Source organism: Microlunatus speluncae, assembly GCF_009299835.1.
GTDB classification, from domain to species: Bacteria; Actinomycetota; Actinomycetes; order Propionibacteriales; family Propionibacteriaceae; genus Microlunatus; species Microlunatus speluncae.
Genome location: NZ_VKCZ01000014.1, coordinates 230,687 through 287,254, shown reverse-complemented (window position 1 = coordinate 287,254; position 56,568 = coordinate 230,687). Strand labels below are relative to the sequence as shown.

Annotated in this window: 53 protein-coding genes (2 of these 53 only partly in view); 20 read left to right on the top strand and 33 right to left on the bottom strand. The window is 70.2% G+C overall.

From position 1 onward, the window contains the following. From secD to ruvB, 3 genes are all read right to left on the bottom strand, one after another. Nucleotides 1-1,258, bottom strand: the 5' portion of a protein-coding gene (gene secD / locus FNH24_RS18125) for a protein translocase subunit SecD (RefSeq protein WP_217428294.1). 446 nt of this gene lie to the left of the window's left edge; 1,258 of the gene's 1,704 nt are visible here — the first part of the coding sequence; its start codon is at nt 1,256-1,258; its stop codon lies beyond the left edge, outside the window. A 70-nt stretch (nt 1,259-1,328) separates the two neighbouring features. Further along, nucleotides 1,329-1,889, bottom strand: a complete 561-nt coding sequence (gene yajC, locus FNH24_RS18120; protein WP_161606190.1) for a preprotein translocase subunit YajC — start codon at nt 1,887-1,889, stop codon at nt 1,329-1,331. A 194-nt stretch (nt 1,890-2,083) separates the two neighbouring features. Further along, nucleotides 2,084-3,130, bottom strand: a complete 1,047-nt coding sequence (ruvB, locus tag FNH24_RS18115; protein WP_152363619.1) for a Holliday junction branch migration DNA helicase RuvB — start codon at nt 3,128-3,130, stop codon at nt 2,084-2,086. Nucleotides 3,131-3,317: 187 nt separating this feature from the next. On the opposite strand from ruvB, the gene FNH24_RS18110 reads away from it, so the two are divergent. Then, the gene (locus FNH24_RS18110; protein ID WP_161606189.1) at nt 3,318-4,814 is read left to right on the top strand and encodes a family 43 glycosylhydrolase; all 1,497 of its coding nucleotides are present in this window, start codon (nt 3,318-3,320) and stop codon (nt 4,812-4,814) included. 164 nt (nt 4,815-4,978) lie between these two features. Next, nucleotides 4,979-5,767 (top strand): hypothetical protein, encoded by a 789-nt coding sequence (locus FNH24_RS18105; protein ID WP_152363617.1) that lies wholly within the window; start codon nt 4,979-4,981, stop codon nt 5,765-5,767. 3 nt (nt 5,768-5,770) lie between these two features. Here the strand turns inward: FNH24_RS18105 and ruvA are convergent, their stop codons facing one another. The 5 genes from ruvA to FNH24_RS18080 form a co-directional block, all read right to left on the bottom strand. Continuing rightward, nucleotides 5,771-6,379, bottom strand: coding sequence for a Holliday junction branch migration protein RuvA (gene ruvA / locus FNH24_RS18100; protein WP_152363616.1), 609 nt, complete (start codon nt 6,377-6,379; stop codon nt 5,771-5,773). Then, entirely contained in the window at nt 6,376-6,975 is a 600-nt protein-coding gene (gene ruvC, locus FNH24_RS18095) for a crossover junction endodeoxyribonuclease RuvC (protein WP_152363615.1), read from the bottom strand. The genes ruvA and ruvC overlap by 4 nt, the downstream gene beginning before the upstream one ends. 87 nt (nt 6,976-7,062) lie before the next feature. Further along, nucleotides 7,063-7,320, bottom strand: coding sequence for a hypothetical protein (locus FNH24_RS18090; protein ID WP_152363614.1), 258 nt, complete (start codon nt 7,318-7,320; stop codon nt 7,063-7,065). A 394-nt stretch (nt 7,321-7,714) separates the two neighbouring features. Beyond that, the gene (locus FNH24_RS18085; RefSeq protein WP_152363613.1) at nt 7,715-8,308 is read right to left on the bottom strand and encodes a dihydrofolate reductase family protein; all 594 of its coding nucleotides are present in this window, start codon (nt 8,306-8,308) and stop codon (nt 7,715-7,717) included. 90 nt (nt 8,309-8,398) lie between these two features. After that, nucleotides 8,399-9,619 carry a 4-hydroxybenzoate 3-monooxygenase gene (locus tag FNH24_RS18080; RefSeq protein ID WP_152363612.1) on the bottom strand — a complete coding sequence of 407 codons (1,221 nt, stop codon included), beginning with the start codon at nt 9,617-9,619 and terminating at the stop codon, nt 8,399-8,401. Nucleotides 9,620-9,795: 176 nt separating this feature from the next. Here FNH24_RS18080 and FNH24_RS18075 point away from each other — a divergent pair, with 176 nt between their 5' ends. After that, nucleotides 9,796-11,901 carry a GxGYxYP domain-containing protein gene (locus tag FNH24_RS18075; RefSeq protein WP_152363611.1) on the top strand — a complete coding sequence of 702 codons (2,106 nt, stop codon included), beginning with the start codon at nt 9,796-9,798 and terminating at the stop codon, nt 11,899-11,901. A gap of 57 nt (nt 11,902-11,958) precedes the next feature. On the opposite strand, the gene FNH24_RS18070 is transcribed toward FNH24_RS18075, so the two are convergent. Beyond that, the gene (locus tag FNH24_RS18070) at nt 11,959-12,396 is read right to left on the bottom strand and encodes a VOC family protein (protein ID WP_152363610.1); all 438 of its coding nucleotides are present in this window, start codon (nt 12,394-12,396) and stop codon (nt 11,959-11,961) included. Nucleotides 12,397-12,648: 252 nt separating this feature from the next. Here FNH24_RS18070 and FNH24_RS18065 point away from each other — a divergent pair, with 252 nt between their 5' ends. Together FNH24_RS18065 and FNH24_RS18060 are read left to right on the top strand one after the other, a co-directional pair. Then, nucleotides 12,649-13,605, top strand: a complete 957-nt coding sequence (locus tag FNH24_RS18065) for a glyoxalase superfamily protein (RefSeq protein WP_161606188.1) — start codon at nt 12,649-12,651, stop codon at nt 13,603-13,605. Between the two features lie 81 nt (nt 13,606-13,686). Next, on the top strand, nt 13,687-14,802 hold the full coding sequence (locus tag FNH24_RS18060; protein WP_217428293.1) for an epoxide hydrolase family protein: 1,116 nt from the start codon (nt 13,687-13,689) through the stop codon (nt 14,800-14,802). 14 nt (nt 14,803-14,816) lie between these two features. On the opposite strand, the gene FNH24_RS18055 is transcribed toward FNH24_RS18060, so the two are convergent. Next, nucleotides 14,817-16,028, bottom strand: coding sequence for an epoxide hydrolase family protein (locus FNH24_RS18055; protein ID WP_152363607.1), 1,212 nt, complete (start codon nt 16,026-16,028; stop codon nt 14,817-14,819). Nucleotides 16,029-16,089: 61 nt separating this feature from the next. Here FNH24_RS18055 and FNH24_RS18050 point away from each other — a divergent pair, with 61 nt between their 5' ends. The 3 genes from FNH24_RS18050 (at nt 16,090) to FNH24_RS18040 (ending at nt 20,762) form a co-directional block, all read left to right on the top strand. Beyond that, nucleotides 16,090-17,055, top strand: coding sequence for a helix-turn-helix transcriptional regulator (locus tag FNH24_RS18050; RefSeq protein WP_152363606.1), 966 nt, complete (start codon nt 16,090-16,092; stop codon nt 17,053-17,055). 151 nt (nt 17,056-17,206) lie between these two features. Next, nucleotides 17,207-18,823: an extracellular solute-binding protein gene (locus FNH24_RS18045; protein ID WP_152363605.1), complete on the top strand. Its 1,617-nt coding sequence runs from the start codon at nt 17,207-17,209 to the stop codon at nt 18,821-18,823. 46 nt (nt 18,824-18,869) lie between these two features. Beyond that, entirely contained in the window at nt 18,870-20,762 is a 1,893-nt protein-coding gene (locus FNH24_RS18040; RefSeq protein WP_152363604.1) for a heparinase II/III domain-containing protein, read from the top strand. A gap of 46 nt (nt 20,763-20,808) precedes the next feature. Here FNH24_RS18040 and FNH24_RS18035 read toward each other — a convergent pair whose 3' ends face one another. The 11 genes from FNH24_RS18035 to FNH24_RS17985 all read right to left on the bottom strand — a co-directional run bounded on the left by FNH24_RS18035 (nt 20,809) and on the right by FNH24_RS17985 (nt 32,534). Then, on the bottom strand, nt 20,809-21,810 hold the full coding sequence (locus FNH24_RS18035; protein WP_152363603.1) for a Gfo/Idh/MocA family protein: 1,002 nt from the start codon (nt 21,808-21,810) through the stop codon (nt 20,809-20,811). 93 nt (nt 21,811-21,903) lie between these two features. Further along, nucleotides 21,904-22,656 carry a YebC/PmpR family DNA-binding transcriptional regulator gene (locus FNH24_RS18030; RefSeq protein ID WP_152363602.1) on the bottom strand — a complete coding sequence of 251 codons (753 nt, stop codon included), beginning with the start codon at nt 22,654-22,656 and terminating at the stop codon, nt 21,904-21,906. 10 nt (nt 22,657-22,666) lie between these two features. Then, nucleotides 22,667-23,728: a GNAT family N-acetyltransferase gene (locus tag FNH24_RS18025; RefSeq protein ID WP_152363601.1), complete on the bottom strand. Its 1,062-nt coding sequence runs from the start codon at nt 23,726-23,728 to the stop codon at nt 22,667-22,669. An 84-nt stretch (nt 23,729-23,812) separates the two neighbouring features. Then, nucleotides 23,813-24,451 carry a lysophospholipid acyltransferase family protein gene (locus FNH24_RS18020; protein ID WP_152363600.1) on the bottom strand — a complete coding sequence of 213 codons (639 nt, stop codon included), beginning with the start codon at nt 24,449-24,451 and terminating at the stop codon, nt 23,813-23,815. Further along, a complete protein-coding gene (locus FNH24_RS18015; protein WP_152363599.1) occupies nt 24,448-25,998 on the bottom strand; it encodes a lactate racemase domain-containing protein in 1,551 nt (516 codons plus the stop codon). The genes FNH24_RS18020 and FNH24_RS18015 overlap by 4 nt, the downstream gene beginning before the upstream one ends. A gap of 47 nt (nt 25,999-26,045) precedes the next feature. Further along, the gene (locus FNH24_RS18010; protein WP_152363598.1) at nt 26,046-28,442 is read right to left on the bottom strand and encodes an HAD-IB family hydrolase; all 2,397 of its coding nucleotides are present in this window, start codon (nt 28,440-28,442) and stop codon (nt 26,046-26,048) included. Further along, nucleotides 28,439-29,209 (bottom strand): bifunctional 1-(5-phosphoribosyl)-5-((5-phosphoribosylamino)methylideneamino)imidazole-4-carboxamide isomerase/phosphoribosylanthranilate isomerase PriA, encoded by a 771-nt coding sequence (priA, locus tag FNH24_RS18005; RefSeq protein ID WP_152363597.1) that lies wholly within the window; start codon nt 29,207-29,209, stop codon nt 28,439-28,441. Before priA ends, FNH24_RS18010 begins: the two co-directional genes overlap by 4 nt. Before the next feature lie 161 nt (nt 29,210-29,370). Further along, nucleotides 29,371-30,012 (bottom strand): vWA domain-containing protein, encoded by a 642-nt coding sequence (locus FNH24_RS18000; RefSeq protein ID WP_152363596.1) that lies wholly within the window; start codon nt 30,010-30,012, stop codon nt 29,371-29,373. A 24-nt stretch (nt 30,013-30,036) separates the two neighbouring features. Beyond that, nucleotides 30,037-30,414 carry a hypothetical protein gene (locus FNH24_RS17995; protein ID WP_152363595.1) on the bottom strand — a complete coding sequence of 126 codons (378 nt, stop codon included), beginning with the start codon at nt 30,412-30,414 and terminating at the stop codon, nt 30,037-30,039. A gap of 138 nt (nt 30,415-30,552) precedes the next feature. Then, nucleotides 30,553-31,563 carry a hypothetical protein gene (locus FNH24_RS17990; protein WP_152363594.1) on the bottom strand — a complete coding sequence of 337 codons (1,011 nt, stop codon included), beginning with the start codon at nt 31,561-31,563 and terminating at the stop codon, nt 30,553-30,555. 32 nt (nt 31,564-31,595) lie between these two features. Beyond that, complete coding sequence (locus FNH24_RS17985) at nt 31,596-32,534, bottom strand: N-acetylneuraminate synthase family protein (RefSeq protein ID WP_152363593.1); 939 nt, start codon at nt 32,532-32,534, stop codon at nt 31,596-31,598. Nucleotides 32,535-32,774: 240 nt separating this feature from the next. Here FNH24_RS17985 and FNH24_RS17980 point away from each other — a divergent pair, with 240 nt between their 5' ends. Together FNH24_RS17980 and FNH24_RS17975 are read left to right on the top strand one after the other, a co-directional pair. After that, the gene (locus FNH24_RS17980) at nt 32,775-33,755 is read left to right on the top strand and encodes a glycosyltransferase family 2 protein (protein ID WP_152363592.1); all 981 of its coding nucleotides are present in this window, start codon (nt 32,775-32,777) and stop codon (nt 33,753-33,755) included. Then, nucleotides 33,752-35,170 (top strand): polysialyltransferase family glycosyltransferase, encoded by a 1,419-nt coding sequence (locus FNH24_RS17975; protein ID WP_175047889.1) that lies wholly within the window; start codon nt 33,752-33,754, stop codon nt 35,168-35,170. The genes FNH24_RS17980 and FNH24_RS17975 overlap by 4 nt, the downstream gene beginning before the upstream one ends. 85 nt (nt 35,171-35,255) lie before the next feature. Here FNH24_RS17975 and FNH24_RS17970 read toward each other — a convergent pair whose 3' ends face one another. The 5 genes from FNH24_RS17970 to FNH24_RS17950 all read right to left on the bottom strand — a co-directional run bounded on the left by FNH24_RS17970 (nt 35,256) and on the right by FNH24_RS17950 (nt 39,915). Next, nucleotides 35,256-36,041 (bottom strand): class I SAM-dependent methyltransferase, encoded by a 786-nt coding sequence (locus FNH24_RS17970; protein WP_161606187.1) that lies wholly within the window; start codon nt 36,039-36,041, stop codon nt 35,256-35,258. A gap of 32 nt (nt 36,042-36,073) precedes the next feature. Beyond that, a complete protein-coding gene (locus FNH24_RS17965) occupies nt 36,074-36,901 on the bottom strand; it encodes a class I SAM-dependent methyltransferase (protein ID WP_152363590.1) in 828 nt (275 codons plus the stop codon). Beyond that, entirely contained in the window at nt 36,898-38,181 is a 1,284-nt protein-coding gene (locus FNH24_RS17960; RefSeq protein WP_217428292.1) for a DUF6716 putative glycosyltransferase, read from the bottom strand. Before FNH24_RS17960 ends, FNH24_RS17965 begins: the two co-directional genes overlap by 4 nt. Before the next feature lie 99 nt (nt 38,182-38,280). Next, the gene (locus tag FNH24_RS17955) at nt 38,281-39,222 is read right to left on the bottom strand and encodes an HAD-IA family hydrolase (RefSeq protein WP_152363589.1); all 942 of its coding nucleotides are present in this window, start codon (nt 39,220-39,222) and stop codon (nt 38,281-38,283) included. Between the two features lie 75 nt (nt 39,223-39,297). Further along, nucleotides 39,298-39,915, bottom strand: coding sequence for an acyl-CoA-like ligand-binding transcription factor (locus FNH24_RS17950; protein ID WP_161606186.1), 618 nt, complete (start codon nt 39,913-39,915; stop codon nt 39,298-39,300). A 122-nt stretch (nt 39,916-40,037) separates the two neighbouring features. Here FNH24_RS17950 and FNH24_RS17945 point away from each other — a divergent pair, with 122 nt between their 5' ends. Both FNH24_RS17945 and FNH24_RS17940 read left to right on the top strand, forming a co-directional pair. Beyond that, complete coding sequence (locus tag FNH24_RS17945; protein WP_152363587.1) at nt 40,038-41,255, top strand: cytochrome P450; 1,218 nt, start codon at nt 40,038-40,040, stop codon at nt 41,253-41,255. A gap of 11 nt (nt 41,256-41,266) precedes the next feature. Beyond that, nucleotides 41,267-41,461 (top strand): ferredoxin, encoded by a 195-nt coding sequence (locus FNH24_RS17940; RefSeq protein WP_152363586.1) that lies wholly within the window; start codon nt 41,267-41,269, stop codon nt 41,459-41,461. Between the two features lie 57 nt (nt 41,462-41,518). Here the strand turns inward: FNH24_RS17940 and FNH24_RS17935 are convergent, their stop codons facing one another. Continuing rightward, nucleotides 41,519-41,974 carry a MarR family winged helix-turn-helix transcriptional regulator gene (locus FNH24_RS17935; protein ID WP_161606185.1) on the bottom strand — a complete coding sequence of 152 codons (456 nt, stop codon included), beginning with the start codon at nt 41,972-41,974 and terminating at the stop codon, nt 41,519-41,521. Nucleotides 41,975-42,059: 85 nt separating this feature from the next. On the opposite strand from FNH24_RS17935, the gene FNH24_RS17930 reads away from it, so the two are divergent. After that, nucleotides 42,060-43,484: a DHA2 family efflux MFS transporter permease subunit gene (locus FNH24_RS17930; RefSeq protein WP_161606184.1), complete on the top strand. Its 1,425-nt coding sequence runs from the start codon at nt 42,060-42,062 to the stop codon at nt 43,482-43,484. 411 nt (nt 43,485-43,895) lie between these two features. Then, nucleotides 43,896-46,445 carry an ATP-binding protein gene (locus tag FNH24_RS17925; RefSeq protein ID WP_161606183.1) on the top strand — a complete coding sequence of 850 codons (2,550 nt, stop codon included), beginning with the start codon at nt 43,896-43,898 and terminating at the stop codon, nt 46,443-46,445. A gap of 55 nt (nt 46,446-46,500) precedes the next feature. Here the strand turns inward: FNH24_RS17925 and hisH are convergent, their stop codons facing one another. The 4 genes from hisH to hisD are packed head-to-tail and all read right to left on the bottom strand — an operon-like array spanning nt 46,501 to nt 50,175. Continuing rightward, nucleotides 46,501-47,133: an imidazole glycerol phosphate synthase subunit HisH gene (gene hisH, locus FNH24_RS17920; protein ID WP_217428291.1), complete on the bottom strand. Its 633-nt coding sequence runs from the start codon at nt 47,131-47,133 to the stop codon at nt 46,501-46,503. Then, nucleotides 47,133-47,765, bottom strand: a complete 633-nt coding sequence (gene hisB / locus FNH24_RS17915; protein WP_152363582.1) for an imidazoleglycerol-phosphate dehydratase HisB — start codon at nt 47,763-47,765, stop codon at nt 47,133-47,135. Before hisB ends, hisH begins: the two co-directional genes overlap by 1 nt. Then, complete coding sequence (locus tag FNH24_RS17910) at nt 47,762-48,877, bottom strand: histidinol-phosphate transaminase (protein ID WP_152363581.1); 1,116 nt, start codon at nt 48,875-48,877, stop codon at nt 47,762-47,764. Before FNH24_RS17910 ends, hisB begins: the two co-directional genes overlap by 4 nt. Continuing rightward, the gene (gene hisD, locus FNH24_RS17905) at nt 48,874-50,175 is read right to left on the bottom strand and encodes a histidinol dehydrogenase (RefSeq protein WP_152364115.1); all 1,302 of its coding nucleotides are present in this window, start codon (nt 50,173-50,175) and stop codon (nt 48,874-48,876) included. The genes FNH24_RS17910 and hisD overlap by 4 nt, the downstream gene beginning before the upstream one ends. A gap of 174 nt (nt 50,176-50,349) precedes the next feature. Between hisD and FNH24_RS17900 the strand changes: the two genes are divergently transcribed. After that, nucleotides 50,350-51,096, top strand: coding sequence for an AzlC family ABC transporter permease (locus FNH24_RS17900; protein WP_152363580.1), 747 nt, complete (start codon nt 50,350-50,352; stop codon nt 51,094-51,096). Beyond that, nucleotides 51,093-51,404 carry an AzlD domain-containing protein gene (locus FNH24_RS17895; protein WP_152363579.1) on the top strand — a complete coding sequence of 104 codons (312 nt, stop codon included), beginning with the start codon at nt 51,093-51,095 and terminating at the stop codon, nt 51,402-51,404. The genes FNH24_RS17900 and FNH24_RS17895 overlap by 4 nt, the downstream gene beginning before the upstream one ends. Here FNH24_RS17895 and FNH24_RS17890 read toward each other — a convergent pair whose 3' ends face one another. Further along, entirely contained in the window at nt 51,405-51,971 is a 567-nt protein-coding gene (locus tag FNH24_RS17890; protein ID WP_152363578.1) for an ArsR/SmtB family transcription factor, read from the bottom strand. 96 nt (nt 51,972-52,067) lie between these two features. Here FNH24_RS17890 and FNH24_RS17885 point away from each other — a divergent pair, with 96 nt between their 5' ends. Then, nucleotides 52,068-52,295 carry a hypothetical protein gene (locus tag FNH24_RS17885; RefSeq protein WP_152363577.1) on the top strand — a complete coding sequence of 76 codons (228 nt, stop codon included), beginning with the start codon at nt 52,068-52,070 and terminating at the stop codon, nt 52,293-52,295. 46 nt (nt 52,296-52,341) lie between these two features. Then, on the top strand, nt 52,342-53,007 hold the full coding sequence (locus FNH24_RS17880) for a hypothetical protein (RefSeq protein WP_152363576.1): 666 nt from the start codon (nt 52,342-52,344) through the stop codon (nt 53,005-53,007). 80 nt (nt 53,008-53,087) lie between these two features. On the opposite strand, the gene FNH24_RS17875 is transcribed toward FNH24_RS17880, so the two are convergent. After that, nucleotides 53,088-53,690, bottom strand: coding sequence for a hypothetical protein (locus tag FNH24_RS17875; protein ID WP_152363575.1), 603 nt, complete (start codon nt 53,688-53,690; stop codon nt 53,088-53,090). 66 nt (nt 53,691-53,756) lie between these two features. Between FNH24_RS17875 and ybaK the strand changes: the two genes are divergently transcribed. Together ybaK and FNH24_RS17865 are read left to right on the top strand one after the other, a co-directional pair. Then, a complete protein-coding gene (gene ybaK / locus FNH24_RS17870) occupies nt 53,757-54,233 on the top strand; it encodes a Cys-tRNA(Pro) deacylase (protein ID WP_152363574.1) in 477 nt (158 codons plus the stop codon). 92 nt (nt 54,234-54,325) lie between these two features. Further along, nucleotides 54,326-56,568: the 5' portion of an ATP-dependent DNA ligase gene (locus tag FNH24_RS17865; RefSeq protein WP_152363573.1), read on the top strand. Its footprint extends 169 nt past the window's final position; only the first 2,243 of its 2,412 coding nucleotides appear in the window; the start codon lies at nt 54,326-54,328; the stop codon falls past the right edge of the window.

The window sequence follows — 56,568 nt, the reverse complement described above, 5'->3', positions numbered from 1 at the left end:
CGGGCAGGTTCAGCGCGAAGCCGGCGGAGGCCCCGAGCAGCACCATGAACGCGTACGTGACGGCGGCCGCGACGATCAGCGAGGCCAGGACGACGATCGCCAGGCCGCGGTAGTAGAGGATCGCGAACGCCATCACCAGGATCAGGCCGATGATGCCGGCGATCAGGCCGGCCTGCAGCTGTTCGCCGCCGAGGGTCGCGGAGACGTTGTCCACCGAGGACACCTCGAACGCCAGCGGCAGCGCACCGTACTTGAGGATGTTGGCCAGCTCGCTGGCCGTGGCCTGGTTGAAGCTGCCCTCGATCTGCGCCCGGCCGTCCAGGATCGGGCCGTTGTTCAGGCCCGGCGCGGAGACGACCTGGCTGTCCAGCACGATCGCGAAGCGGTTCATCGGGTCGCTCTGCCCGTACAGGTGCTTGGTCGCGGCCGCGAACTGTTCGCCACCCTGCTGGTTGAACTGCAGGTTGACGACCCACTTGATGTCGTTCTGCGGGATCCCGGCGGAGGCGGTGGTCAGCTTGTCGCCGGTGATCAGGGTCGGGCCGAGCAGATACTTCTCGGTCTTCTCCCGGTTGCAGCTCATCAGCGGCTGGTCGGCGACGTCGGGGAACTCGTCGCCGCACTGGAAGGTCGCGAACTCGGCCTGGTCGACCTGGCTCGGCTGCCAGGTCAGCGCCTTGTCCTCCGGCGTTCCCTTGCCGGCCTCGGTCGGCCGCGGCGTCTTCGGCGGCGGCGGGGCCGTAGGGAGCTGCGGCGCCGGCCGGCCGTTTCCGGTCGCGGTCGGCGTCGGGCTCGGCGAACCACTGGCCGACGGCGACGGCGAGCCGCTCGGCGCGGGTGACCCGCTCGGCGTCGGAGTCGGTTCCGGCTCCGGGGCCTGGACCGCCTCGGCCGCGAACACCGCCCGGAACCGCAGCACGGCCGTCTGACCGACCAGCCGAACCAGTTCGTCCTGCTGGACGTTCGGCACGGCCACCGTGATCTGGTTGCCGTTGGCCGTGGTCACCTCGGTCTCACCGACGCCGAGGCTGTCCACCCGGTTCTGGATGATCGTCTGAGCCAGTTTCAGGCTTTCCTCACTGACCGCACCGTCGCCGGTGATGTTGCTCGCGGTCAGCGTGATCGTCGTTCCACCCCGCAGGTCGAGACCGAGTTTCGGCGTCCAGGTCTGGTTGATCGCCATCAGCCCGAAGAGGGCGGCGACCAGAACACCGAAAACGATCAAGATACGGCCCGGGTGGCCGCTGTTCGATGGCACGTGCTGCTAATTCCTTACCGAGTGGGTACGCGCGTCCCGGCGGGGCTGCGCGCTGGTCCGTCGAGTGCTGCTATTCCTTCGAGGACGTCTCGTCCTTGGCCGCCTTCTCCTTGGCAGCCGCGTCCTCGTCGGCGGTGGCAACGGGGGCGTCCTGGCCCGCGTCGTCGACCGCGGGATCCACGGCCTGCTGATCCCCGTTCAGCTGGCCGGCGGTCGTCGTGTTGTCGTCGTTCTGCGGGATCGAGTACTCGCGCCAGGTCTGCTCCCCCGGCTCGTCCTTCGCGTCGGCGTCGGCGAGCTCGGACTCCTTCAGATCGAGCGTGGACGCCGGCTCGGCCGGCTCCGGGACGACATCGGTGACGGTCTCCGGGTTGTCCTCGTCCTCGGGGCCGGCGACACGCACGATGGCCTGCTTCAGCACAGTCAGCTCGTTTCCGGGCGACAGCTCCAGCACGGCCTGCTTGTCCCCGATCCGGAGGATGGTGCCGAACACGCCGCTGCCGAGGAGCACCTTGGTGCCCGGTTGCAGCTGGTTGAGCGTCTCCTGCTGCTTCTGCTGCCGCTTCCGTTGCGGCCGGATCATCAGGAAGTAGAACGCTACGACCATGAGCCCGATCAGGACGATCGTCATGACTGGCGAATTGGGGTCCATGTCTCCACAAATCAACTTCGGGGCGCAGGGTTGCGGGTCCACGCCGAATGGGCGCCGGCAAGCGCCGACCGCCGTACTCTACCCAGTCTGCCTGGGAACAGACAGACGCCCGCGGCGTGAGTCGGCATTCGGCTCCGGCGACGGACGCCGGATCCCGCGCCGGGGCGGTCGATTCACTGGCTGAACAGGTCGGGCAGCTCGTCGACGATGCCCCGGGCGCCGGCCGGCACGGTCAGGCCGAGGTGCTTCCAGGCGGCGGCGGTGGCGACCCGGCCGCGCGGGGTCCGCATCAGGAATCCCTCCCGGACCAGGAACGGCTCGGCCACCTCCTCGACCGTTTCCGCCTCCTCGCCGACCGAGATGGCCAGCGTGGACAGGCCGACCGGGCCGCCGCCGAACCGGCGGCAGATCGCGTCCAGCACCGCACGGTCCAGCCGGTCCAGCCCGAGCGCGTCGACCTCGTACAGCTCCAGCGCGGCGCGGGCGACGTCCCGGGTGACCACGCCGTCGGCCCGGACCTGGGCGAAGTCGCGGACCCGGCGGAGCAGCCGGTTGGCGATCCGGGGTGTGCCGCGGGACCGGGACGCGATCTCGGCGGCCGCGTCCGGCTTCACCACGACGCCGTACAGGGTCGACGACCGGTTGACGATCCGCTCCAGCGCATCGTCGGCGTAGTAGTCGAGCTGCGCAGTGAACCCGAACCGGTCCCGCAGCGGCCCCGGCAGCAGGCCGGCCCGGGTGGTCGCGCCGACCAGGGTGAAGCGCGGGATCTCGATCGGGATCGCGGTCGCGCCCGGACCCTTGCCGACCACCACGTCGACCCGGAAGTCCTCCATCGCCAGATAGAGCATCTCCTCGGCCGGCCGGGACATCCGGTGGATCTCGTCGAGGAAGAAGACCTCGCCCTCCACCAGCCCGGACAGGATCGCCGCGAGGTCACCGGCGTGCTGGATCGCGGGGCCGGACGAGATCCGGATCGGGGTGCTCAGCTCATTGGCGATGATCATGGCCAGCGTCGTCTTGCCCAGCCCGGGTGGGCCGGACAGCAACACGTGATCGGGTACGGCACCGCGGTGGCGGGCGGCGTCGAGGACCAGGCTCAGCTGATCCGAAACCCGTCGCTGGCCGGTGAACTCGGCCAGCGATCCGGGCCGGACCGCGGACTCCAGGGTCCGCTCATCCGGCTCGGGATCAGGGTTGGTCAGATCGTCCTCGGTCACCCGGTCATTGTGTCAAGGGGTGCCCGAAGAAGTGACATGACGGCACTGGTCCACGGTGACTGATTGACGCGGCGCCCGGATCCTGTCGACGATGGATGCGTATACAACGACGTTGCCGATTGAGCCATCGCGGTGGGCTCGACGCCTTGGAGGCCAGATGCGCTCGACTCCTTCGTCCCCTCGGACCATGATCTTGGTGCTGTCTCTGCTGCTGACCCTGGTGCTGTCGCTCGCGGCAGTGATCACGCCGACGGCGGCCGACGCCGAGCCCACTGCCGCGGCCGCGCCGCCGCAGACCGTGCGCAACCCGCTGCGCGAGGGGGTCGCCGATCCGTGGCTGTTCGTCCACCAGGGCAGCTATTACCTGACGTACACGACGGTGGACCGGATCGTGCTGGTGCGGGCACAGTCCGTCGCCGAGCTGGCGACGGCGCCGTCGACGACGATCTGGCAGGACTCGGGCGCCGATCGGTGCTGCCACATCTGGGCACCGGAGATCCACTTCATCAACGGAAAGTTCTACGTCTACTACACCGCCCAGGAGAACAGCTCCGACTTCTCCAAGCACCGGATGTTCGTGCTGGAGAGCACAGGCTCGGACCCCATGGGGCCATATGCGTACAAGGCGAAACTCGCCACCCAGAACGACTTCTCCATCGACGGCACAGTGCTGACCATGCCCGACGGGTCGCTCTACCAGGTCTGGTCCGGCCATCTGAACGGCGGTCCGCAGAACCTCTACATCGCCCCGATGGGCAACCCGTGGACCTTGTCCGGTCCCCCGTCGCTGCTGTCCCAGGCGACGTATCCGTGGGAGACGCACGGCGCGATCAACGAGGGCCCGACGGCCCTGCGGCGCGGGAACAAGACCTACGTCGTCTTCTCCGGCAGCGGCTGCTCGACCGCGGATTACGCCCTCGGCACGCTGGAGTATCTGGGCGGAGACGTGGTCGACCAGGCGTCCTGGAAGAAGTCGACCACCGCGGTCTTCCAGCGCAACGACGCCAACTGGGTGTTCGGCCCGGGACACAACAGCTTCTTCACCTCTCCGGACGGCAGCGAGGTGTGGAGCGCCTACCACGCGGTGACCAGCTCCAGCGGCGCGCCGTACGGCAGCTGCGGCGGTGACCGGACCCTGCGGATCAACAAGGTGACCTTCGCCCCGGACGGCACGCCGGACTTCGGAGTCCCCTCCGCCAGTTGGCAGAACGTGGCCCTGCCGGCCGGGGATCCGGGGGCGGCTCCGGTCACCAACGGCACCTATCGGATCGCGCCGAAGAACATCCCGACCGGTGCGCTCGACGTGCTGGACTGCTCGGAGACCGAGGGCGCCCAGGTGTCGGTCTGGCAGGACGTCGCCAGCTCGTGCCAGCGGTGGCAGCTGACCAATCTCGACGACGGCACCGGGACGTACAAGATCATCAACACCGACAACGGCCTGGCTCTGCACGTCGCCGGTTGTTCGGCCGGCAACGGTGGCTCCGCGGTGCAGTTCCCCTACTCCGGCAGCGATTGCCAGCGGTGGTACGTCGACCGGCTGCCGGGTGGCTACGTCCGGATCTCGTCGAAGATCAGCGGCCGGTCGCTCGACGTAGTCGGCTGCGCGAACACGCCACGCGTCAACGTGGGGCTCTGGAACTACTGGCAGGGCGACTGCCAGAAGTGGCGGCTGAACCCGGTGTAGCCGAAGGTTCCGCCTCCCCGTTGGACACCTGGCGGATACTCAGGGCCATGAGCCGAGTTCTGAGGTTGGCCGGCAGCGTTGCCGGGCTCGTCCTTCTCTGTGCCGCCTGTGGGTTGCCCGCCGGCCCGGGCCGACCGGCAGTCCCGGCTCCGAGCCGTCCCGCCGTGTCGAGCGACTCCGTCACCACCAGGCATCCCGTGACCGTGCTGGACAGCGGTTCCGGTGCCGAGTTGTGCCTGGGCGCGGTCGCGGCGTCCTACCCACCTCAGTGCGGCGGGCCGAAGCTGGCCGGCTGGGACTGGTCCGACTGGAAGGGGAAGTTCGAGCAGGCGTCCGGGACGCGGTGGGGCGAGTTCATCGTGACCGGCCGCTACGACCCGACCTCGGAGGTCTTCACCCCGACCGACGTACGGTCCGGCGACGGCTACGTCTGGCCGGACTCCGACGACCACACCTGGACCTCCGCCTGCCCCGAACCCGCCGGCGGTTGGCGGGTGAGCGACACCTCCAAGGTCTCGGCCGAGGACCTGGACGCGGCCGCGACCCTGGCCGCGTCCTTCGACGACTATTCCACCGCCTGGGTCGACCAGAGCCCGAACCCGGCGGCCCGCGAGAAGCTCCCTCCCGAGGAAGTGGAGCGACGGATGAACGATCCGCTGTACACGGTGCTCAACGTCGCGGTCACCGGTGACGTCGCCGCAGCCGAGGCGAAGCTCCGGGCCGTGTGGAGCGGCATGCTCTGCGTCTCCCGGGCCGAGCGGACCGAGGCCGAATTGCAGGCCGTCCAAGAACAACTGGGCCAGGTGAAGGGTTTCCTGTCCAGCTCGGCCGACGCCCGCGCCGGCGTGGTGCGGGCCGACGTGGTCTGGGACGACGGATCGATCCAGAGTGCGCTGAACCAGAAGTTCGGCGACGGCGTGGTCGTGGTGCAATCGGCCCTGCAGCCGACCTGAGCCCTACTTCTTGGCCAGGGACTGCAAAGCCGCCCGCATGATCTGGGCGACGCCGAGGTCGGGGTCGTCGGCGACCAGCGGCTCGACGTTGTCGCAGGCGGCCTCGGCATCCCGGGCGGACCAGCCTAGGCCCTGCAGGCCCTGGCTGACCTGGTCCCGCCAGGCCGGGACCTGACTGGGCGTGGGCGCGGCCGGGCGGCCGGTCAGGCCGACGGTGTTGATCTTGTCCTTGAGTTCGATCACGATCCGCTGGGCGCCCTTGCGGCCGATGCCGGGCACCGCGGTCAGGGCGACCAGGTTTTCGGTCGCGATGGCGCTGCGCAGGTCGTCCGGGCTGAGCACCGCGAGCGAGGCCTGGGCCAGTTTGGGGCCGACGCCGGAGGCGGTCAGCAGCAGCTCGAACAACTCGCGTTCCTCGGTGGTCGCGAAGCCGTACAGGGTGAGCGAGTCCTCCCGAACCACCAGCGAGGTGGCCAGCGTCGCGGCCTGGCCGAGGCGCAGGGTCGCGGTGGTGTTGGGGCCGCACTGGACCAGCATCCCGACGCCGCCGACCTCGAGCACCGCCGAGGTCGCGCCGAGCTGGACGACCTCGCCGGTCAGTCGCGCGATCACGACGCCCGCCCTCCCCTGGCCCGGCCGGTCGCCGCCGCATAGGCCGCCCGTTGCCGCGCCTGCTGCGCCGCGGCCGCCCCGACCGCGTCGGTCAGCCGGGACGTGCCACCGCCGCGCCAGACGTGGCAGATCGCCAGCGCCAGCGCGTCGGCCGCGTCGGCCGGCGTCGGCTTGGCGTCCAGCTTGAGGATTCGGGTCACCATCTGTCCTATCTGTTCCTTCCCGGCCCGGCCGGAGCCGGTGATCGCCGCCTTGACCTCGCTCGGGGTGTGCAGCGCGACCGGCAGCCCGTGCCGGGCGGCGACGAGCATGGCGATGCCGGCCGCCTGGGCCGTCCCCATCACCGTCTGCACGTTGTGCTGCGCGAAAACCCGCTCCACGGCGACCGCGGCGGGCCGGTGCTCGGTGACCCACTCCTCGATCCCCTGCTCGATCAGCAGCAGCCGGCGGGACGGGTCCAGGTCCGGCGGCGTCCGCACCACGCCGACCGCGACCATCGTCGGGGGACGCCCGGGCCGGCCGTCGACCACGCCGAGCCCGCACCGGGTCAGCCCGGGATCGACCCCGAGCACCCGTCGCGATCCATCCGAACACACGTTCGGAACCTTATCCGGTGACCCGGCGCGCAGCCGGCCGACGCGCCGCCGAGGTCGCACCCTCGGCGACGACGCCTGGCTACGGGTCTAGCAGGAGCCCGCCTTGTGATAGCCGATCCAGAACTCGCCGTTGCCGTTCACGTTGGCATTGGTCCCGGGGTCACCGACATGATTGGTGCCCCAGATCTTCTTACCGGCGATCAGCACGTAGGGGTGCACGTGGCCGGCCGGCGTGATGTAGCCCGCCTTGAAGCTCGCGGTCGCGTTCGTGGCGCGCGTGCCGGAGGTCCAGCAGGCCCGGCCGGTCGAGATCTTCCGCAGCACGAGGTCGCCGTTCGTCTGCATCCGGACCAGATAGTTGCCGTTGCAGATCGCTTCGCCCGGGCCCAGCGAGCGTGACTCGTTGAAGTTCTTCCCGATGCAGCCCGGTGCCGCCGCCGCAGTCGGTGCTCCGTTGGTCAGTAGACCCGCCGCCTCAGCCGCTTCAGTCTCGCACCGCCAGCTGAGCCGGCTGACCGGAATCCAGCACCCGTTCGCCAGTCAGCCCCGTTTCGGGCCCGTTCGGCCAACCCGTGCTGGATTCCGGTCACTCCGGCGAACGACCGCCGGTCGGCCGGATCGGTGGCATCCCGCTCGGCCCGCCCGCCCTTGGCGCGCCTTTCCTCCCGCAGGACCAACCGGTGCCTACCCGGTAACGCACCCGCTTGGAGCCACGGGCATCCGCGCCCACCCCAAGTGCTCAGGCGTAGGTCACCCGGTAGCGCAGATGGGTGATCCGCTTGCCCTCCACGACCTCGAGCAGCTCGAGCCTGGTGTTCTCGTTGTCCAGGTTGTCGAAATAGCGGATCCCGTCGCGCAGGAAGATCGGCGCCAGGTCCAGCCGGACCTCGTCCAGGATCCCCAGGTTGATGCACTGCTGCGCAATGCTCGGACCGGCGACGTTGATGTCCCGGTCGCCGGCCACCGCCCGCGCCTGCTCGATCGCCCGCTGCACGCTGTCGACGAAGGTGAACGGGGCACCCGGGATCGGGGGCCAGTCCGCCGGCGGCGGTCGATGGGTGATCACGAACGTCGGCGAGTCGTTCGGTGGCTTCCCGCCCCAGCCGTTGGCATGGTCGAAGATTCCGCGGCCGCAGACGAACACACCTTCGGTCTCGTTCCGACGCCAGTAGCGGGCGCTGGCCTCGGACATCCGGAACGTGATCGGATACCCCGCCGGCCGGACCTCCACCTCGCCGTTGGCGTACCACTCGAACAACTCTCCGACCGAGTCGTCCGGATAGGCGACGAAGCCGTCCAGCGACACCGTGAAGCTCGAGAACACGATTCCCATGATCTTCATCCTTCGGCTCCGGCGGCGCCTCCGTGCGCCGCTCTCAACCTGTAGTCGGAACGACCGGACCGAGCCGGACACGGCCAGGGGTCAGTACTGGGCGGCGAGACCGAGAAACTGCTCGGCGAAGGCGGCCGCGGCGGTCGGCGAGGTGAACAGCCGGCGCAACCGGGCGGTGGCGGCACCGGCCAGGAACGGATCGCCCGACGAGGGTCCGTGGAAGATCTCGGAGAGGGAGCGGGAGCAGTCCTGGTAGTCCCAGACCCGCCGCAGGCAGGCCTCCGAATAGCCGTTCAGGCCGCCCCGATCGGCCCGCGCGAGAAAGCCGACCAGCGCATCGCCCAGCAGGAAGGCATCGTGCAGTGCGAGATTCATGCCCTTGGCCGCAATGGGTGCGGTCAGGTGGGCGGCGTCGCCGGCCAGGAAGAGCCGACCCGACGCCATCGGTTCGACCACGGAGTTGTGCAACTCGAGCACCCGCTTCTCGATCAACCGACCCTCGGACAGAGGCTCGGCCCCCGTCGCCGCGAGCCGCTCCCGCAGTTCCGGCCAGACCCGCTCGGCCGGCCAGTCATCGGGCTGGTCCCCCGGCAGGCACTCCAGGTAGTAGCGGGTCACCTCCGGGCTGCGGGACATGTGACCGGCGAAGCCGTTCGGGTGCAGGCCGAACGTCGCGCAATCGTTGGACGGCGGCGCCTCCGCGAGGATGGCCAGCCAGCCGATCCCGTAGTCGAGGCTGGAGACGCGGAGGTCTTCCGGCAGCCCGGCGCGGGTCACCCCACGGGCTCCGTCGCAGCCCGCGACGAAGTCGCCGGTGATCATCCGGCGCTGCCCCGAGGCGGCGTCGGTGAAGGACACGCCGGGCCGCTCCGTCGCCAGATCATGGAGTACGACGTCGCGGACACCGAAGCTGATCCGGCCCCGGCGGACGTCGGCGTACTCGCGGAGCAGATCCGTCACCAGATGCTGCTGCGGATACACCCAGTGCTGGCGACCCGTCAGCGCACCGAAGTCGAACCGGTGGCGCCCACCGTCGAACCGGAACTCACAGGCGTCCTGACGCTGCGCCCGGCTCAGCAGGTTCGCCGCAAGTCCACGCCGTTCCAGGCCGCGGACGACCGGTTCCTCGATCACCCCGGCCCGGGGCCGTCGCTCGATGAAGTCGCGGGACTCGGCTTCGAGGACCAGGCAGTCGATGCCCGCGGCCCGGAGGACGTTGCCGATGGTCAGGCCGGCCGGCCCGGCGCCGATGATGATCACCGAGGTCTGGGTCGGGTCGGCGGACCCCGCAGCGTTGTCGACATTGACCATCCGAGCATTATCGGCCACCTGCTCCGGCATTTTCACAAATTGTTTGACCAAAGGGTGGAACGTTGTCGGGAAGCGGCTGACCGGCGTCGGTCGGCGTTGATACCTTCGCGGCACCGAACCAGGACCCCGGGCATCCTGCGTTGACCCGGCGGTACCGCACAAGGAAGTGGGCACCCATGGTTTCTCGTCGCAGCTTTCTCAAGATCAACGGCGCCATCGCCACGGCCGGGCTGACCGCCGGCTGGCTCGGCGGCACGGCGACCGGCGCCGCCGCCGCGACCCGCGGCATCACCTGGACCGAGGGCCGGCTGCTCCCCTCGTTCGCCAAGCCGAAGCACCTCGACGTCGCCGACATCCACACGCTGCTGGGTGAAGATCAACTTCTGCTGACCACCTTGCAGGGCGCGGTCAACCGGGTCCGGCCGGAGCTCTACTTCGCCTACGACGACTCGGGTGTGGACGACAAGTGGCTGGACACGATCGACGTGCCGAAGACCGTTCATGATCAGCCGCTGGAGCTGGTTGCGGCCTACGCCGACAAGGTCAAGGGCGCGATCGTCTACGACCCGGCGGTCCGGGACACGGTCAACATCGCCACCACCCTGGCCGGGTTGGAGGGTGCCGTCGTCGCCACGGCCGAGCAGGCCGAAACGTACGATCTCAAGATCATCGAGGACCTGCGCGGCAAGTTCACCGGGCAGAGCAAGACCCAGATCTACCAGTGGCAGATCGACGAGCTGTGGCCGCGCTGTGAGCAGCGGCTGCTGACCGGGCTGCCGCCGACGCGGGTGGTCGATGTCGACGGTGTCGAGTGGCAGGAGATCGCCCGGGAGACCGAACAGATCCGCGACTCCTCCAACCGCGACCTCTACACCTTCGACGTCTCGGCCGGGCTCGGCGGCGAGGCGGTCTTCGTGAAGTTCGCCGACTCGTTCGGCAACGACGGCTGGGGTGCCTCGGTGGCCTCGGCCAAGGTCGTCGCCGACGGCACCGAGATCGCCAACTTCCTACCCGACACCCCGGAGGAGGCCGAGTTCCTGGTCGAGGGCGGCAACTCCTCGATCGGCGGTGACGACAACCGGTTCGCCGATGGCGGCAACTTCTGGGTCTACCGGTTCGAGGCGCCGGAGGGCACGACCAAGCTCGAGGTCACCGTCGACCTGTGGAACCAGTACCTGATCTCCGTCACCGACACCGCGCCGACCCGGATCGAGCCGTTCCCGCACTTCCGCGACTACGTGGTCGCGACCAAGGCGATGGTGGTCTGGCTCGACCCGAACGGCGAGCCGGGCGAACTGCTCCGGGAGATCTTCGGCGCGACCGAGGCCACCACGCCTTATCTGGGCTGGTTCTCCAACGACGTCGCCGGCGAATGGGGCGGGGTCGACCTGGCCGCGACCCAGAGCGTGGAGGTGTTCGCGGCCGACTTCTTCACCAACGGCACCGTGCACTCCGGCGTCCCGGCCGACATCTCGCCGCGGATCCGTCGGGTGCGGCGGACGCCGGTGGCGAACAAGGCGTACGTCACGATGACGGTCGGCGAGGGCGACAACATCCAGTACTGCCAGCGCCACATGCGGATCCTCTGGGACAACCCGGACCGCGGCAAGGCGCCGACCAACTGGACGATCAGCCCGGTGCTGGCCGACACGGCTCCGGCGCTGTATCGCTTCTACCAGGAGACCGCGACCGAGAACGACCTGCTGGTCTGTGGTCCGTCCGGCGCCGGCTACACCTATGGCGGATCGTGGCCGCAGGCCGACTTCGACGCCTACACGGAGGTGACCGGGCGCTATCTCCGGCTGACCGGCCTGGATCTGGTCTACGCCTACAACAACCGGGACGAGAACGGCTGGATCCCGATGCCGGAGTGGGTGATCAACTCGTACCAAGAGAACACCCCGCTGCGCGGCATCATGCAGTCCTGGGACGGCGGCGGCGTCATCGCCGACGGCGACCTGCCGGTGATCGGCCACTTCGGGGCGCCCGGGCAGGCGGTCGAATTCAAGGCCGGGCTGGACGCCTACATCGCCGACTGGGACGGCGAGGCGCCGTACTTCATCTCGGCCGGGATCTTCGCCTGGGGCTGGAATCCGACCGACATCTCCCAGCTGAACGACCTGCTGGCCGCGGACGATCGCTATCAGGTGCTGCTCGGCGACGCGTTCTTCGACCTGCTCCGCCGGACGCCGAACCCCGGACCGCCGCCGCCCTCGCCGGCCGTGGCGGCCCGTCGGGGCCGGTCCACCCCGGCTCCGCAGATCACCCCGGCCCCGCGCTGACCGCCGGACCCCGTGGCCGGCCTCGGACGGGAGAGCTCGAGGCCGGCGGCGGGGCGGTCAGTCCAGGCAGAACTCGTTGCCCTCCGGGTCGGCCATCACGATGAACCCGCCGCTCATCGGCGGTGCCGGCTCATGGCGCTCCCGGCGCTGCGCGCCGAGTGCGACCAGCCGCTCGCACTCGGCCTCCAGCGCGGCCATCCGCTCGTCGCCCTCCAGGCCCGGGGCGGCCCGGACGTCGAGGTGGACCCGGTTCTTGGCCGTCTTGCCCTCCGGCACCCGCTGGAAGAACAGCCGCGGCCCGGTGCCCGCCGGATCGATCACCGCCGAGGCATTGTTGCGCTGATCCTCCGGCACGCCCATGGCGTCCAGCGCCGCCTCCCAGCTGTCGAAGCCGGGCGGCGGAGCGGCGAGCTCGTAGCCGAGTGCCTCGGCCCAGAACCCGGCCACGGCGCCCGGATCGCCACAGTCGAAGGTCAGCTGGAACGCCTTGGCCATCTCAGGCCTCCTGTCGGGAGCGGGAAATCTCGGTCATCCGCTCACCCTGCCAGCCGACCCGGACAGTTTCTGATCCGCGCGCCGACCGATCGTGACATGATGCCCGGGTACGGCCACGGCAGCCGGCCGCCTGCCCCGGTGACGGGATGGCGAATGCCGACCTTCCGCAGTGTTGATCATCGACGATGACCCCCGCGGAACGACTGGGCAACGCAGGCACCCATGAGGTCACTCCCGCGGAGAGGACACGTCATGATCATGCTGCCCACCCAACGCGAGGCCAAGGACCAGGCGAAACGGCTGCGCCGCGCGCTCGCCGACCGCGGTTTCGAGCTCGGTCATTCGCAGACTCTCGAACTGATCGCCACCACCCACGGCCTCCGCGACTGGAACACCCTGTCCGGACTGGCTCCGGCCGATCCGGCGCGACAGGCACCGGCTCCGGTGCTCCCGATCCTGCGGATCTTCGACTGGCGGGCCACCCGATCGTTCTACGTCGACTTCCTCGGCTGGACGGTCGACAGCGAAGTGCAGTCCGACGGGCACGCGCTCTGGTACGTCAGACTCAGCGGCTCGCACGGAGAGCGGATCCATCTCTCCGCGCACCACGGCGATGGGACCCCAGGCACCGCGGTCCTGATCGAGGTGCCCGATGCCGCGGCCGTCCACGCCGAACTGACGGCGCGGGACTATGGCTACGCGAAACCGGGCCTGGAGGACACCGCGCTCGGCCGCACCGTCACCGTGCATGATCCGTGCGGCAACCGGATCACCTACGTCGAGCCCGGCGTGGCCGTCGCGGATCGAGTGCCGGACGAGCTGGCTCCCATCGTGCACGAGGTCGTCGTTGATCTTGATCCGGATGCGGCGTTCGACCGGTTCACCTCCTTTTCCTGGTGGCGGAACTACGGCCTCGCACCGGACGGACACCCGGTGCTCGAGAACGGCGAGGTGATCTTCCGCAATCCGGGCGGCGACAACCCGATCGGCACGATCACCGCCTGGCAGCGGGGCTCGCGCTATGCCCAGACGTTCACGCTGGCGCAGGATCCGGACTATCCGTCGACGCTCACCGTCACGTTTCGGCCGGACGGCGACCGGACCCGGGTCCGGTTCGAGCACGGCGGCTGGAACGGCACCAACGCCGATCGGCGCGGCCACTTCGCCGAGTGGCCGATCATCCTGGCCGGGTTCGCCGCCGGACATTGATCCCGCGGACGATGTCGACGGCGGCGATCCGGCTCCGACCTCGGTGGTGAAGGACGACCCGAGGATTGAAGGAGCATGATCATGAACGATCTGATTCAGCCGGCACCGATCGCCATCCCCGAGGCGGAGCTGACCGACCTGCACGACCGACTGGCCCGGACCCGCTGGGCGCCGGAACCGGCCGGCGGCGACGAGGGCTACGGCACCTCGAACGCGCGGGTCCGCGAGCTGGTCACGTACTGGAAGGACAGTTATGACTGGCGGGCCTGGGAGGCGCGGCTGAATGCCTATCCGCACTACCAGACCGAGATCGACGGCAGCCGGGTGCACTTCGGCTGGATCAAGTCGCCCGAACCGAACGCGATCCCGTTGATCTTGTGCCATGGCTGGCCGGGCTCGGTGTTCGAGTATCTCAACGTGCTCGGCCCGCTGTCCGATCCGGCCGGGCACGGACTCGACTCCAGCATCGCGTTCGACCTGGTGCTGCCGTCGCTGCCCGGCTTCGGCTTCTCCGGGCCGACCGCGGACACGGGCTGGGGCGTCGGCCGGATCGCCGGCGCCTTCGTGGAACTGATGCATCGCCTCGGCTACGACCGCTACGGCACGGTCGGCAACGACTGGGGCTCCGGGATCGCGCCGGAGATCGGCCGGCTCGCGACGGAGGCGGTGATCGGCGCCCACGTCACCCAGGCCTGGTTCGATGCCCCGACCGACGAGCCGGAACTGATCGCCGGCCTGTCGCCGCGGGACCGGGCGGCGATGGAGGCCTGGCAGCAGTTCTCGACCACCGCGTCGTACGCCATGGTGCACAGCGAGCAGCCGCAGACCCTCGCCCACGCGATCTCCGACTCCCCCGCCGGCCTGGTCGCCTGGAACGTGCAGTGCATGGGCGACCAGGAGATCGAGGCGATCCTCACCCACGCCTCGACCCACTGGCTGACCGGCACGGCCGGCTCGGCGATCCGGATCTACTGCGAGGCCGACCGAGAGCAGCTGCCGGTCGCGGCGGACGTGCCGCTCGGGGTGGCCCAGTTCCCCCACGATCTGCCCTCGGTCCGCGCCTTCGTCGAGCGTGAGCACAACCTGATCCAGTGGAGCGAGTTCGACCGCGGCAGCCACTACGGCGCCTTCGACGCCCCCGACCTGATGATCGGCGACCTCCGCTCCCTCTTCGCCACCCTCGAGTCGGCCGACTGACCGAAATCGGCGACTCAGTGGTCCCGGAAGAACTCCCGGAGATCCGCGACGAGCAGATCGGGCACCTCCATCGCCGGGAAGTGGCCGCCGCTGTCGTACTCGGTCCAGCGGGCGTGGCTGCCGGCCGGATCGACTTCGCGGCGCACCGTCAGGTCGGCGGCGAACACGGCGACAGCGGACGGCGGCGCGGGCGACGGCTCCCAACCGCCCGTGGCCGGCTCCCAGGCCTCGGCCGCCTGATCCCCGTCGCCGGCGGCCGGCTGCGCGAAGGCCCGGTAGGCCTGCATCCCGTCGTACAACGCATGCGCGGCCGAGGCGCCGACCTGGTTGAACCAGTAGATGCTGACCGTGGTGAGAAGTTGATCAAGGTCGACGGCGTCCTCGGGCAGCGCCTTGGCCGGGTCGGTCCATTCGGCGAACTTCTCCACGATCCAGGCCAGTTGGGCCACCGGCGAGTCGGTGAGCGCGTAGCCGATGGTCTGCGGCCGAGTGGCCTGGAGGTGCAGATAGCCGGCGCCGTCCTGCTGGAAGGTGTTGAACCGCTCGGCCCGGTCGAGCTCCGCCCCGGTGAGGCCGTCGAGCGACAGCGCCGGACCGAACGGGTACGGGCTCGGCCCGTTGACGTGCGTGGCGATCACCCGGCCCGGAGCCACCATCGGCAGCAGGCCGACCAACCCGGCACCGACGTCGGTGCCCTGGGCCAGGAACCGGTCGTAGCCGAGCCGGGTCATGATCTCGGCGAACGCTCCGGCGACCGCGAACAGGTTGCCCTGTCCCGGCGCGGACAAGGGCGAGAAGCCGAAGCCGGGGATCGACGGCAGTACCAGATGCACCGCGTCCTCGGCCCGGCCGCCGTGGGCGACCGGGTCGGTCAGCGGGCCGATGATCTTGGTGAACTCGACGAAGGAACTGGGCCACCCGTGCACCATCAGCAGCGGCCGTGCCCCCGGCTCGGCCGACCGGAGGTGCGCGAAGTGGAGCTCTTGGCCGTCGACCTCGGTGACGAACTGCGGCAGCCGGTTCAGCCCCGCCTCCGCGGCGCGCCAGTCGTACTTGTGCTGCCAATGGTCGGCGATCCGGCGGAGGTAGCCGGCCGGCACGCCCCGGGTCCAGCCGACGTCGGGCAGCTCTCGCGCCCAGCGGGTGTTGGCCAGGCGGGCGTGCAGGTCGTCCAGGTCGGCCTGCGGGACGGCAATGCGGAAGGGGCGCGGTTCGGGGTTCGTCATGAACAAGAATCTAGAGACAATAGCGGCACGTTTCGTGCCTCGATCCGAGGGGATTTCGATCATGCTGACCACCTCGATCCGGCTGCTGCGACTGCTGTCCCTGCTGCAGACCCGGCAGCACTGGAGCGGCGCCGAACTGGCCGCGAAGCTCGGCGTGGCCCGGCGGACGCTGCGCAATGACATCGATCGACTGCGCCGGCTCGGGTATCCCGTGCACGCCAGTCCCGGGGTCGGCGGCGGCTACGGACTGGCCCCGGGCGCCACCCTGCCCCCGCTGCTGCTCGACAACGAGGAAGCCGTGGCGGTCGCGGTCGGCCTGCGGACCGCGGCCGCGGGGGCCGTGACCGGAATGGAGGAACCGTCGGTCCGGGCCCTGGCCAAGCTGGAGTTGATGCTGCCGTCGCCGCTGCGCCGGCGGATCAACGGCATGCAGCGCTACACCGTCGCGATCGCCGATGACGGTCCGCTGGCCGCGCCGGCCGTCGACCCGTCCGTCCTCACGGCGCTGATCGCCGTTTGCCGTGATCATGAACGGCTCCGGTTCGACCTGGCGACCAAGGACGGGACGACCACGCGCCGCACCGTCGAGCCGTTCCGGCTGGTCAACCTCGGCGGCCGCTGGTATCTGGTCGCCTTCGACCTGGACGCGGCTGACTGGCGTACCTTCCTGGTCGAGCGGATGACGCTGCGGGTGCCGACCGGACCCCGGTTCGTGCCGCGACCGCCGCCGCCGGAGGGGCTGATCGAGCAGGTGACCCGCGGCGCCGCGACGGCGACCTGGGAATACCGGGCCAGAGTGCGGATCCACGCGCCGATGGCGGTGGTCGCGGCCCGGCTGCCCCGGACGGCGGGCTCCCTCACCCCCGTCGACGACGACTCCTGCGATCTGGACTCCGGCGCAGACGACCCGGCCACCATGCTCCGCTACCTCAGCATGCTCGATCTCGACTTCTCCGTGCCCGAGGCACCCGAGCTGGCCGCCGAGGTGCGCAAGCTGGCCGCGCGGTACACCCGGGCCGCGCCCTGACACCTCGGCTCGGTCTTGCCGCGCGGCAAGATCCGTCGAGCCGATCCCTTGCCACGCCGAAGAAGCCGGTTGTATCGTTTTAATTCACAGTCGGGAAGGCGATTTCCCGAGCTCCTGCTCCTTCCGGAACGTCCCGGAGTGAGGTGTAGCCATGACCACGATTCAACGACGAACCGTCCTCGGCGCCCTCGGCGGCGCCGGCGCGGCAGCCCTGGCGGGCTGCTCGCCCGGCAGTGATCAAGCGCCGGGCGGCACCGCCACCGAAGCCGCGGTCGCGCTGCCGACCTATGCCCCGTACCAAGGCGTGAAGCCCGACCTCCCGGCGTCCACGGCCGGCGTCGAGGCGGGCTTCCTGCGCTACCCGGCCGAGCCGGTCACCGGGCTGACCGAGAAGCCGGGCACGGGCGGGCCGGTGGTCGCGATGGCGTCGAACCCGGGCCCGATCCCGCCCAGCGCCGACCGCAACCGCTACCTGCAGGCGATGTCGGAGTTCCTCAACGTCGATCTCAACCTGCAACTCACCACCGTGGCCGACTACACCAGCAAGCTGAGCACCGTGGTCGCCGGCGGCGACCTGCCCGACATCCTGCAGCTGTACGGGATCCCGCGGATCCCCGATCTGCTCGAGGCGCGGTTCGCCGACCTGACCGAGCACGTGTCGGGCGACGCGGTGAACGACTATCCGTTCCTGGCCAACATCCCGACCGACGCGTGGCGGACCTGCGTGTTCAACGGCCGGCTGTACGGGCTGCCGATCCACCGGGCCGCCGTCGGGCCGATCATGTACAGCCGGGCCGATCTGCTCGAGGCCAAGGGCCTGAACGGACAGCCGAAGGACTTCGCCGAGTTCAAGCAGCTCTGCCTCGACCTCACCGATGCCCGGGCCAACCGCTGGGCCTGTGCCACCCCGAACGGCGTCAAGATCTTCATCCAGCAGATGCTCGGGGTCGCCTCGCCGGACTGGAGCGAGGACGGCGGCAGGCTCACCCACATCGCCGAGCTGGAGCAGACCGAGCAGGCGATCGGGCTGGTCGCCGAGCTGTGGCAGGCGGGCGTCTTCCACCCCGACTCACTCGGCGGCTCGGTCGACGTCCGAGCGCTGTTCGTCGGCGACACGACTCCGCTGATCTACAACAACTACACGGTGTGGTCGGGCTACGCCCAACAGCTCCGGGCGACCGACCCGGAGGTCCGGTTGGCCGGCATGCTGCCGCCGGGCTTCGACGCCGGCTCGACCAGCTGCCTGTGGAAGGGCAACCCGTCGTACAGCACCGTGGCGATCAAGCAGGGCGAGCCGGGCCGGGTCGCCGAGCTGCTGCGGATCGCCAACGTCCTCGCCGCACCGTTCGGCACCACCGAGTATCTGCAGGTGAAGTACGGCGTCGAGGGCGTCCACTACACGATGGACGGCAGCGAACCGACGCCGACCGAGACCGGCACCCTCGAGGCCACCGGAGTGATCAACTACCTCGGTTCACCGCCGGCCGTCCTCTACGATCCGGGGCTGCCCGAGGTGACCGAACAGCAGCATGCGTACCAGGAACGGGCGATCCCGATCTCCAAGCAGACGCCGGTGCTGGGCCACCACTCCCCCAGCCAGGGCAGCGAAGGCGCCCAGCTGAGCGCCCTGCTGGAGGACACCCAGAACGAGATCTTCCAGGGTCGCAAGCCGATCACGGAATGGAAGGCGACGGTCGACCGATGGCGCAAGCAGGGCGGCGACAAGATCAGGACCGAGTACGAGGAGTCCCTGGCCCGGAACCGCTGATCAAGATCATGATCATGATCTTGGTCGCGCCGGGCGGAGCCGCCGGATGCTGAGCGAGCTGCTGACCCGGGAGCGACTGGCCGCTCACCTGCCGGCGCCCGGTCGGTGGCGGCCTGTCCCACCGGTCGACGACCGCGCCTTCTGGGACGGCGTCGACGCGGCGACCCGGACGGCGTTGCTTGATCATGCCGACGCCCTGGCTGCCGGGCCGTGGCCGGAGCTCACCGGCTCGCTCTGGCTGGATTTCGCCCGCACCGGCAACCGGGTCCGCTACGAGACCAGCTTCCTGGCCCGGCGCCGGCGCCTCGCCGCCGCCGTGCTGGCCGCCTGCCTGGCTGATGATCAACGCTGGCACGACGAGGTGATCGACGGGGCCTGGCTGCTCGCCGCCGAGTGGACCTGGTGCCTGCCGGCGCACGACGAGTCCAACGGCCGGCGCAACCTGCTCGCCGTACCGCGGGCCGAGGAGCCGACGCTCGACCTGTTCGCCGCCGAGACCGGGGCCCTGCTGGCCTGGCTGCTGGCCGTGCTCCGGACCCGGCTGGCCGAGCGCGCGCCGGGGCTGGCCGAGCGGCTGACCGAGGAGGTCGGTCGCCGGATGCTGGTGCCGCAGCGGACCGTCGACAGTTGGGTCTGGTTCGGCCGCCGCGGACGGGTCAACAACTGGAACCCGTGGATCAACTCCAACGTGCTGGCCACCTCGCTGCTGCTGGACCATGATCACGAGGACATCCTGCGCACGACCGAGCGCGCGGTCGAAGGCCTGGACGTCTTCCTGGCCGGCTACCCGGCCGACGGTGCCTGCGACGAAGGTCAGCTCTACTGGTGGCGGGCCGGGGCTTCGCTGTCGGAGTGCCTGGAGATCCTGCGGCTCGCCGGCGGTGCCGAGTTGGACGGGTACGGGCTACCGCTGGTCGCCGAGATCGCCCGCTACCCGCACCGGGTGCACATCGCCGACGACTGGTACGTCAACGTCGCCGACGGCCCGGCCAAGCTCGACCCCGACGTGACGGTGGCGCACCTGATGCACCGGTTCGGCCGCCGGATCCATGATCAACAACTCGTCGACCACGGCCGGGCGATGCGCGGCGCCGGGCCGGTCGTCGAGCCGGGCGCCGGCCTCGGCCGCAGCCTGCTCGCCCTGGCCGACCACGACTGGCGCGACGCCCCGCCGGCCGAGCCGCCGCTGATCGATCAGGCCTGGTGGCCCGACACCCAGTTGCTCACCGCCCGACAGTCCGCCGGCGAGCGGGCCGGGTTGTTCCTGTCCGCGAAGGGCGGTCACAACGGCGAAGATCACAACCACAACGACGTCGGCACCGTCCTGGTCGCCCTGGACGGTCACCCGGTCCTGGTCGACGCCGGGGTCGACGAATACAGCCAGCAGCACTTCAGCCCGCAGCGCTACGAACTCTGGACCCTGCGCAGCGCCTTCCACAACGTCCCGCTGACCGACGGCCACGAGCAGTCTCCCGGCCGCGACCACGCCGCCCGCGACGTCGGCTGCACCCTCGCCGACGACCAGGTGATCTTCGAGGCGGACCTCGCGGGGGCCTATCCGGCCGAGGCCGGGCTGCGCGGCTGGCGGCGCAGCGCCGAGTTGGACCGGGCCGGCGACGGCCGGGTCACCCTGACCGACCGCTGGGAGTTCGATCATGACCCGGCCGAGGTCCGGCTGACCCTGATGTTCTCCGGCTACCCCGAGCCGGTCGAGCCCGGACTGCTCCAGGTCCGGACGCCGACCCGGCCGCTCGCCGTACGGTTCGACGCCGAGGCTCTGGAGGTGCTGACCGAGGTGATCGACCTGACCAGCCGTCGCCTCCAGTGGGTCTGGGGCGACCGCCTCTGGCGTACCACCTTGATCATCCGCACGCCGGCCGCCACGGGCCGCTGCGCCGTGACCTTCGAGCCCCAGAATTCGCCGAGTTGTCAGAACTGAGTTGCCCTATGGCACAACTCAGTTCTGACAACTCGGCTGAGGAGGGTTAGCGGGCGGCGCGTTGGGTGATGGCGGTGGCGAGCTGGGTGGCGATCAGGCCGTCGCGGCCGGTGGGCAGCGAGTCGGCGGGGTCGCCGGCCAGGGCCCGGGCGAAGGCGGCGTACATGCCGTCGAAGGACTTCTCCGGCGACCAGGCGAGCTCGCGGATGCCGTCTCGGCCGATCGCGACGAACTCGCGCTCCTCCCGGCGGTAGCGGAGCACGCCTTCGCTGCCGATCACCTCATAGCTGTAGCTGGGCAGGGTCCGCGGCGCGGTGTGGCCGTAGCCGATGCTGATCTCGACCATCACCTGACAGCCGTCGACGTCGAGGTGGGCCACGATGTGGTCCGGCACGGTCCGTCCCTCGACGCTGATCCCGACCACCGAGGTGGGCACCGGCTCCCCGCCGAGCCACCACCGCGCCAGGTCGAGTTGGTGCACGCCGCAGTCGATCATCGGGCCGCCCTCGGCAATCCTGCCCTCGCGGCGCTCGTTGACGCCGGTGTGCTGCTCCCGGTCGGCGTAGGCGCCGTGCAGATCCCACAGATAGATCAGCCGCAGCGCCCGCGGCTCTCCGATCGCGCCCTCGCGGATCAGCCGGTGGATGTCGAGCGCGGCCGGAGCAAACCGATAGGTGAAGCCGACGTAGAGCGGCCGCCCGGCCTCTTCCATCGCCTCGATCGCGCGGACCGAGCCCGCCTCGTCCAGGGTCAGCGGCTTCTCGCACAGCACCGGCAGACCCTGCCCCGCCGCCCAGGTGATGTGCTCCTCGTGCAGCGGCGCCGGCGAGGTGATCACCAGCGCGTCCAGATCGGCCGCGGCCAACTCGTCGAGTGAGCGGTACGGACGCGCCCCGGTCGACGCCGCGACCTGCGCCAGCCGATCGGGATCCACCTCACAGACGGCCGCCAGCTCCAGCCCCGGCTCGGCCAGGATGGCCGGAAGATGGCCGTACTGGGCGACCGCACCGCAGCCGACGACGCCGACCTTGATCGAACTCCCCGACATACCCGATCCCTTCAGCAGCCCGGCTTCCCCGAGACGTCACTTGTGCACCGACACGCCGCGAGAACGCGTGCGTTTGTGACGGGTCGGCGGTTTTTAGACGAGGGCCTCTTCGGGGGCGTCGAAGTTGGAGTAGACGTTCTGGACGTCGTCGGAGTCCTCGAGCGCCTCGATGATCTTGAACAGCTTCTCGGCCGTCGGCACGTCGATCTCCTGGGTGAAGGAGGGGACGAACGACACTTCGGCGGAGTCGTAGTCGAGGCCGGCTGCCTGCACGGCGCTGCGGACCTGGACCAGGTCGTTCGGATCGGTGATGATCTCGAAGCTCTCGCCGAGGTCGTTGACCTCCTCCGGGCCGGCGTCCAGGGTCGCCTCGAGCAGGTCGTCCTCGGTGACCGACTTGCCCTCCTGCTCCTTGCCGACGATCACGACGCCCTTCCGGTTGAACATCCGGGCGGTGGAGCCGACGTCGGCCATGGTGCCGCCGTTGCGGGTGACCGCGACCCGCACGTCGGAGGCGGACCGGTTGCGGTTGTCGGTCAGGCATTCGATCAACATCGCGATCCCGGCCGGGCCGTAGGCCTCGTACATCAGGGTCTCGTAATCCGCACCGCCGCCCTCGGCCCCGGAGCCGCGCTTGACCGCGCGATCGATGTTGTCATTGGGGACCGACGACTTCTTCGCCTTCTGCACCGCGTCGTACAACGTCGGGTTGCCGGCGAGGTCGCCGCCGCCGACCCGAGCCGCCACCTCGATGTTCTTGATCAGCTTGGCGAACAGCTTGCCCCGGCGGGCATCGATCACGGCCTTCTTGTGTTTGGTGGTTGCCCACTTGGAATGACCCGACATGTCGCCGATCCTAGCGCCGGTCCTCCGATTCCCCCGATTCCCCAGCCGAGTCGGGGTCGCGCTGCTCCAGTCGGGCGTACATGACGATCGTGCTGGTCGCCGCGTAGCCGAGCTCGGGATAGAGATTGATCGAGCCGGTCGGGGTGTCGGAGTCGACGCCGATCCCGGACCCGTCCAGACCGGCCTCGGCGAAGGAGGCCATCGACGCGGCGAGCAGGGCCCGGGCGATGCCCCGGCCACGGTAGGCGCGGCGGACCCCGAGCCGTTCGGTCCAGCCCTCGGAGAAGCCCTGCGCCTCCCAGTCCTGCTCGTAGGCGGAGTTCATCGCGTAGCCGGCGACCTCGCTGGTCGCGGCGTCCAAGGCGACCCAGGACCAGCTCGACCGAGCAACCGACCGGCTCAGCTGGTCCTCCCACGGCCCGCGGGCGACCGGCTTCGAACCCCAGTGCTCGGAGAAGGCGTCGTTGTGCGCCAGCCGGACCGCCTCGGACAGCTTCTTGCTGTACGGGACCAGCCGGATCCCGGCCGGCACCTCCCCGGCCGGTGGCAGCCGCGGCGAGCCGTCTTCCTCCCGTTCGAAGGTCAGCCCCATGTCGGCGAACCAGCGGACCGGGGCCAGGCCCGCGGCCCGGTAGAGCCGTTGCTGCTCCTCCAGCTTCTCGTCGACGTAGGCGGTCAGTTGCAGCGGCCCGACCAGCTCGGCGTAGGTCTCGTCGTACCACTCCCGGGCCCGGTCGAGCTGCCAGCCGAGCAACTGCCGGCCGATCCCCTGCCGCCGCCAGCCGGGGTGGACGCCGCCGGTCAGATAGACCCGGCGCGGGTCGAGGTCGGTGGTCGCCGGATGGTTCCAGGCGTACGCGACCGCCATGCCGCCGCCGTCCCGGCCGAGCAACGAGTCCTCACCAGGGTCGGCGTCCGGGCCGACGAAGGCGTCGGACAGGGCGTCCATGTTGTGCCGCTCGCTCGGCTCGTCGAGGTGCTCGATCGCGGTCAGCAGCACCCCCAGATCGTCCAGATCCGCCTGGGTAATCGGTTGCCAGGTCAGGCCGTCGCTGGCCGGCTGGTCTACCACAGTGCTCCTTGCTGGTCGGTTCCCTTGGGCATTGGGGCCTCACCTTCGGATTCCTCCCGCGGGTTGCGCGGGGTCCTGCGGGGGCTATCGTTGCCAGATTTTGCGGGGCGCTCGCCGCCCGCCGATCAGGGGTCGTTCGGTCTGTTGCCAGGTCCGGCGCCAGCCGCCCGGTGCCGTCGCGGCCTCGTCCACCCGATGTCGGCGGACCGCCCACCAGGTGGCGGAGTCCTCGGCGATCAGACTGCGCACCGCCTGCGCCGCCCGAACGGCCAGCACCGCGGGCGTCTCGCCGATCGCGGGCTCCAGCGGGAGTCCGTACCGGATCGCGACCCGGGGCCGTCCCGGCCGCGGCAACAGCCGGCCCGGTTCGACCGCCGCGACCGTGCCCCGCACGCCGACCGGGATGATCGGCACCCGGAGCCGGACCGCGACCGCCGCGACCCCGGCCGGGTCGTCGCCGGAGACCACGACGTTCCAGCCGCGGCCGAGCAGGCGCTCGGCCTGCCGCAGCTCCGGCACCGCCACGGTGCGCCGGCGCAGCGTTCGCGGCAGCCCGCTCACCGCCAGCGACCGGTCGACCCGCTGGCCGTCGCCGACCAGGAAGATCAGCGGCTCGGTGTGCCGGCGCAACTCGGCGGCACCGTACGTCTCGAGCGCCAGGGTCGCCCGGGCCGCGGGGTGCAGCAGCGCCTGGTAGCCGGCCTGCAGCCGGGCGGCGATCACGTGACCTCCGCCAGCACGCGGGGCGGGCTGTGCAGATAGCTGATCTTCGGGTCGGAGCCGACCGAGGCGGCCGTCATCTCCAACGCGTCGGCCAGGCTGGACGCCGCCCGGAAGCCCATCCGGGCCACGGTCGCGCGGTCGCCGCCGACCCAGACCACGTCGGACAGCCGGGCCGTCGCCGCCGTCACCTCGGCCCAGACCAGGAACGGATGCACGCCGTGGAAGGCGTGCCCGGTGCGGTACAGATGGCGATACCACTCGTCGTCGGCGAACTTGGCGAACGCCTCCGCTGTCGCCGCCGCTTGTCCTGAGCCTGTCGAAGGGGACGGCAGCACCTCGTCGAAGAAGTCGACATAGGACGGGTGGTGCAGCGGCGAGAACTCGCTCCGCGCCGGGTGGTAGACGATCACCGCGCCGCGGTCGCGGACGACCGGCTTGCCGGTGGCGGCGCCGAGCGTGCCGACCAGCCCGGACCAGGCGGCAAGGAGCGGGTTGGTCACCGACCCGACGCTGCACGGACCGGCCTGCGGCACCCCGACCACGGCCACGTCGGCCTGGCCTTCGACCTCGACCAACTGCTGCTTGCGTACGGTCTCGGCGGCGGCATCGGCGACCTGCGCCGGGTCACCCGCGACCACGCTGACCACCCCGTAGCTGCCGGGCAGATTGTTGACCAGGCTGCGGCGCAGCTTCGACGGGGTCAACGCCAGACCCTGCCGCAGCACCGTGGCCCGCGCCTGGTCCCGCAGCCCCCACTCCCATTCCCGCCGGCCGAGGAACTCGACCGGCGCGCCGAAGGTGCGGTTGTCCAGCACGGCGTCGATCGCGAACGCGTCGACCGCGCCGCCGACCAGCCGGGCGATCGCCTCGCCGTCGGGCCCGGTCAGGCCGGTGATCGTCGCCGTCGAGCCGACGCCGGCGGCCAGCCAGTGACCGAGGCTGCCCTCCGGCACGTCGAAGGCCGGGGCCGGCTGACCGGCGATCCGGACCACCACGACCACGTCGGAATCGATCACCCGCCGGTCCACCCGCACGGTCGAGTCGGAGACCGCGCCGATGCCGGTGAGCCGGTCGTCGTCCTCGGCGTCATGGTTGCGCAGCAGCCCGTCGGCGCTGAACGACCGGTAGACCCGCTCTCCGACCAGCCGGCGCAGCTCGGCCCCGGTCAACCGGCGGCGCAGCCCGGTGGCCGCGATCACCTGGACGTCATCGACACCGGCGTCGGCAGCCCGGCTCAGCACCTCTTCGATGATCACGCCACGGACATCCGGGGCGGGCATCGACGGCACCGGGACGCTGAGATCCTCCACCAGGATGGTGATCATGCTGTCCGGCCGCAGCCGCGCGGCCAGCGGTTCGGCGCCGAGCGGCCGGTCCAGGGCCCGGCCGATCTCGCCCCGCACGTCGGCCAGGGTCGGCAGCGGGTCCGGCGGATAGATCACCTTCGCGCCGAGCGGGAACAGTTGCCGTACGACAGCGTCGCCGGAGTGGACGACGAGCGGCGGGGTGCGCTCGTCGACCTCGAGTACGAAGCCGGGCCGGGCCATCTACTGGTCTCCCCTGTTGATCATGGTCACTGGGCTCATGGCGGTCCTCACTGGTCTCCCCCAGGCAGCAACCAGCGGGGCATGTCGGGCCTGATCTTCCATTCCACCACCGACCACTGGTTCGCCGCAGCCGCTCGCATCAACGCGATGTCCGGCGTCACCGCGACCGCGTTGCCGACCGCGCTCAGCATCGGCAGGTCGGAGTGCGAGTCGGCGTAGGCGTAACTCCTGGTCAGATCGATGCCGTGGGTGTCGGCGTGATGCCGCAACCAGGCCGGCCGCGACTCCCCGACCAGCGGCGGGCCGGTCAGGAAGCCGGTGCACCGACCGGCGTCGTCGGTGGCCAACTCGGCCGCGACGATCTCGTCGAACAGCGGCCGCAGCGGCCGGGTCAGCGGCGCCACCACCCCGGTGATCAAGATCGTCTTGTGGCCGGCGTCGCGGTGCGCCCGGACCCGGCGGACCGCCTCGGGCGACAACCGGCTCAGGATGTGCGGCGCCAGCACGGTGTCGATGTGCTGCTCGAGCGCCTCGAGGTCGGCGCCGGCGTAACGCCGGTAGACCGCGCGCAGGAAGCTGCCCCGGTCGCGGCGTTCGGTGCGCAGGTAGGCCGGCAGCCGGCGCAACACCTGACCCACCTCGGTCAGCTGGCGGGCCCGGGACAGTTCGGGCAGCCGGGTCCACAGATACTGCTCGATCACGTTGGTCGACATGATCGTGCCGTCCAGGTCGAACACGGCCAGCGCGCTCGACCCGGCGGTGTCCCGGCTCAGGTCGCGCATCGTCGTCGCCCGGTTGCCGCGCTTGCGGCGCAACGCGTCCATCCGGCGCACCGGCGCGGTGATCGACGGGCAGTGCACCTCTTCGATGTACGTGGTCCAGTCGTAGGCGCCCGTGTCGAAGGCGAAGCCGTCCACATCGTCGGGATGCAATGACCGGTGCAGCGCCAGGGTGTTGGCGTCGACGAAATGCAGCTCGGACTGGGCGTACTCGTTGTAGAGCGACAGGTATTTGCGCAGGAAGTCCAGCCGGCCCCGGGTCCGGTCCAGGCCCTTGGCCATGGTCCGGGTCCGGTTGGAGCGCGGCGCCATCGACAGCACCCGGTCGGCGAGCTTGTGCGCCCGTTCCGAGGTGGACAGCAGTCGCTCCACCGACGCCGCTCCGGGGAACTTCCACTGCGGCAGGTGGGCCGCGCCGCGGGCGCCGCCGACGAACGGGTGCGCGGTGAAGTAGGAGCGGATGTGGCCGTACAGATCCTTGAAGGTGATGGGATTCCGGGCCCCCGAGGAGACGTGGAAATACTCCGGCTCCCCCACCTCGGGCTCGGTCGCGGCGACGGCGATGATCGCGTTCACCACATGATCACAGGGCACAATGTCGACGACCGAGTCGGGCGAGGCCGGGAACTCGGGCAGCTCGCCGCGGCCGTACGCCAGGATCAGCGGCTCGGCCATCTTGAAGCCCTCGATCCAGCCCGGGTAGGGGTGCCGCCAGCTGGACTCGACGATCGACGGCCGGACCATCGAGACCCGGATGCCCGCGCCCCGGTCGGCGACCGCCCGCTCGCCGAGCGCCTTGGTGAACGTGTAGACGTCGGTCCAGCCGAGCGAGCGGGCCCGTTCGGTGCCGGCCTTGACCAGCTCGGCGGTGACCCACTCCTTGCGTCGCCGCTCGGTGTCGGCCGCCGTGGTCAGGAAGCCGGCCGCGCGGTGCTCCCGTTCGGCCTCCTTGCGCAGCTTGGTCAGCCGGTCCGAGGTCCGCGACTCGGCCTCGATCAGGTCCCGCATGCGCAAGCCGGCCTCGGTCTCGGCCCGGTAGTCGATGTCGTGCTCGTGCGGCGCCTCCGGGATCACACCGCGCCGCCGGCCGGCGGTGTAGGCGGTGGAGATGTGCACGTAGTGCGGCACCTTGATCAGCGTGCCGTGCTCGTCGGAGTTGGCCTCGATCAGCCGGCCGATCAGCGCGGTGGTGCCGACCACGTTGGTGGTGAACGCCTGGTCGATCGGCGGGTCGAAGGACACGTCACCGGCCGAGTGGATGATCACGTCGATGCCGCGCGGCAGCTCCGGGACATTCGGCAGATCGCCTTCCACCACGTCGATCCGGGCGTCCAGCAGTTCCTCGACGCCGCCGGCCGCGTCGCGCAGGTCGCTGAAGATCTTCTTCTTCAGCAGCGTGATCATCCGCTCCCGGCCGGAGGCCGAACGCTTCCGCCGGACCAGCACCGCGGCCCGGGTGTCGGGCAGCTCGGTCAGGATCTTCCACAGCAGTTGCTCGCCGATGAAGCCGGTCACGCCGGTGACCAGCACCGTCATCCCGGCCAGCCGCTCCCGCAGCCGGGCCCCCGCCAGCGGTGAATCTCCCAGCGGTGAATCAGCCAGCGGTGATCGGGCCGTCGCGGTGTTCCCGGCGGAACCCGTGGCGGCTTCGGGGGCCAGGGTCATGATCCGGTCCCGCTCGGTGCCGGCGCAACACCGGCGGCGACCCGTAAGGCCTCGGGCAGGGTCAGGTTGCCGACGTACAACGCGGTGCCGATGATCGCGCCTTCGACGCCGTCCGGCACCAGCGTGGTCAGTGCGGCGATGTCGTCCAGGCTGGAGACGCCGCCGCTGGCGATCACCGCGGCGTCGGTACGCGAGCAGACGTCACGCAGCAGCTCCAGGTTGGGCCCGGCCAGCATGCCGTCCGAGGCGACGTCGGTGACGACGAAGCGGGCGCAGCCGGCGGCGTTGAGCCGGTCCAGCGTCGGATAGAGCTCGCCGCCCTCCTCGGTCCAGCCGCGCGCGGCCAGCCGGGTGCCGCGGACATCCAGGCCGATGGCGATCTGCTCGCCGTGGGCGGCGATGATCTCGTCGCACCAGTCGGGCCGCTCCAGCGCCGCGGTGCCGATGTTGACCCGCGCGCAGCCGGTGGACAGGGCCCGGTCGAGGCTCGCGTCGTCACGGATCCCGCCCGACAGCTCGACCTTCAGCTCCGGGTGATCGCCGCTCAGGCCGGCGATCACACCGGCGATCAGGGCCGCGTTGTCGCCGCGGCCGAACGCCGCGTCCAGGTCGACCAGGTGGATCCATTCGGCGCCGTCCTCGGCCCACCGCCGGGCCGCCGCCGCGGGCTCGCCGAACCGTTTCTCGGTACCGGCCTTGCCCTGCACCAACTGCACGGCCTGGCCTCCGGCCACGTCGACAGCCGGCAGCAACACCAATGAATCCACGCGCCAGACCCTATCCGCTCGGGCGAATCCGCTCGCCCACCCCGTCCCACCTGAACCAGCAGCATAAACCGAGACCTCCCGACCGACCGACTTGTAGCGGCTGGGCGCTGGGCGGTCATCGCCCAGAACACCCAGCCACGACAAGTCGGGCTTTCGTTCGGTCAGTCGGCCAGTTCGTCGCGCTCCTCGGCGGTGAAGGCGGGCATCGCGGCTGCCGGGTCGGCCAGTCGGGCGGTGCGCAGGGCCGAGATCTTGGCCCCGTTGGCGCGCATCGCCTCGGCGCTCTTGCCGCGCCCGTAGGTGACCGCGTAGTCACGGGCGACACCGATCGACGCCCCGACCTCGATCGCGTCCTGGTCGGCGCCCATGTAGAGGAACTGCCAGCGGTACGCGTTGGTCTGCTGCTCGACCAGGGACTTGATCGCCTCCCGGGTCCACTCCCGGCTGGCGTTCTCCAGGCCGTCGGTCATGATCGCGACGACGACCGTGCCGGGCCGCCGCTCCTCGGGCAGCGCGGCCAGCCGCTGGCCGGCGTCGGTGATCAGCCGGCCCATCGAGTCGAGCAGGGCGGTGCTGCCGCGCGGCTCCAGGCTGAGCGGCGGGACCTCGGCGACGGCGACGTCGGCGTAGACCTCCTCGTAGTGGTCGTCGAACCGGGCCAGGGTGACGCGGCAGTCGCCCTCGATGGCCCGCTGTTCCTCGATGAAGGCGGCGAAGCCGCCCTCGATGTCACTCTTGATCGACTGCATCGAGCCGCTGCGATCCAGCAATACGTAGATCTGGGTGAGCAACTGGTCGGTCATAGGGTCTCCCTTCCCTCCTTGGACTCAGCCGGTGGGCCGGCGCGGCTTGAACCGCATCGGCGCCGCCCGCTCCGGTGCCGGGCGTGGTGTGCCCGACTCCCGGTCGTACTTCGCCCGTTCCACCCCGGCCGCGGTGACCCGGCCCCGGTCGTCGGCGTACGCGCCGAGCTGCCGGGTCCGGGCCAGCCGAGGCCCGACCGCGTTCTCGGACAGGCCGGCCTGCACGCCGGCCGAGCGAAGGCTCGCGCCGCCGCTGAGCACGGCGTCGGCCAAGGCCGCGTCGATCAGCTCGGTCAGCCGTTCGGCGGCCTCCCGCAGATGCGGCAGCGCCTCCTCCGGCGTCGTGCCGTCGGCCGCATCGAGCGCTCGCCGTACGTCATCGACCGTGGTGTCATCGGACATGCCCCCAGCATGCCGCACAAACTGCGCCCACGCAAATTCTGCGGGCCGCCCAAGTTTTCGCCGAGTTGTCAGAAGTGAGTTGCGCTATGGCACAACTCAGTTCTGACAACTCGGCGTGAGGGTGTGGATAACCGGCTCTCAGCAGGCGGTGGCGGCGAGGCCGTGGTCGCGGCGGGCCGTGGTGGAGACGTGGGAGAGGAAGCTGCCGGAGGTGGCGGCGGCCTCGGCGGTGAACCAGTCCTGGGCGATGTCGCAGACGACCAGCTCGGCCGCGGTGTCGGAGAGCACGGTCGGCAGGGTGTGCACGACCGTGGACGGGAAGCTGACCACATAGCGGCCGACCGGGCCCATCCGGGCGGCCAGTTCGATCGGCAGCTCGGGCCGGAGCACCTCCAGCCCGAGGGCGGAGATCCGGGCCAGCTTCGCCGGCTCCTCCTTGCGGTGGGCGAAGTAACGGTCGACCCGATAGCGGGTGGCCAGGGTGCCGACGCCGCGCAGGTACGCCTCCTCGTCGACCACCCCGGTCTCGACGAGTGAGGTGCCGACCAGGTCGCCGGTGATCTTGACCGTCGGCTGGCCGTACTGGCTGCGGACCCAACCGAAATCGTTGCGAACCACCGGCAGGTCGACCTCCAGCGGCAGACAGCTGAACAGGCTGATCTTGCTCCCGGTCGCGGCCGTCATACGGCGTCGGGCCAGGGACGCGATCTGCCGCCGGTGCGGCGAGGTCCGGGTGGTGTGCCAGCGGACGAGTTCTTCGCCGCTGGCCCACAACCGGGCGAACTCCATCGTGGCGGTGCCGTCGTCGACGATCACGACCTCCGGCACCCGGGTGACGCCGAGGACGACCTGGATGACGCCGGAGAACGGATCGCCGACGACGAGCCGGTCGATCCCGATCAGCTCGCCGGCCATCGCCCGTACGGTCCGCGCGGTCGACGCCGCCCCCAGCCGCGGCTCGTGCCACCGGACGACCTGCCGCAGGTTGCGGGCGATCTCGGTCATCCGGCGCAGCTGCAGCCGAGACTGCTCCGGGCGCGGCGCCAACACCACCGTGGTCAGGTCGTCCCGCTGTACGTCGTGCCGGTGCGCCCACTCCAGCACGTTCAAGAGCTGGGTCGGGCTTTCCACCAGTGCGAGCGTCTTCATCGGACCTTCCTTACCCCGCAGTGTCCCGTGCGTCAGGCGTCGACGAGTTGCGGCGACTCCTGCGAAGCGAGGACGCCGGGCACCCGGCGCAGCTTCTTCATGGCGGCGAGCTCGCCGTCGTACACCTTCTTCACCCCGTCACCGAGCGACTCGGTGATGGTACGGATGTCGCGGACCAGCCGCACCAGGCCCTGCGGCTCGACCGAGGCGGCCTGGTCGGAGCCCCACATGGCCCGGTCGAGGGTGATGTGCCGCTCGACGAACACGGCGCCGAGCGCGACCGCGGCCAGCGTGGTCTGCAGGCCGGTCTCGTGGCCGGAGTAGCCGATCGGGACGTTGGGGAACTCCGACTGGAGGGTGTGGATCATCCGCAGGTTGAGCTCCTCGGCCTTGGCCGGGTAGGTGCTGGTGGCGTGCAACAGCACGATGTTCTCACTGCCGAGCACCTCGACCGCGTGCCGGATCTGCTTCGGGGTCGACATGCCGGTGGACAGGATGATCGTCTTGCCGGTGGACCGCAGTCGCCGCAGCAGCTCGTCGTCGGTCAGCGACGCGGAAGCGACCTTGTGCGCCGGCACGTCGAAGTCCTCCAGGAAGTCGACCGACTCGACGTCCCACGGCGAGGCGAACCAGTGGATCCCGCGCTCCTTGGCGTGCGCATCGATCGCCGCGTACTCGTCGGCGCCGAACTCGACCCGGTGCCGGTAGTCGATGTAGGTCATCCGGCCCCACGGGGTGTCCCGCTCGATCTGCCACTGGTCCCGCGGCGTGCAGACCTCGGGGGTCCGCTTCTGGAACTTCACCGCGTCGCAGCCGGCGTCGGCGGCGATGTCGATCAAGGCCTTGGCGTTCTCAAGATCACCATTGTGGTTGATGCCGATCTCGCCGGTGACGTACACCGGGTGATCGGTACCGACCTGATGATCACCAATGGACCTGGTCGGCGCGATGAACTCATGGTTGGCTGTCATGGCTGCGAAGTTAGGAATCGCATGTGGCGAGATCGCACCGCCGACCTGAACGACGAGCGAACAAACCGCGACATCTGATGGGTGGGGCGACCAATCGCACGGAAGTCGGTGGGCGACGTTCACCCGGGCGCTGCCGTGTGTTCACCTGGCTCCCCAAACATGGTCGCCCATGGGCGCAGGTCCTGCTGTCGCAGGAACCGCTCACGGCCTCGGGATCCCCACCACCTCACGAGGAGGACGATGCATCGCGCCGACGGTCACCGGCCGACGCGACTCAGCGTCATCATTCCCTGCCACAACATCGAGACCTATGTCGGGCCGATGTTGCAGAGCCTGCGGCTCAACGCCGGGCCCGGGATCGAGTTCCTACTCGTCAATGACGCCTCAACCGATGCGACAAAGTCGATCATCGAGCGGCAACTGGACCGAATTCCCGGTGCGTCCTTGATCAACTGTCCGGACAACATCGGGCTGTCAGCGGCGCGCAATGTGGGGATCGACCAGGCGGGCGAGGCCGAGTACCTCACATTCCTGGACGGCGACGACTTCGTTCGGCCCGGCTACTATCCCGAACTGCTGGCCGCGATCGAGCAGCGCCGCTGCGACTTCCTGCGCACCGATCATGTGCGCGTGGTCGGGAAGAAGCGCACGGTGCACCGGATCAACCATCCACACCGCGGCACGGTGGTGAAGCCGCGCGACGCGATCCTGCCGGTCGACCGCACCACGTCGGTCGACGCACCCAACGCGTGGGCGGGGATCTTCCATCGCCGACTTGCCGACAACGGCCTACTCCGGTTCAACGAGAACCTGAAGACCTGCGAGGACCGGCCATGGAACTGGCGGCTGCATTTGAGGGGCGAGTCATTCGCCGTGGTCGGCCTGCTCGGTGTCTTCTACCGGCGTGATGTGGCCACGTCCCTGACCAAGATCTCCGACCGGCGGCAGTTCGACTTCCTGACCGCGTTCGACCAGATCATCTCCGACGTGACCTCCGATCCGGATGCCGAAAGCCTGCTACCCAAGGCGATCCGGAGCTACTGCAGCATGATCTGTCATCATCTCGGCCGGCTCGACACCTACCTGCCCGAGCTCGGTGCGGAACTGCACGCCCGGTCGGTGGCCGCCCTGCACCGGCTGCCCCGACGGCACCTGACCGACGTCGTCTCAGGCCTCGATCCACGCCGCCAGGCCATGATCACCGAGGTGCTCGCCGCATGAGCACCCATCTCTTCGTCGCGTCCACTGCATTCGGACTGTCAACCCTGGCCGCCGCGATCAAGGACGGCGCCTGGGCCGAGGCCGGGCAACGGATCTTGATCATCTCCAACAACTCCACGGCTCCCGAGGCCACCCCGGGGCTGCTCGGCTCGGCCGGCATCGATCGGCTCACCGGCCTGTTCGATCAGGTCTACGACTACAACGAGCTGATCTCGCCGCTGCATCCGTCGGAATGGCGGCCGACGGCCAATGATCTTCCTCTGTTGCAGCGACTTATCGCCGGCCGCTGGGGCTTGGACGGGCTTGAGCTGCGACTGATCGTTGAGAGCATCCAGGCGGCACCGGCGCTGACCCTGGCGCGGATCTTCGCCGACGCGCCGATCGACGTGTACGCCGATGGCCTGATGTCCTACAGCCCCACCCGGGTCGGGCTGTACACCCAGGTCGGCTGCCGGATCGACCGGCTGTTCCATCTCGACCTCGCCCCGACGGTCACGCCGTTGCTGCTGCGCGAGTGGGAGGTGCGGCCGACGACTGTCGAGGCCGAGTCCTTTCGGCAGGTGATCACCGGCCTCGACGTCGAGGTGCCGAAGGCGCTGACCGCAGCACCGAAGGGGTCAGTCGCCGTCCTGCTCGGACAGTATCTGTCCGCGCTCAACATCCTCACCCAGGATGAGGAGATCGATCTGCTGCGGCAACTGATCTCCCGTGCCGTGGCCGCCGGGTTCACCACCCTGGTGTTCAAACCGCACCCGAGCGCCCCGGACCAGCTCACCGCGCCGCTGTTCGCCGAGGCGGAGCGGCTCGGCGCCGACCTTGCCGTCCACGACGACGCCGATCTGGTGGAGTCCTGGTTCGACCAGCCGAGCATCGGTCTGGTCGTCGGCTGCTTCTCCACCGCCCTACTCACCGCGGCTACCTGTTACGGGCTTCCGACCGCCCGGGTCGGGACCGATCTGGCCTTGGAGCGGGTCAGACCCTACGAAAACAGCAATCGCATCCCCGTGACACTGATCGATGCGCTGGTGCCGGAAATAGGCTCGCTCGCGGAACAGCCCGCGCAGGTGAGTGCCACCCGGTCCGGGCCCGACGAGGTACCGATCAACGACCTGGTCCGGATGGTCGGCTACTGCATGCAGCCCGGCCGGAACCCCGACCTGCGGCCGACCACCGAACGGCTGCTGTCCGATCACTGGGAAAGCGTCCGCGGATACGTGAAGCGGCGCCGGCTGACGATCCTCGACCTGCCCGGCCGGCTGCCCAGCCTGTCCAAGAAGAAGCGCCGCCTCCGATCCAAGCTCCGCCGGGCCGTCGGCCGCATCCTCGGGCCGCGGATCAGCCGGCTGATCGGCCAGGGCCGCCGGAGCATGCTGCGCGCCGTACGCCCGGTCCCCGCTTCGGCACATAGGGCCTGAGTTCTTTCCCCGTTGGCCCTATGCACAGACCCGTCCGATCCCGTCACCGGTTCTGCCCGGGCGATGGGATTCGAGATTCGAGCTCCTAGCGCACCCGGTCGGCCGAGGCGATCAGAGCGACCGACCGCAGCTTGAGGTCGCCGACCACCGTGGCCGTGATCTCCCCATAGGCGGCTCGCATCCGTTCCTGGCCTGCAGCATCCTGACTGCGGAAGGTCTGGCCGATACCGGCAATTCCTGCTTCTACGGCGGACCAGAGATCGTCCGGCCGAATCTCGAAGGTCCAGTGCAACTCCTGACACTCAACCTGTTCGAAGCCGGCCTCAGCCAGAATTCCGCCGAAGCCCTCTGCAGTTCGTTCGAAGTCATGCTCAGGTGGGAGCCGAGAGCCCGCTGGCGGGGTGACCGCCGCGCGTGTCATGACCTGATTCCAGAGCTGGTTGAGTGGTCCGGGCTGCGAAGTCCAGATCGTTGCTATGAGCCGCCCACCGCAGCGGAGAGCTCGAAACAGTTCTCTCACGGCGCTACGTGGGTCTGGTGTGTGATTGACCACGAAGTTCGCAGTGACGACATCCAAGATCTGATCGCGACATGGCAGGCTGCGAATCGAGGCGAGGCCGAAGCTGATCCCCGGATGACTGCGCGAGGCCAGAGCGATCATCGAAGGATCGCTGTCCAAGCCGATCACCGTGTAGCCATTATCTCTGGCGGCGGCTGCCACTGTTCCCGGCCCTGTTCCGATATCCAGCAGACGTCGAGCCGAGTCGCCCGGTCCGATGCGACGGAGAATCTCGTCCACCGTGCCTGCGCAGAGATGCGCGAACGAGCGTGCGTACGCGTCTGCGCCGTCCTTCCAGTCGTACGTAACCACGCTGACACGATTGCATGGTCGACCCGGTGCCACTACGAGTCCGTGCGAGAGCCGTTCAGCGCGGGCTGGAGGCGAGAGAACAGGCGGTCGCTGATCCGGTCGATGTCTGCGTCCGACAGGCCCGTCTTGGCCTGCTCCTTCTGCTTGATCAGGTTGAGTCGAGGCACCGGGCGGCCGAGGATCTCCTGCTCTTCGCCCCAGACCCGGTCGTCGCTGTCGATCAGGTGGCGGACGGCGGCCAGATAGGGTTCCGGGTCACCGAAGACGCCATAGAACTTGGTCGGGGTCAGCGCGAACGGGATCAGCCCGTCGGCGAACACCGACTCGAACACCGCGGCGGTGACGCCCGGCGTGTGCTCGCCGCGCCAGTCGTCGAAGACCACGACCCCGTCGCCGCGGAGCAGGCTCTTCGCGTTGCGGGCGTCCTCCCGGACATAGGCGTAGAGGTGTGAGGCGTCGACGTGCAGGAAACGCACCGTGTCGGGCTCGACGGCTTCGACGATAGCGGTGCTCGGCGCCTCGACGATCTCCGGAAGTTGATCATGGAGGGCGAGGTAGTTCTGCTCGAAGGTGCGCCGGGTCAGCGTCGGATAGGACCGTTCGGCCTCGGTCCGGTTGGCGCGGTCGGCGGCCGTGTCGGTCAGCAGATCGGTCCGCCCGAACAGGTCCAGCACGACGAACCGCTCACTGGGCCGGAGATGCTGGCCGATGATCACCGCACTCTTGCCGAGATAGGTGCCCAGCTCCACGAGAACGCCGGGAGCGGAGCCGGCCTGGACCTCGAGGATCGTCGCGAACAGCTGCCGATCGATCCACCAGAACCACCCGGGAATGTCGGAGTAGCCGCTAATAGCGCTCATGAGTGTCGCCCGTTCTTGATCAACCCGCGCAGCGAGTTGTTCAGGATCGGCGGAAGCAGCGACACCGACGCCTGGGCGAGCACGCCTTTGACTCTGCCGTGCCGGATCACCCGTCGCCGCAGGGCCGCCAGACTGTGCTGACCGGATCGGCCAAGACCGCCCGGACCGGCCGAGGTGGCGTGGTGGAACTCGGCCGCGCTGCGCAGGTAGTCGGTCTCCCAGGCGGCGTGCGACGGGCGGACGCCGGCGGCCAGCAGGTCGTCGGTTCGATCGGCCATGATCGCTGTCGCCGTGGTCTCACGGCCCAGGAAATAGCTGGCCAGGAAGTCCGGCTCCGGCGTCCCGATCTGATCGGCGCCGAGAGCATCGAAGGTGCGCAGCAGGCCGCTGTCCAGGAAGACCTGGTTGCCGTATCGCTCGTGGACGCCGAGGTCGAGCACCAGGCCGACCCGGCAGCCGTGGTCCAAGGCCTCCAGGCAGGCGGTCGAAGACATCGTGATCATCAGGTCGATCGAGTCCAGCACCTCACCGATCGGCGTGTAGTCGATCCGGAAGTTGGCCGGCTGGTCGATGCCGGCCAGCACGTTCTCCGGGTGGTAGAGCATCCGGTGGAAGGTGTCCTCCCCCGGCCGGTGCCGCGGCTTCAAGATCACCTCGCGGTCCGGATGATCAACGGCGTAGTCGACCAGTTTCTGATACATGTAACGCCGTTCGACCTCGCGGCCGGGCACGGTCGGCTGGTCGGCGTACAGCACGCGCTTGATCGGGCCGGTCCGTTGCGGCTGCGGCCGCGGGCTGAGGAACGGCAGTCCGGTCAGCAGCAGGTTGTCCGGCGGCAGACCGAGCCGGCGGCCGACGGCGGTGAAGTGATCGTAATCGGCCACCGAGTTGACCGCCACGATGTCGGAGGCACAGCGGTCCAGGTAGCCGGCGGTGATCTTCTCGATGATCACGCCGACCCAGCCGGTGATCAAGACCGGTCCGATCACCCCGGCCGAGTTGCGCCGGTCGGCCAGTTCGACGCTGAAGCCCTTGGTGATCGGCCCGGACAGTCCGCAGACCACCACGTCGCTGATCACCGCGACATCCAGCAGGTCGGACCAGGACAGCGAGTCGACCCCGTCGAATCCGGCATCGCGGATCTGCTGCGCCGACAGCGCCGAGCGCACGTCGGGCACGACCACCCGGCACGCGTAGCCGCGGCTGGCGAACTCGTCCCGGATCCGGCCGCACCATTTCAGTTGCGAGTCGAAGGCGGCGATGAACAGGGCGTTTTTCATCCACGGGCTCCGCGATAGGCGTCGATCGGCACGGCCGGACCCTAGGGATCGCGGGTGAACGCAGCGTTAACGCCCGGCGCCGATCGCGCCAACCCCGGGTCAGGACAGCGGCTTGGCCTGCACCCGGTCGACCGGCAGCGGCGCATAGAGATGCGGGTACGGTTCCTCGGCGTCCAGGTCTTCGACCACCAGCGGATCGGCCGGCTCGGGCCGCAGCTCCAGCAAGATCAACTCGGCGTCGGCCCGGTCCGGGTAGAGCCGCTGCCGCAGCGCCGGGAGCTGCCCGGCGAACGACAGGTGGACGTACCCCTGCAGGTCGTAGCCGACGTCGCGGGTCGACCACAGGTAGCCGCCGGCGTCCATGGCCGCGCGCCAGGTCTCGACGTCGGTGAGGTGGAAAACCGGCTCGGTGACCGGCTCACGCGGCCCGAGCAGGCCGAGCTCGACCAGCCGGGCCCGCAGCGCGTCGGCGTCGGTGAACTGGATCCCGGTCAGCCCGACCGCTTCGGCCCCGGTGACATTGCGTTCGACGTCGTCGACGAAGATCGCTCGCGCCGGGTCGAGGCCGTTCCGCTCGATCAGCAGCCGGAAGATCGCCGGATCGGGCTTGACCATCCGCTCCGCTCCGGAGACGAGGATGTCGGAGAACCGCCGGAGCAGCCCGAACCGCCGCTGGGCATGGGGAAAGGTCTCGTGCGACCAGTTGGTCAGCGCCACCAGCCGGATCCCGGCCCGCTGCAGTTCGGCGATCACCGCGCCGGTGCCCGGGATCATCCCGGTCAGCGTCAGCTCGAAGTTGGAGCGGTAGGCGCGGATCGCCGCGGCATGTTGATCACCGAACTTCTCGATCAGTTCAGCCTCGCCGTCGTCGAACGGCCGGCCGGCATCCTGAGTGTGGTTCCAGGTCGAGAAGCCGATCTGCTCCAGGAACGGCGGCACCTCCGCCGCCGGCAGGACCGTGGCGAAGGCCGGCACCGGATCCCACCCGAGCACCACCGCACCAAGATCGAAGACGACCGTGTCGTAGCCGGCGGCGTTCATGATCGTTTCCTGGTTGCGATCGACATGCCGGTCAACCTATCCGACCCCACCACCGGGACCAACGGCCCGGCCACGTCAACGGGGTTGCGGCAGTCCTCGGCCCAACTGCTCCAACGCCTCGGTGATCAGGGTCGCCAACGGCAACGGGCTGCGCCGGGTCGACCAGGTCCGCATCGCCGCCTTGACCGCACCACTGGCCGCGGTCGCGACCAGCGTCGGATACAGGTCGTGCTCGGCATCGGTGCCGGTGCGGTCGGCGATGGCGGCCACCAGATGCTCCTCGACGACCTCCTGCCGGGCGATGAAGTACGGCAGCAGGCTGGGCTCGCGCTTGGCCAGCCGGAACTGGTCCACCCACTCGCGCGCCTCGTCGTCGGGGAAGTCCATCGCGCCGACCAGAGCGTTGCGCATCGCGACCAGGATCGGCTCGTCGGCGGGCCGCGCCCGCAGCGCGGCGAGCACCCGCTCCAGGTGCTCCTCGGTGTCGGCCATCACCGCCTCCTCCTTGCTGGAGAAGTAGTTGAAGAAGGTGCGGACGGACACGTCGACCTCGGCCGCGATCCCCTCCACCGTGACCTTGTCCCAGCCGTGCTCCAGCGTCTGCCGCAACGCGGCGCGGCTGAGCGCAATGCGGGTGGCCCGCTTCTTGCGCTCGCGCAGGCCGGGCGCGGAGTCGGTGGCCGAGCTGGTCATGTCCTCACGGTAGCAAGGCTGCCCTTTGTGCAGTAATTCACAACAAGAAACTTTGCACGTCATGCAATTCGGCTCCTAGGGTTGAGGTGATCGGGCGACCCCAGCGAAGGAGTACGTGCACCATGACCCAGCCGTACGCGACCGAGACCCTCACCCCACTGCCGACGAAGCGCAGCACCCCCTTCGACCCGCCGCCGGCCCTGCGGGACCCGGACGCCTTCAGCGCCGCCGAGCTCGGCCCGGTCCGCCCGATCCTGATGGCCGGCGGTCGTCGCGGCTGGCTGGTCACCGGTTACGAGGAGGCGCGCACCGTCCTGGCCGATCCACGGTTCTCCGCCGACCGGTCCAAGGCCGACTCCCCGATCCGCGAGCGTCCGGGGGATGCCCAGCCGACCCCGCCCGGGATGTTCATCTCCCACGACGCACCGGACCACACCCGCTATCGCAAGCAGTTGACCGGCCTCTTCACCGTGCGCCGGATGCGGGCGCTGGCCAGCCGGATCGAGGAGTACGTCGACGAGCGGCTGGACGCGATGGAGGCCGCCGGCGGGCCGACCGACCTGGTCGCCGCGTTCGCCATGCCGGTCCCCTCGCTGGTGATCTGCGAACTGCTCGGCGTCGACTACGACGATCGCGCCGACTTCCAGGAGTGGACCGCGAAGTTGCTCAACCTGGACACCCCGGTGGCGGAGATCCGCGATCTCTGGGGCCGCCTGGACACGTTCATGCTCGACCTGGTCCGGCGCAAGCGTGAGACTCCGACCGACGACATCCTCGGTGGCCTGATCGAGTCCGACGCCGCCTTCACCGACGAGGAGCTCAGCAACGTCGGCAAGCTGCTGCTGATCGCCGGCCACGAGACGACCGCCAACATGATCGGACTGAGCACCTTCGCCCTGCTGCAGCACCCCGATCAGCTGGCCCGGCTGCGCCGGGAGCCGGAACTGATCCCGGGTGCGGTGGAGGAACTGCTGCGCTATCTGAGCATCGTGCAGTTCGTCGCCGTCCGGGTGGCGCTGGAGGACGTCGAGCTCGGCGGCCGGCTGATCCCGGCCGGCGAGACCGTCGCGATGCACCTGCCGGAGGCCAACCGGGATCCGCACCAGTTCGAGGATCCAGACACGCTCGACGTCACCCGGGAGCGGGTCCGGCACGTCTCGTTCGGCCACGGCATCCACCAGTGCCTGGGCCAGCAGCTGGCGCGGACCGAGCTGGTGGTCGGCCTGGGTAAGCTGTTGGAACGGTTCCCGAACCTGCGCCTCGCGGTCGATCCGAGCGAGGTCCCGTTGCGGCACGACATGGTGATCTACGGGGTGCACCGGCTTCCGGTGGCCTGGTGATCGGAGGCAGCATGAAGATCATCGCGAATCGTGACGTCTGCGTCGGTGCCGGCAACTGCGCCTTCACCGCCCCCGAGCTGTTCGACCAGGACGAGAACGACGGGACCGTCCTGGTGATCAAGGAAGTGCCCGACCCCGGCGAGGAGGAGTCCGCCCGGGAGGCGGTCGCCTTCTGCCCGTCCGGTGCCCTCACGATCGACGAGTAACCGCTCGATACTGGGGAACCTGCCGCCGGGTACTCCCGGTCCGATCTTCCCCGATGATCACTCGGAGCCTCTGGCGTCGCGCCGTTCGACGTTGTCCAGCAGGGATTCCCAGTAGCGCGCGATCACCGCCACCTCGGCCGCGTCGAAACCGGACACGGTCTCCCGCATCGCTTCGTCGTACAGGTCGAAGCGCCGACCGACCGTGCGCGCCTTGGGGGCGGCGCTGATCAACGCGCGCCGCCCGTCGCCCGGGACCTCGGCGCGATGCACGTAGCCGTCGGCCTCGAGGCCGGCGAGCACCCGCGCGACCGTGCTGCGCGGCAGCCCGCTCTGCCGACTGAGTTCGGTCGGCGAGATCGGCTCGCCGTGCAGATCGATGATGTGCAAGGCCTGCAGTGCGACCGCGGTCAGCCCCATCTCCTTGGCCACCCGCTCGTGCATCAAGATCATCTGCGGCACCAGGTGCTGGAAGCGGTCCCGGATCGTCCGCTCTCCCTGTGATCTCGCTCGCATCCACCCTCCTGAAGTAATTCCATTCTGGAAGCACATGGTATCGTGCCAACTAATTCCATATTGGAACTACCTTGGGGAGGTCGGGATGAGCAGCACGACGAGGCGCGTCAGGGTGATGGGCGCGATGGTGGTCCTGATCGTCGCCAACTTCATGGATCTGATGGACACGACCGTGGTCAACGTTGCGCTGCCGTCGATCCAGGCCGAGCTCGGCGCCGGACCGGCGGCCGTGGAGTGGCTGGTCGCGGCCTACACGCTGGCCCTGGCCGCGACCTTGATCATCGGCGGCCGGCTGGGTGACATCGTCGGCCTCCGCCGGGTGTTCCTGATCGGCATCGCCGGCTTCACCGTGACATCCGTCGTGGCGGCGGCCGCGACCGACGCCGGCCTGCTGGTCGCGGCCCGGGCGCTGCAGGGTGGCTTCGCCGGGCTGATGGTGCCGCAGGTGCTCGCCGGGGTGCAGGCGCTGTATCCGCCCGAGCGGCGGGCACCGGTCTACGGCGTGGTCGGCTTCATCACCGGTACGGCCAGCGTCGTCGGCCCGGTGCTGTCGGGGGTGATCGTCAGCACCGGAGCGTTCGGCTTCGGCTGGCGGGCCATCTTCATGATCAACGTGCCGATCGGGATCGCCCTGTTCCTGGCCGCGATCCGGCTCGTGCCGGCGACGCGCCCGGGCCCGGCGGTGCGGCTCGATCTGCCCGGCACCGCTCTGGTGACGACCGGCGTGCTGTGCCTGATCCTGCCACTGATCGAGGGCCGGGAGCATGGCTGGCCGTGGTGGTCCTGGGTGCTGTTGGCCGTCGGGCCGCTGTTGCTCATCGCGTTCGCCGTACGACAGCGTCGGCTCGAGCGGGCCGGTGGCACGCCGCTGATCCCGCTGCGGCTGTTCGCCGACCGCGGCTATCGCACCGGGTGCATGATCAACTTCTGCTTCCAGGCAGGCCTGGTCAGCTTCTTCCTCTTCCTCACTCTGTATCTGCAACAGGCGTTGCGGTTGGGGGCGCTGCAGTCGGGGCTGGTCTGGCTCGGACTCAGCCTGGGTGCGCTGGCCGGCAGCTCGATCGCGGCTCCGCTGCTGGCCCGGATCGGGCACCGGGTGATGGCGGTCGGCGCCGCCCTGTTCGCGCTGTCGATGATCTTGGTCGGGACGACAGCCGGCACCGTGTCACACTGGTGGGCGCTGGCCGGTCTGCTCACCATCGGCGGGATCGGGATGGGCCTGATCATCGTGCCGGTCTTCGACGTCGGGCTGGCCACGGTCCCGCGGACGGATGCGGGCAGCGCCTCCGGCACCCTGACCACGATCCAACAGCTCGGCGGTTCGTTCGGGGTCGCGGTGATCGGCGTGATCTTCTACACCGCAGCGACGGCCGCGCCGACGCCCGCCACGATCACCCATGGCCTGCACCTGGCCGTCGCCGGGTCGGTGATCGCCCTGCTGCTCGCCGGGCTCACGGCGCTGCTGCACCGGGCCCGCACCCCGGCCGACGCCGAGTTGGTCGCGGCCTGACCGCTACGTCCGGCGACGTACTCGCGCCGGCTCCGTTCGCCGTCTGGTTTGCCGTGGCCGTCGTCGCCAGGGCCGTGCGCTCCGTCCGGGCCCGCTGATCGGTGTCCACCCGGACGCACCAGCGACCGCAGGCGCAGTGGTCGTAGGCGACGACGCCCGCGCTGGTGCGATGCCGCGATCTTGTCGTCCAATGGTGGCGGTGCGGCAGGGCGATGGTCATCTGGCCTCCCAGGATCGGTGGGTCCGGAGGCCGGAGCGACCGTCCGTCCTGATCAACTCTTCGCCGCGGCCGGCGCCGGTCCCAGGTCGCCGACCGGACACCTGTCGGACAGTTCGCTCGGCGTACGGCAGCCGCGCGACCCGCCCCCGCCGGAGGCCTCCCACCTCCTAGACTGCGGCGGGGAGGCAGCCGTGACCGGACCTGGACCGTCGACCTTCGGCGACTTGCTGCGCGGGTGGCGCGAGCGCGCGCTGCTCACCCAGGAGGAGCTGGGCAGGCGGGCCGGCGTGGACCCGCGAACGCTGCGTCGTTGGGAGTCCGGCCAGTCCTCCCGCCCCCACGGCAGTTCGCTGCGCCAGGTCGCGGACGTCCTCGGGCTGAACGACGACGAGTCGGCCGAGCTGGCCGGGGCCGCCCGCGGAGCCGGCCGAGCCGCGACGGCCACCGCCCTCCCCGACCGGCCGCAGCAGTTGCCGCCCGCCCCGTCGCACTTCGTCGGCCGGCAGCAGGAGCTCGACGACCTGTGCGAGCAGGTCGCGGCCGGCCGCTCGGTGATCGCGGTCGAGGGGATGGCCGGGGTCGGCAAGACCGCCTTCGCCGTCCGGGCCGGCCTGCTCCTCGCGCCGGACTACCCCGACGGCCAGTTCTTCCTCGACCTGCACGGCTTCAGCGACCGCACCCGCCCGCTCACAGCGGACGAATCGCTGGCACGGCTGATGCGGGCCCTGGGGGTGCCGGGTGATCAACTACCGGTCGACACCGAGGAGTGCGCAGGACTCTTCCGCAGCCTGGTCGCCGACCGGCGACTGCTCCTGGTGTACGACAACGTGGCGACCGCCGGCCAGGTCGCGCCGCTGCTGCCGGCGACCGCGACCTGCCAGGTGCTGACCACCAGCCGGCACACGCTGGCCAGCCTGGACCGCGGCGCGACGATCCGGCTGGCCACGCTGCCCCGGCCGGTTGCCATCGACCTGTTCGCCCGGGCGGCCGAGTCGGCCGGACCGCCGGCCGGCGAGGCCGGGGTCGACAAGGCGGCGGCCGGCAGGTCCGAGGGCGATGCCGCGTTGCTGACCGACGTTGTCGAGCTCTGCGGCCGACTGCCCCTCGCGCTGCGAATCGCCGCCGCCCGGCTCCGGTCCCGGCCCTCCTGGCGGCTGGCCGATCTCGTCCAGCGGCTGCGGGAGCAACGCGGCGCCGTCCTCGACCGGCTCGACGACCAGACCCTCGGCGTTTCGGCCGCCCTCGACCTGTCCTACGCCGCGTTGGACGAGCCGACCCGGCGCGGCTACCGGCTGGCCAGCCTCGTTCCCGGCCCGGACCTGGATGCCGCGGCGGCAGCGGCCCTGTTCGGAACGGAGGTCGCCGCGGCCGGCACCGCCCTGGAGAGTCTGCAGGATCTGCACCTGCTCGACGAGGCGCCTGCCGGGCGCTACAGCTTTCACGACCTCACTCGGGCCCATGCGGCCCGGCACGCCAGGTCGACGGAGTCCGAGCACGACCGCAGGGATGCGCTGATCCGGCTCTTCGACCACTACGGCGCCTGGGCGAGCGCGGCCATGGACCTGGCGCATCCGTACACCAAGAGCCGCCGGCCGGACCCGCCGTACACCGTCGATACGGCGGACTGGACAGCCGGCCGGGCGAGCGCCTGGCTGCACACCGAACTCCCGAATCTCCTGGCCTGCGCGCGAGCCGCCGACGAGCTCGGGCTGCACCGCTACCTCGTCGGACTGGCCGGCCAGGTGCATCGCCAACTGGTCCTGATGGACCGCCTCCCCGAGGCCGACTTCCTGCTCGGGATGGCGCTGCGGGCCGCCGACCACTTGGGCGACCGGGCCGCCGCAGCCCAACTGAACGGGAACCTCGGGCGGTTGCGACGACGCCAGGGCGACTACCCGGCCGCGTCGCGTCATTTCGCCCGCGCGCTGTCCCTCGCGGAGAGCGAAGGACTGCTGCTGGTGCAGGTCGACGCGCACATCGGGCTCGCCGCGACGGCCCAGTACAGCGGCAGTTCCGAGGATCCTGACCAGCACTTCGCGCTGGCGCTGCGATGGGCGGCGGAGGCCGGCGACGAACAGGGTTTGATCGAGTTGCACTGCTCGCTCGGCCACACCCGGCTGAACCAGCGTGACGCCCGGTCGGCCGCGGGCCACTTCGACCAGGCGCTGGCGCTGGCCCGACAAGTCGGCTACCGGGCCCGGGAGGTCGATGCCCTGATCGGCCGGGGCCGGGCCGACGGCGAGCTCGGGCGGACCTCCGCCGCTGTGGCCGCGTTCCGCCGTGCCGTGGCACTGTCGCGCCAGGAGAGCCTGCCCATGGGTGAGCTGTTCGGCCTGCTCAGCCTCGGCAACGCTCTCCGCCGCGGGGGCGATCCGACATCCTCCTTGGCGCCCTACCGGGAGGTGCTCGAGGTCGCCCGTCGCATCGGGAACCTGAACTGGCAGTACGAATCCCATCAGGGGCTGGGCCGAGCCCACCTCGACCTCGGTGACGGCCGGACGGCCCTCGAGCATCATCGGCAGGCTCTGCGGTTGGCCGAACGCCGCCGGGTCCGGCCCGATGTTGCACGGGCCGAGGACGGCCTCGGCGCGGCGGCGGCTGCGCTGGGTGATCTTTCCCGGGCGAGGCAGCATTGGCAGACCGCGCTCTCCCTGCTCACCGAGCACGGCTTCGACTACACCGACGAACCGGAGACCAGCCGAGGCGCGATCACCGAGAAGCTCCGCCAGCACTCTCCGTGACCGCACGCCGCCCAGCCATCCGAACGCGTCGGGCCGACTGCGGCGCCGGCCGAGGTCAGAGTCGGGCCAGCCAGTTGGTGATCAACCGGCGGCCGGCGTCGCCGGACTTCTCCGGGTGGAACTGGGTGGACCAGACCGGGCCGTCCTCGACGGCGGCGACGAACCGGTCGCCTTCATGATCGGCCCAGGTGATCTTGTCCGCCAGGCCGGGATTCAGTCGGACCGAGTCGGACCGGACGGCATAGGAATGGACGAAATAGAAGCGTTCCCGGTCGGTGCCGGCGAAGGCCGCGCTGTCGGCCGGCGGCTGGACGACGTTCCAGCCCATGTGCGGCAGCCGGACCGCGTGCAGCCGCTCGACCGTGCCCGGCCAGACGCCGCAGCCCTTGGTCAGTTCGCCGTGCTCGATCCCCTCGGTGAACAGCACCTGATGGCCGACGCAGATCGCCAGCACCGGCTTGCCCGCGGCGACCCGTTCGCCGATGATCTCTCCCCCGCCGACCCCGGTCAGCTGGTCCATGCAGGCCGCGAACGCGCCGACCCCGGGCAGCACCAGGCCGTCGGCCTGCAGGGCCGCCTCCCGGTCGGCGGTCACCACGACGTCGGCGCCGGCCCGGGCCACCGCCCGCTGCGCCGACCGCAGGTTGCCCGAGCCGTAATCCAAGATCACCACGCGCGGTGCAGCCACTACAGCGCGCCCTTCGTGCTCGGCACGCCGGTCACCCGCGGGTCCGGCTCGATCGCCGTCCGCAGCGCCCGGGCGACCGCCTTGAACTGGGCCTCGATGATGTGGTGCGGGTCGCGGCCGGCCAGCACCCGGACGTGCAGGCACAGGTGCGCGTGGAAGGCCAGCGTCTCCAGCACGTGCCGGGTCAGCGATCCGGTGTACGGCACGGTGCCGCCGGCCGACCCGGCCGGGCCGCCGCCGATCCGGACGTACTCCTGCCCCTCCGGCTCACCGCTGTGCACGCAGTACGGCCGGCCGGACACGTCGACCACCGCCTGGGCCAGCGCCTCGTCCAGCGGCACCAGCGCATCGCCGAACCGGCGGATCCCGGCCTTGTCGCCGAGCGCGGTCCGGATCGCCTGGCCGAGCACGATCGCGGTGTCCTCCACCGTGTGGTGGGCGTCGATGTGGATGTCGCCGACCGTGTGCACGTCCAGATCGATCAGCGAGTGCTTGGCGAACGCGGTCAGCATGTGGTCGTAGAACCCGACCCCGGTCAGGATGTTCGACCGCCCCGTCCCGTCGAGGTTGACGCTCAGCTTCACCGTCGACTCGGACGTCTGACGCTCCAGCTGAGCCGTACGGTCGGTCATCTCGTCTCCTTCAAGACAGTTTCGAGCGCATCCTTGAACGCGGTCATCTCCGCCGGCGTGCCGGCACTCACCCGCAGCCACCCGTCCGGGCCGGTCTCGCGAATCAGCACGCCGCGATCCAACAGACCCTGCCACACTGCGTGCCGGTCCGGGAATCGGCCGAACAGGATGAAGTTCGCGTCCGACTCGGCGACCTCCAGTCCCTGCCCGGCCAGCCAGACCGCCAGCTCGTCCCGGGCCGCGCGCAGGTCGGCCACCCGGGCCAGCAGTTCGTCGGCGTGGGCCAGCGCCACCCGGGCGACCGCCTGGGTCACCGCCGACAGGTGGTACGGCAGCCGGATGATCCGCAGCGCGTCGACGAAGGCCGCCGACGCCGCCAGATAGCCGAGCCGGCCGCCGGCGAACGCGAACGCCTTCGACATCGTCCGGGTCACCGCGAGCCGCGGAAACCGCGGCAGCAGCTCCAGCGCGCTCGGCGTCCCCGCCCGGGCGAACTCGTAGTAGGCCTCGTCGACGATGATCACTCCGGGCGCAGCCTCGATGATCTTGATCAAGGTGTCCAAGGCGACCGCGGTGCCGGTCGGGTTGTTCGGGCTGGTGACGAACACGACGTCGGGCCGGTGCTCCTTGATCGCGGCGACGGCACGGTCCGGGTCGATGGTGAAGTCGTCCTGCCGCGGCGCCGTCAGCCAGGTCGTGTGCGTGTCCCGGGCGTACTCGGGATACATCGAGTACGTCGGCGCGAACGACAGCACGCTGCGCCCCGGCCCGGCGAACGCGCCGAGCACGTGCAGCATCACCTCGTTGCTGCCGTTCGCCGCCCAGATCTGGTCGGCGGTCAGCCCGTGGCCGAGATAGGTCGCGAGGTCGGCGCGCAGCGCGCGGGCCTCCCGGTCCGGATAGCGGTTCATCTCGGTCGCGGCGGTCGCGGCCGCGGCGGCGATGTCGGCGATCACCACCGCACTCGGCGGGTACGGGTTCTCGTTCACGTTCAGCCGGTACGGCACGTCCAGCTGCGGCGCGCCGTACGGCTCCTCGCCGACCAGCTCCGGCCGCAGCGGCAGGTCGGCCAGCCCGGAACCGTCGCTCGGCGGCCCGGCGGTGCCCGTCATCGGTCGAACCTGACCGACACGGCGGCGCCGTGCGAGGGCAGGTCCTCGGCCGCGGCGAAGTGCTCGATCTGGCCGGCGATCTCGCCCAGCGCTGCCTCGGTGTAGTCGATCACGTGCACCGCCTTGACGAAGTTGCGCACGGTCAGCCCGGCGGAGTGGCAGGCGCAGCCGCCGGTCGGCAGCACGTGGGTGCTGCCGGCCGAGTAGTCGCCGAGCGAGACCGGGGCCCACGGGCCGAGGAAGATCGCCCCGGCGTTGCGGATCCGGGTGGCGACGCCGGACGGATCCTCGGTCTGGATCTCCAGGTGCTCGGCCGCGTAGCCGTTGGCGACGGCGATCCCTTGATCAAGATCATCGACCAGGACCACCGCCGACTGCTGCCCGTTCAGCGCCGCCAGGATCCGGTCGGTGTGCTTGGTGCCTGGCAGCTGCCGCTCCAGTTCCGCGACGACGGCGTCGGCCAGCGTCTGGTCCGGAGTGATCAACACCGAGGCGGCGGACGGGTCGTGCTCGGCCTGGGAGATCAGGTCGGCGGCGACGAAGCGCGGGTTGGCGGTGTGATCGGCGAGCACCGCGATCTCGGTCGGGCCGGCCTCGGAGTCGATGCTGACCCGACCCTTGAGCAGCCGCTTGGCCGCGACCACGTAGCTGTTGCCCGGCCCGGTGATCACGTTCACCGGCTCACACAGGCCGTCGACGCCGTAGCCGAACATGGCGATCGCCTGGGCACCGCCGACCGCGTACACCTCGGTCACCCCGAGCAGGTGGCAGACGGCGAGGATCGAGGGGTGCGGCAGCCCGCCGAACTCGGCCTGCGGCGGCGAGGCGATGGCGATCGAGCCGACGCCGGCGACCTGCGCCGGCACCACGTTCATGATCACGCTCGAGGCCAGCGGCGCCCGCCCGCCCGGCACGTAGAGGCCGACCCGGTCGACCGGGATCAGCCGCTGGCCGACCCGGGCGCCGGGCGCGAGCTCGATCGTGGACTCGGGCTCGCCGCGCTCCACCACGCAGACCTCACGCCGCCGCCGGATCGACTCGCCGAACGCCGCCCGGAGCTCCGCGTCCAGCTCGTACGCGGCCCGGGCCAGCTCGGCGGCCGGCACCCGGAAGTGCTCCGGCACCACGTGGTCGAACTCCTCGGAGAACTTCTCCAGGGCCGGCAGGCCGCGCTCAGCCACGTCGTCCACGATCGGCCGGACCGCCTCGACGGCGGTCTCGATCCCGAACTCGGCCCGGGGCACGACCGCCGCGTAGTCGATCGTCCCGCCATGAGCGGCCCGCCCGCGAAGATCGATCCGGCCGAGTTGCAGTGAGGTCTGAGGCACGCAGCGATTCTACGGAGCCGCTCTGATCGTCGGCAGGCAATATCACTGCGCGGCGAGGTCTCCCCCACGCCGACTTGTCAGAACTGAGTTGTGTCATAGGGCAACTCAGTTCTGACAAGTCGGCGTGGGTGTCACAATCCGCGCATGGTTGGTCACTCCTCGTCTTCCGCACCCGAGACCCTGCCCCGCGGCGAACTGCTCCGTTCGGCCGCCGGGCTCGGGCTGTACGCCGGCGCGTTCGGTGCCTCGTTCGGGGCGGTCGCGGTCGGCTCGGGGCTGTCGGTGCCGCAGGCGATGGTGCTCAGCGTGGTGTTGTTCTCCGGCGCGTCCCAGTTCGCGTTCGCCGGAGTGGTCGCCGCGGCCGGCAGCCCGTTCGCGGCGATCCCGGCGGCGTTGCTGCTCGGCGTCCGCAACTCCTTCTACGGCGTGCCGGTGGCCGAGATGCTCAAGCCGCGCTGGCCGGCCAAGCTGTGGACCGCTCACTTCGTGATCGACGAGACGACCGCCATGGCCGTCGGGCAGCCGAACCGGCCGGCCCAGCGCTACGCGTTCTGGGCCACCGGTTTGATCTTGTTCGTGCTCTGGCAGACCGGCAGCCTGGTCGGTGCCCTGCTCGGCAGCACGATCGACCCAGCGGCCTTCGGCCTGGACGCCGCGGCGCCGGCCGTCTTCCTGGCCCTGCTCTGGCCGTCGCTGAAACGATCACGGGCCCGTTGGGTCGCCTTCGGCGGCGCCGCCCTGGCGCTGCTGCTGATCCCGGTCGCCCCGCCCGGCGTGCCGGTGATCGCTGCCGCGGCGATAGCGATCATCGCCGGGTTGGTGCCCCGGCCCGGCGATCCGGAGCCCGGCGACTCCGGTGCCGGCGCGACCGAGGCCGGGGCGACGGCATGACCGCGCTCTGGATCGCGGTGATCATCGCCGCCGTCGGCTCGTACGCGCTCAAGCTGGCCGGCCTGTCCTTGCCCGAGTCGATCTTGAACCACCCCACGGTGCAACGGATCGCGCACTATCTGCCGATCGCCATGCTGTCCGCGCTGGTGATCACCGAGCTGTTCGACGGCGGTCAGCGGTTCGCGGTGGACTGGACGGTGCTGGCCGGGCTGGCCGCCGCGGTGCTGATGTTGATCTTGAAGCGGGGACTGTTGGTGGTCTTCGTGGTCGCGGTCGCGGTGACCGCCGTGCTCCGGCTGCTGACGTGATCAACTCTCCGGCGCCGGCAGCACCGAGTAGGTGACGGCGACCCGGCGGCGGCCCTCACCCCGGGCCAGTCGCCGATCGCGATAGCTCCGCAACAGTTCATCCAGGGTGTGCCGCAACTCGGCGATCTCGTCGGAGGTCAACCAGTAGGTCGACACCCCCATCGAGGTGTAGCCCTCCTGCTCATCCTGCGGCAGGTTTCGCAGGTGGCGGATCCGGAGCCGATGATCATCGAGCATCGACTCGAACAACGCGTCCGCCGCCGCGGCGTCGCCGGCCCCGTGGCCGGCCTTGATCTCCAGCACCTTGCCGGCCGCGCGCCACGGCCGGTTGCGGCCGTCTCCCTCGGCTGCGGCGTCGCGGACCACGACGCCCCATTTCTCCAACGCCCGCAGGTGATAGCTCATCGCGCTCGGGCTGAGCGCCGTCCGCTGCGCCAACTGCGTCGCGGTCAATGCCTGCTGCTCGGCGTACAGGATGTTGATCACCTGTTGCCGCGCCTCGTGCGCGATGGCCCGGATCGCTCGGGCATCGGTGAGCAGCACCGACTTCTCCTCGCCTTCACTCATCAGTGCAGGCTATCAAGATCTGAAAGAGATGTTTGACATCTGCTCCACAGCGCCCTAGCGTTGAGCGTGAAAGAACTGCTTCAGATTGGAGTCGCCGTGCACGGGCATGACACGTGGCTGACCTGCCATCTCGACCTGCCGCGACCCGGCGAGGACCGGCACCCGGACCGCACCCGACACCTCGCCGAGGCCACTCGCCGCAACCGCTCGACCCGGCGCGAGGCCCGCGACCGGAAGCAGGCCGCCCGGCTCCGCCGCCGGGCCGAACGGCTGCTCCGGCACGCCGGCGTGCTGGAACGGCGGCTGCGGCTCTCCGCTCCGTGACGGCCCGGCTTTGACACGGCGCGACTGATCCCGGAAGGTCGTCGGCGTGGAGCGCGACACCCATCTCATCCCGGCGTCCGAAGCGGCCGGCTACCCGGAGCCGGAATCGGTGCGCGGGACGTTGCTGCCGTACGAGCAGGTGCGACAACCGCACGACTGCACCGATCGCTGCAGCCCCGACGACGCCACCGGGATCACGCATCCGGACCGGCCCGACTCCCGGCTGCTCGACGTGATCGCCGACAACCGGCGGCTGCTGGCCGGGCTCCGGGTCGGGTCCGGTCCGGCGGTGATCACGCTGGCGACGCTGCGCCGGCCGATCGGCGCCATCCTGCTCACCTGTCACGTGGTGGCGTCGGCGGCCGACTCCGACCTGCTCCGGGAGCTGCTCGACCTGCCGAGCGCCGCACTGGAGGCCATCGATGACGGGGTCGGCGATCGACTGGCGGCCAAGCACGGCGGCCCGGACGGGCTCGACGGGCTGCTGCTCGACCCCGGCTTCGTCGAGCAGCAGGTCGCGGAATATCCGAGTCTCGACCCCGATCTGACGTTCGGTTTGCTGGTCCAGCTGATCACCGGGACCGAGCGGCTACTCGCCGAGATCGTCGACCTCGGCAGCGCTCCGTCGATGATCGCCGACGCCGCCTTCGATGCCGAGAACCCTCTCGCCACCCTGCTCCACCTGCTCCTCGGCCACGAGGACCCCGACTGACCCCACCTCCCGCCGACTTGTCAGAACTGAGTTGTGCCCTGGGGCTACTCAGTTCTGACAAGTCGGTGGGGAGGGGGTTGCTACAGGGAGCGGAGCAGGTATTCGAGGGAGCTGAGGCCGACGCCGAAGGCGGAGTAGCTGCTGGCACAGTCGGTCGCTGTCTCGTCGTCCGGATCGTTGCGGCCCTTGCAGTCCGGCGACAGGTAGCGGTCACCGTTGAGCTGGGCGAGGTCGTGCGCGCCGTCGAGGAGGGCCTTCGCCCGCCGGTAGTCCGGATCGGCCGTCAGCTTCAGCAGGGTCTGCCAGCCCGCTGCGGCCTCGGCCCGGCAGTCCTCGAGCCGGTCGCCGATCCGGCACTCGAACATCGCGTCGGTACGGTCCCGCAGCGCGTCCGCGTACCGCCGGCACAACTCTCGGCCCGCCGCCTGGCCGTCGATTCCGGGCGTCGCACTGGACGGCTGGCAGCCCTCGGCGGGCGGTGAATTGAGCCAGGTCGGCTCGGGCGTCTCGGCCGGCCGGGTGGCCACGGTCCGCTCCGGCTCGACCGGTCCGGACAACAGGTCACGGAAGATCACGATCAGCCCGGACGCCGCCAGTAGGGCGACCACGATCCCGATCGCCAGGGCGACCACAGCGCGCTGGCGTTCCGGCGGTTCCGGCGGTTCCGGATCGGGGTCGGACACCGCCCGAGGGTACCCGGAGCGCCGGTTCCTACTAGCATCCCAGTCACCGATCGGGAAGGTGGCGACATGGCGACCGGTGGCACTCCGGCGACGGCCCTGCTGGCCAAGGCCAAGATCGACTTCACCCTGCATCCGTACGACCACGACCCGGCGAACACCGGATTCGGCGACGAGGCGGCGGCCGCGCTCGGGGTGGACCGGCAGCGGATCTTCAAGACCCTGGTCGCCGAGGTCGCCGGCTCCCCGGTGCTGGCGGTGGTCCCGGTCGCGCAGCAGCTCGACCTGAAGGCCCTGGCGGCCGCCCGCGGCGCCAAGAAGGCCACCCTGGCGGACGTCGAGGACGCGGCCCGGCTGACCGGATCGGTGGTCGGCGGCATCTCCCCGCTGGGTTCGCGCCGCCCGCTGCCGGTGGTGATCGACGCCTCGGCGGAGTCGTACCCGACGATCTTCGTCTCCGCCGGCAAACGCGGCCTGCAACTCGAACTCTCCCCCGCCGCCCTGACCAAGATCACCAAGGCAAACGTGGCCCCCATCGCCCACTAACACCCCGACTTGTCAGACTCTCAGCACGCTATAGCGTGCCCAGAGTCTGACAAGTCGGGGTTGGTGGGGCCGGCGGGGAGGATGGAGGGGTGATGGCCAAGGCGCAGGGTGGGTCCGTTGAGGTGGACGGGCAGCAGGTGCGGATCACCAACCTGGACAAGGTGCTGTATCCGGAGACCGGCACCACCAAGGGTGAAGTGCTGCTCTATTACACCGAGATCGCCGACCGGATCCTGCCCCAGCTGGCCGGCCGGGCCGCGACCCGGAAACGGTGGCCGAACGGCGTCGGGACCGAGCGGGACCCCGAGATCGTCTTCTTCACCAAGAATCTCGACTCCGGCACTCCGGACTGGGTCACCCGGCAGGGCATCAGCCACAGCGACGGCGTCAATCTGTATCCGATCATCGACTCGGTCGCCTCGCTGACCCAGATGGCGCAGTACGCGGCGCTGGAGCTGCATGTGCCGCAGTGGCGGTTCGGCGCCGACGGGAAGCCGTCCCACCCCGATCGGCTGGTGCTCGACCTCGACCCCGGCCCTGGCGTCGGGCTGGCCGAATGCGCGGAGGTCGCACTGCGGATCCGGGATCTGCTGGCAGGCATCGGGATGACGGCGGTGCCGGTGACCAGCGGCAGCAAGGGCCTGCATCTGTATGCCCCGTTGGACGGCGAGATCACCTCCGACGGCGCCAGCACCCTGGCCCGCGAACTCGCCCGCACCCTGGAGACCGCGGACCCCCAGCTGGTCACCAGCCAGATGAAGAAGTCGCTGCGGCCGGGCCGGGTGTTCGTCGACTGGAGCCAGAACAACGCGGCCAAGACGACCATCTGTCCCTATTCGCTGCGCGGCCGGTCGCGGCCGATGGTCGCGGCTCCGCGAACCTGGGCCGAGCTCGAGGCCGATGATCTTGATCATCTCGACTACCACCAGGTGCTGGCCCGGCTGAGTGAACCGGATCCGCTGGCCGATCAGGGCGGTGCGGTCGCCGCCACCCCGCCCGGCCGGGACCGGCTGAGCACGTACCGGAGCATGCGGGACGCCGGCAAGACGCCGGAGCCGGTGCCGGCCACTCCTCCGGCGACCACCGACGGCCGTTCGTTCGTGATCCAGGAGCACCACGCCCGGCGGCTGCACTGGGATTTCCGGCTGGAGCACGACGGCGTGCTGGTCAGTTGGGCCCTGCCGAAGGGGGTGCCGACCACGCCGGACACCAATCACCTGGCCGTGCAGACCGAAGATCATCCGCTGGAGTACGGCAGCTTCGAGGGCTCCATCCCGGCCGGCGAGTACGGCGGCGGCAACGTCACGATCTGGGACTCCGGCAGCTACGTCGAGCACAAGTGGCGCGACGGCAAGGAGGTGATCGCGACCCTGACCGGCCGCGACGACGGCGGCCTGGACGGGCCGCGCACCTACGCGCTGATCCACACCGGCGGCGGCGACCGGCCGGACAATCAGTGGCTGATCCACCTGATGAAGCCGGAGTCGTCGGCCAAGCTGACCGACGAGTCGGGACCGGCCGCCGCATTGCCGGAGCCGTTGACGCCGATGATGGCGGCGCTGGCCACCGTCAGTGAGTTGCGCAGCACCGACGACTGGTCGTTCGAGATGAAGTGGGACGGCGTCCGGGTGGTCGCCTGCCTCGGCCGGGCCGGCGGCCGGACCTCGGTCAAGCTGTGGAGCCGGCGCGGGAACGACGTCACCGCCACCTACCCGGAGATCGCCGAGGCCTGCGCCAAGCTCGACACCGACCAGACGATCCTGGATGGCGAGATCGTCGCCCTGGATGCCGCCGGCCGGCCGAGCTTCAGCCGGCTGCAGCAACGGATCAACGTCCACCTTGCTCGCGACGTGGCCCGGCTGCGGTCCAGCGTCCCGGTGCAGTTGGTCGCGTTCGATCTGATCATGGTCGATGATCGTTCACTGCTGCGCACCCCGTACGACGAGCGCCGGAGCCTGCTGTCCCAGCTGCTGGCGGACGCGGATCCGCGGATCCAGGTGCCGCCGGCCTTCGACGGTGATCTTGAAACCGCGCTCGAGGTGAGCGAGTCGATGGGTCTGGAGGGTGTGGTCGCCAAGCGCCGCTCCTCCACCTATCTGAAGGGCCGCCGGGCCAGCACCTGGCTCAAGATCAAACACCGCAAGCACCAGGAAGTGATCGTCGTCGGCTGGCGCGAGGGTCAGGGTCGGCGCGACGGCAGCATCGGCGCCCTGGTGCTGGCCCTGCCCGACGGCGACGGGCTGCGTTACGTCGGCGCCGCCGGCAGCGGGCTGGGCGATGCCGATCTTGAGCTGGCGACGGAGGTGCTCACTCCCCTGGCTCGGAAGAAGACCGC

Bases quoted from the DNA above. Each gene is read 5' to 3' on its own strand.
- yajC (WP_161606190.1), bottom strand. From the start codon at position 1,889: ATGACGATCGTCCTGATCGGGCTCATGGTCGTAGCGTTCTACTTCCTG.
- FNH24_RS18110 (WP_161606189.1), top strand. From the start codon at position 3,318: ATGATCTTGGTGCTGTCTCTGCTGCTGACCCTGGTGCTGTCGCTCGCG.
- FNH24_RS18090 (WP_152363614.1), bottom strand. From the start codon at position 7,320: ATGCAGACGAACGGCGACCTCGTGCTGCGGAAGATCTCGACCGGCCGG.
- FNH24_RS18085 (WP_152363613.1), bottom strand. From the start codon at position 8,308: ATGGGAATCGTGTTCTCGAGCTTCACGGTGTCGCTGGACGGCTTCGTC.
- FNH24_RS18080 (WP_152363612.1), bottom strand. From the start codon at position 9,619: ATGGTCAATGTCGACAACGCTGCGGGGTCCGCCGACCCGACCCAGACC.
- FNH24_RS18075 (WP_152363611.1), top strand. From the start codon at position 9,796: ATGGTTTCTCGTCGCAGCTTTCTCAAGATCAACGGCGCCATCGCCACG.
- FNH24_RS18070 (WP_152363610.1), bottom strand. From the start codon at position 12,396: ATGGCCAAGGCGTTCCAGCTGACCTTCGACTGTGGCGATCCGGGCGCC.
- FNH24_RS18065 (WP_161606188.1), top strand. From the start codon at position 12,649: ATGATCATGCTGCCCACCCAACGCGAGGCCAAGGACCAGGCGAAACGG.
- FNH24_RS18060 (WP_217428293.1), top strand. From the start codon at position 13,687: ATGAACGATCTGATTCAGCCGGCACCGATCGCCATCCCCGAGGCGGAG.
- FNH24_RS18055 (WP_152363607.1), bottom strand. From the start codon at position 16,028: ATGACGAACCCCGAACCGCGCCCCTTCCGCATTGCCGTCCCGCAGGCC.
- FNH24_RS18050 (WP_152363606.1), top strand. From the start codon at position 16,090: ATGCTGACCACCTCGATCCGGCTGCTGCGACTGCTGTCCCTGCTGCAG.
- FNH24_RS18045 (WP_152363605.1), top strand. From the start codon at position 17,207: ATGACCACGATTCAACGACGAACCGTCCTCGGCGCCCTCGGCGGCGCC.
- FNH24_RS18040 (WP_152363604.1), top strand. From the start codon at position 18,870: ATGCTGAGCGAGCTGCTGACCCGGGAGCGACTGGCCGCTCACCTGCCG.
- FNH24_RS18035 (WP_152363603.1), bottom strand. From the start codon at position 21,810: ATGTCGGGGAGTTCGATCAAGGTCGGCGTCGTCGGCTGCGGTGCGGTC.
- FNH24_RS18030 (WP_152363602.1), bottom strand. From the start codon at position 22,656: ATGTCGGGTCATTCCAAGTGGGCAACCACCAAACACAAGAAGGCCGTG.
- FNH24_RS18015 (WP_152363599.1), bottom strand. From the start codon at position 25,998: ATGGCCCGGCCCGGCTTCGTACTCGAGGTCGACGAGCGCACCCCGCCG.
- FNH24_RS18010 (WP_152363598.1), bottom strand. From the start codon at position 28,442: ATGACCCTGGCCCCCGAAGCCGCCACGGGTTCCGCCGGGAACACCGCG.
- FNH24_RS18000 (WP_152363596.1), bottom strand. From the start codon at position 30,012: ATGACCGACCAGTTGCTCACCCAGATCTACGTATTGCTGGATCGCAGC.
- FNH24_RS17995 (WP_152363595.1), bottom strand. From the start codon at position 30,414: ATGTCCGATGACACCACGGTCGATGACGTACGGCGAGCGCTCGATGCG.
- FNH24_RS17990 (WP_152363594.1), bottom strand. From the start codon at position 31,563: ATGAAGACGCTCGCACTGGTGGAAAGCCCGACCCAGCTCTTGAACGTG.
- FNH24_RS17985 (WP_152363593.1), bottom strand. From the start codon at position 32,534: ATGACAGCCAACCATGAGTTCATCGCGCCGACCAGGTCCATTGGTGAT.
- FNH24_RS17980 (WP_152363592.1), top strand. From the start codon at position 32,775: ATGCATCGCGCCGACGGTCACCGGCCGACGCGACTCAGCGTCATCATT.
- FNH24_RS17975 (WP_175047889.1), top strand. From the start codon at position 33,752: ATGAGCACCCATCTCTTCGTCGCGTCCACTGCATTCGGACTGTCAACC.
- FNH24_RS17965 (WP_152363590.1), bottom strand. From the start codon at position 36,901: ATGAGCGCTATTAGCGGCTACTCCGACATTCCCGGGTGGTTCTGGTGG.
- FNH24_RS17960 (WP_217428292.1), bottom strand. From the start codon at position 38,181: ATGAAAAACGCCCTGTTCATCGCCGCCTTCGACTCGCAACTGAAATGG.
- FNH24_RS17955 (WP_152363589.1), bottom strand. From the start codon at position 39,222: ATGAACGCCGCCGGCTACGACACGGTCGTCTTCGATCTTGGTGCGGTG.
- FNH24_RS17950 (WP_161606186.1), bottom strand. From the start codon at position 39,915: ATGACCAGCTCGGCCACCGACTCCGCGCCCGGCCTGCGCGAGCGCAAG.
- FNH24_RS17945 (WP_152363587.1), top strand. From the start codon at position 40,038: ATGACCCAGCCGTACGCGACCGAGACCCTCACCCCACTGCCGACGAAG.
- FNH24_RS17940 (WP_152363586.1), top strand. From the start codon at position 41,267: ATGAAGATCATCGCGAATCGTGACGTCTGCGTCGGTGCCGGCAACTGC.
- FNH24_RS17935 (WP_161606185.1), bottom strand. From the start codon at position 41,974: ATGCGAGCGAGATCACAGGGAGAGCGGACGATCCGGGACCGCTTCCAG.
- FNH24_RS17930 (WP_161606184.1), top strand. From the start codon at position 42,060: ATGAGCAGCACGACGAGGCGCGTCAGGGTGATGGGCGCGATGGTGGTC.
- hisB (WP_152363582.1), bottom strand. From the start codon at position 47,765: ATGACCGACCGTACGGCTCAGCTGGAGCGTCAGACGTCCGAGTCGACG.
- FNH24_RS17910 (WP_152363581.1), bottom strand. From the start codon at position 48,877: ATGACGGGCACCGCCGGGCCGCCGAGCGACGGTTCCGGGCTGGCCGAC.
- FNH24_RS17900 (WP_152363580.1), top strand. From the start codon at position 50,350: ATGGTTGGTCACTCCTCGTCTTCCGCACCCGAGACCCTGCCCCGCGGC.
- FNH24_RS17895 (WP_152363579.1), top strand. From the start codon at position 51,093: ATGACCGCGCTCTGGATCGCGGTGATCATCGCCGCCGTCGGCTCGTAC.
- FNH24_RS17890 (WP_152363578.1), bottom strand. From the start codon at position 51,971: ATGAGTGAAGGCGAGGAGAAGTCGGTGCTGCTCACCGATGCCCGAGCG.
- ybaK (WP_152363574.1), top strand. From the start codon at position 53,757: ATGGCGACCGGTGGCACTCCGGCGACGGCCCTGCTGGCCAAGGCCAAG.